We start from the raw sequence: 57,671 nt of genomic DNA on the forward strand, positions 1-57,671 counted from the left end.
AATCTACCTCCTTTGCTTTCTATATTTATATATTAGAATATCTTTCATAAATATAATAAAAAATCTTTATCTCTCTAATTTGAAAGATAAAGATTTCTATAGTTTTCTTTTTACATGATACTATTTAATATAGAACAACAATTCATTATAATCTATTCCATATTCATCAAAAATAATTCTTAATGTTTGAAGTTTAGATTCTGTACTTAAATTTTTCTCTATATAAACATTAGTTGCTATTTTATATGGATTCCTAAAGCCTTTAGAACTATTTGAAAATCTTTTATTTAAGTATTCTTGGCTAAAATCTTTTTTTGTTAATCTTATAAATGGCATAGGATTTATTTCATATAATATTGAACAGATATTTTCATATAGTTCAGTCCAACTTTTAACTTTTATATTTTCATCTCTAAATATAAATTTATCTATTTTAGTATTTGTAAAGTCATCTTCATCTTCTAAACTAAAAATACTATTATTACCATCTTGGAAGCTATAGTTACTTACAGGATATTGCCATATTTTAGAGGCTATTTTAAATAATTTATTAGCTCTAATATTTATTGTTTCTTCGTTCCATTCATTTATTTCTGTTAAATACTTATTTAATTTTAATCTGCTATCTTTAAATCCCTTTTCCATGTCTCTTTTTTCAAGGAAAGGTTTATTACCTAAATTAGAGTTATAACCTGTTAAAGTTAGATTTCCTATTGTTCCTATATATTTAGAATGTATATCAATGTAATTTTCTCCTAATGAATTTTTCCATGAAGGGCTTAATGATTGAGGCATAATGTGCTCAATGCTTAATTTTTTATCATTAATTAGATTTTCTATATCTACTTTTTCATTGTTATCATAGTTTTCTAACTGTTCTAGTAAATAAACTTTATTTTTACTTTTCCAGCTATAAACATCACATTCTATGAAATTCAATTTAAATTCTTCTTCATTAGGGAATCTTTGAGATGCTTTTTTATTAGTTAATATGTATTTAAATATCTCTAAATAATTCTCTTTATAGTTTGTAACTCTTTTTATCTCTTTACTTAAATTCATAAAGACTTTATTTAAGGCATTTGTAGGAGCTTTACATATTATCCTTCTAAAAATATAAGACTCTATTGTATTTAGAATTTCAATTAACTCTGACTTATTTATTTCATTATTATTGTAGTCATCAAGGACTTCTAATAAAAATGGATAAGATACTGTAACTTCTAATTTATTTATATTTTTGATTACTATATTAGCCTCTTTTATATCTGTGTTGCTTGTTATAAGTGATTTGTAATATGCTGAAAACTTTAACATATCTTTTAAACAAGCTTCTATATCAGTTTTACTTTCTTCAATATATCTTTTAAAACTAACATATATCTTATTAATATTAGGAATTTTATTTTCCTTCATAGTTAAATAATCTCTTATAAACTGTGTTACAGCATAATTAGTGTTCTTTTCAACCTTATTCCAATAATTATTGTATAGTTCTTCCTGCTTCTTAGATGGTTGATTCATTAAAATAAAATTCCTTACTTTATCTGCATCTGTTAAATCTAAACCAGTTGAATTAAGACTTTCAAATATAAGTTGAGGATCATCTTCCCCATTTTTTAATTCAATTTCTACTATTATTAATCTTTCTATAGCTGAATAAAGTTCATCAATAGTAATTTCTCCATCAATTATTCTTTCATAAAAATATTGATAATTTAAAGTTATATTTGATTCTTCTATTAGCTCTTCCTTATTAAATAGTTTTTCAAAGGCATTTCTATCTTCCTTAATTGGCTTTAGCTTAATTTTCAATTTCTCATCACAATATTGATTTATTAAATACTGATTTAATATTTTTTCTTTAATTATAGTATTTGAACTTAATCTTCCACTATCTAATAAATTGTAAATTGCAAGTAATAATAATGATATTGTAGTAGTTCTTTGCTGCCCATCAATTATTAAGTATTCTCTATTTCTAGCATCATCATTATATATTGAAACTATAGTACCAAAAAAATGTGTCTTATATTTATTTCTAATCATACTAACTAAATCATCATAAAGTTGCTTACATTGTTCCTTTTTCCAATCATAATTTCTTTGATAAACTGGTATAACAAAATTAGTATCAGATGATTCTAAAAATCTTATTAAATATTTTTCATTAGCTTTCATTTTCTATTCCCCTTTACATACTTATTAATAGGTAGTTATTTACATTTCTCACTACCTATTAATGTCTTAAACAATTTTCATAACTATATTAGATATTAAAACCTCTTTTCACTCTAACTTTCATAATTTTATTATAACATAGTACTATTTAATATAATAATAAATCTCTACCTATATTATTCCAAGTAATAAAATACCTAATGTTGCTCCAAACAATAAAGCTTTAAATGAACTTTTTTTGTCATTAATAATTCTTTTTGCTTTATATCTTTTTTCATCAAAGGTATGTTTATTCCTTCCACTAATTACCTTTCTTTCAACATAACTATAAATATAATCATTTTTAGACATATTACTCCCCCTAACATAAATCTATTAATATTATATATTATACCAAATTTTACAATATTCTATATATGGTGTGTGATTTTGTTACAGTATAATTTGTAAAATTATCATAAAATGGGTAATGTGACAAAATCTATATTATAGGAGGATTATAATAACAAAACAAACAATTAGAATGAAGGCTTATGTTGATACAAAATATTGTGTTGCTTGTGGAATCTTTCAAAAAACTTGCCCCTTTGGAGCTATTGCTGTGTATAAGGAATTTATGCAGAGGTTACCTTAGATAAGTGGTAGGTTGCTCTAAATGTGCTAAGGCATGCCCTGCATCTGTAATCGAAATTAAAGAGGGGGTAGTTCAATAATTAATAAAAATAAGAAGAAAAAGAACTGGTATGATTATCTTTGGGTTGGAACTATACTTTATTTCATGTTAGGATTATTTAATATTTTATTTGCTTGGCATTTTAATGATTTAACTAATGTTAGCCCTTGGATTGCTCAATTTGCCTTTGTTTTTTACAGTATGATGTTAACATCTACTCTACTAGGTTTTATTACTATGTTCTTCTATAAACCTAAATCTTGGTGTGTATATTGCCCTATGGGAACTATGACTCAAGGGATATGTGTTAAAAAATAAGATTAAATAGAAAAGGCCAAGATATAAACTTGACCTAAAATTATTGTATATTTATTTTAAATTGTGTTATAATATTAGTAAGGAAAAGGTCAAGTGTTACATTTGACCTATGGCTTATGATATGTTTAAAGAAAAAGTAGCTTTACTTTGCGAGTGTGGGCTACTTTTTTCTTTTTGTATCTTTATCTTCAGTTACAGTTAATTCAGCTGTAACACCATCTATACTCTTATCAACTTTCGTTGAGAATTTCTTTCCAAATACAATCGAAACTATAGCAACTATAGTTACACTGATTATAAGCAAAGCCTGTATAAACTCTGACATAGATATCACCTTCTTCCTGTCTATAAATTGCCATAAGCAATCAGTAACACTCGACCTAAGAAAGAAGGATAACTTACCATAAGTTTCCTTACTTTACTATTATACCATATTATTATTCTATATTTCCTTTATAAAGATATTTTTCTGTAATATTAATTTTAAAGTTCTTTTCATGCATCTTTATTATTTTTTCTTCTGCCTTTAATAATACGTTTAACTAAAAAAGATAAGTCCTAATTTTTATAATGTTTATATCATCTTTTCTTATAAAAAACACTTTGTTCTAATTTTTTAATCTTTTTTATTTGTTAATTAATAATTAATATGATATATAAGCTAAACCCTATATTATTTAACTTAGCAAACAGAAGAATATTTTCATAAATTTTAGTTTTTTAATAATCAATCAATACATTTTATGGAAATTTATTCGTTTTCATATTGATTATAAAAACATTATATGCTATTATAATATTATGATAATTATTTAACAAAGCTACTTATATAGGGGAGGTTTTATTTATGAAAGGTTTTGCAATGTTGGAAATTGGTAAAGTTGGTTGGATTGAAAAAGAGGCACCTAAATGTGGCCCATTAGATGCTATATGTAAACCATTAGCTATTTCTCCATGTACTTCTGATGTACATACTGTTTGGGCTGGTGCTATAGGTGATAGACATAATATGATCTTAGGACATGAAGCTGTAGCCGAAGTTGTTGAAGTTGGTTCTTTAGTTAAAGATTTTAAGGTCGGCGATAGAGTTATCGTTCCTGCTATCACTCCTGATTGGGGATCTCTTGAAGCGCAAGGTGGCTATTCTATGCATTCTGGCGGTATGTTAGCTGGTTGGAAGTTCTCTAATTTTAAAGATGGTGTTTTCGGTGAATTTTTTCATGTTAATGAAGCAGATGCTAATCTTGCTCTTCTTCCAGATGGCGTTGATTTAGCTTCAGCAACAATGCTTTGCGATATGGTTCCTACAGGATTCCATGGAGTAGAATTGGCAGATGTACAATTTGGTGATACTGTTGCTGTTATCGGTATAGGACCAGTCGGCCTTATGTCTGTGGCTGGATCTGCTTTACGTGGAGCTTCACATATATATGCTGTTGGTTCAAGACCAAATTGTATTCAAATAGCAAAAGAATACGGAGCTACTGATATTATCAATTATCGTGAAGGTGATATTGTTGAACAAATCATGGAAAAAACAAATGGTAAAGGTCTTGATAGAATTATAATTGCTGGTGGTGATGTTCATACTATAAATCAAGCAATTCATATGTTAAAACCAGGTGGTAGAATTGGTAATGTTAATTACTTAGGCGAAGGAGATTATGTTGATATTCCAAGAGTTGAATGGGGATGTGGAATGTCTCACAAAACAATTGCAGGAGGATTAATGCCAGGCGGCAGACTTAGAATGGAAAAACTAGCTTCCCTTCTTGAAACTAAGAAACTTGATACAAGTAAATTAATTACACATACATTTAACAGTTTCGATAAAGTTGAAGAAGCACTATTTTTAATGAAGGATAAACCAAAAGATTTAATCAAACCTGTAGTAATTCTTTAATTTAAAATCCTTTATATATAAAGTGCGCATACAAAACTCTCTTTATTATCGAGTAGGAGGAAAATAATTGTTTTATTTTCCGTCCTCTCACACCACCGTGCATACCGGTCTGGTACACGGCATGAATTTTCATATATTGATACGTTAGGCTTTTCAAGCTTAAGTCGTTAAAGAATTGATTTGTAAGTGTAGTGTTTAATATAGGACTATTAGCAGTTCGCCAGTATCCTTTACGGGTATTGGCGAATTTTATTGCTTTATAATGATTTAATCCTAGTTTCTTAAGATTTCTATATCTTGTTTTGACACTCTTCCATTGTTTCCATATACACATTCTTAACCTATGTTTTATCCATTTGTCTAATTGTATAGTTATTCTTTTGCACTTTGCTATTCCATAATAATTAATCCATCCTATATTTGCTTGGTTAAGTTTAATTATTCTTTGTTCCAAAGTCATCGGTTTAGACCTGGATAATATATCTCTTAATTTATCTTTGTGTTTCTTTAATGATTGTTTTGATATGCCTGAGTATGCTTTCCCAAACATAAGGCCTAATGTAAAACCTAGGAATTTTCTTTTCCAAGGCCTTTCTACTGCACTTTTGCTAATATTTACTTTAAGATTTAATTTATCTTCAAGTTCCACTCTATTTTTAGCACTAGAGCCTAAATATTTAGTTTTCTGCAATCTTTGATTATTCTGCGAAACTTTCAAATTTCAAAACCTCCTTAAAGTTCAGTCCTTCATCCGTTATCGCGATTAGCTGAGTTAATATGACATCTGCTGACTTCTGATAGTTCATCTATATATCACTATATAGGTTATTGCTTTAGAAATTCATCTTTTATTAGCAATGTATCTATCAGACCTCCCCAGGTAAGAGCAACAACCTTCATCTCATATATCTGCTACATATACTCCTAAGGTTTCGGGTAGTGTTGGACTTTGTTTTGTTATGCAAACTCGTCCGACCTTAGTAAGCCTTTTATGTAGTTCGTGTTCCTCAGACCGAGACTTTGCCTTCGACTTCCTTCAGATTCCACCTCACGATGGACACCCTTGTCATTGACTAGTGGTTCCCACTGCCAAGCCCACAACGGACTTTCACCGTCAAGTTGTTGCCCATGTTGGGCACACATAAATAAGGTGACTCCTATGAATATAGGAATCACCTTTTAAATTAGTTTGCTTTTTCTTTATAGAATCTCCATTATTTCAGCCTTTGATTTAGCATTTAATATTTTTTCTCTAAACTCTTCGTGCATTAATTTTCTTGATAAGTTAGCTAATGCTCTTAAGTGTAAATCATTTTGCTCATCATTAACAGCAATCATAAATATCATTTTTATAGCTTGTCCATCTATTGATCCATAATCTATTCCTTTTCTAGCTATACCAATAGCTATCCTTGGTTCTTTCACAGCCTTTGATTTTGCATGTGGTATTGCTATTTCAAACCCAATTCCAGTATTACTTAATTCCTCTCTTTTTAAAATATCTTTTTTAAACTTATTTTTATTAGTAACTACTTTATCATCAACTAACAAATTAATCATTTCATCTAAAACTGAGTTTTTATCTCTAGAATCAAGTTCTAATTTTATTGTACTTTCTTTAATTAAATCTTTTAATTCCATGTTTATCTCCTTTTATGTTATTTATTAAGCTATTTTTTTATTTGAATTTGTTTTATATAATCCATATAAAACAGCTCCAACTAATGATCCAACTAATATACATCCTACCCAAACAAATGGTTTTTCAACAATTGGAAGTATTAAGAATCCTCCATGAGGAGCTGGTACTTGAACTTTCATTAAATAAGTTAATATTGCTGATATAGATGATCCAATCATTAGTATAGGAATTACTCTTATAGGATCTTTTGCTGCAAAAGGTATTGCTCCTTCTGTTATATGTGTACATCCTAATATATAATTAACTAATCCTGCTGCTCTATCTTCTTCATTAAATTCTTTTCTAAATATAGTAGTTGCTAAGGCAATTGCTAAAGGAGGTGTTATACATGCTGCAGAAACTCCAGCCATAAAATAGTAATTTCCTTGTGATAAAAGCATTGTTCCTGTAACATATGCTGCTTTATTAACTGGGCCTCCAAAATCAAATGCGGACATACATCCTATTACTAATCCTAAAAGTATTGGATTTGCTGATTCTAATGATTCAAGCCAACTCATTATAGAACTATTTATATATGCTACTGGATCTCCAAGTAATGTCATTAAAATACCTGTTACAAGTATACCAAGTATCGGTAATAGAAATATCGATTTCAATCCTTCAAATTGTTTTGGAAGACCTGATAGTAACTTAATTAATCCTAACATTAAATATCCTGCAAAGAACCCTGCTATTATTCCACCTATAAACCCTGCTCCTGTTGCATCAGCTATTAATCCACCAACAAAACCTGCAACCATTCCTGATCTACCTGAAATTGATGAAGCAATATACGCAGTAAAAACTGGTACTATCATTGAAAATGATTTTGATCCTATTCCATTAAGCATAGCTGCAATTTTATTATATTGATCTGATGTAGGATCTGCAGAATATATTCCCCATAAAAATGATACTGCTATTAATACACCACCTGCAACTACAAACGGTAACATATGAGAAACACCATTCATTAAATGTTTATATATGCTTCTTCCAAAAGATTCTTTTCCTACGACTTCATTTTTTATATTCACTCTTTCATTAGTATTTTCTCTTTTAGTAATTATTGATTTTTTTATTGGAGCTTTTCCATCTAATATTGCTTGAATAAGTTCCTTTGGTTTACGTATACCATCTTGTACAGAAGTCTCTATAATTACTTTTCCTATAAACCTATCTGCCCTAGCATCTTTATCTGACGCTATTATAACTCCATCCGCTTCTTTTATATCATCTTCTGTTAATTCATTTTCTACCCCAATAGCACCATTAGTTTCGACTTTAATTTCTACTCCCATTTCATTAGCTGCTTTTTTTAATGCTTCCTCTGCCATGAATGTATGAGCAATACCTGTTGGGCAACCTGTAACAGCGATAATCTTTTTCATTTAAATTACCTCCCTAACTTCTAATTTTTTTATATAATTATTAACTTCACTTAAAGTTCCAATTCCTCTTGATTCAGCTACATTTCCACCTGTTGCTGATGATTTTTTCAGAGCATAACTAATATCATTTCCTTTTAACCATTCACTTAAAAATGCTGATAAGGCAGAGTCTCCTGCACAAGCAGAACTCACAAGACTAATATCAGGAGCATTGCAATAATATATCTTATCTCCATTATAAAAATACATTCCTTTTTCACCTAAAGTTAAAAGAATATTTTGTGCTCCTTCTTCTTTTAAGTATTTTAATATATATACAACATCTTTTTCATTATTTATACTTAATCCAAAAATTTCTTTAACTTCTTCATCATTTGGTTTAATTAACAAAGGTTTATATTTTAATAAATCTTTTAATTTTCTAGAACTTATATCTAAAATTATATCTATATTTCTTTTATTGCATATTTCTAATATTTCATCATAATAATGTTCATCTATACTTTTAGGCAAACTTCCACTTATAATTAAATAGCTACAATCCTCAGATTTTTTAATATAATTCAATAAATTTTCTTGTGTTTCCCGTGGAACAAAAGGCCCCTTATTAACATATTTAAACTCTTTTTTATCTTCGGTATCTATAAAAACATTTATTCTAGTCGCTTCATCAATCTCAAAAGCCTTAACCTCTATATCTTTTTTTTGAAGCTCATCTACAATATATTTACCAGTAAATCCTCCAAAAAAACCTAGAACCTTACTTTCAATTCCATAATGATTTAGTACAATAGATACATTTACTCCTTTTCCATTAGGAGAGTATTCTATATTAGTAGTTCTATTTACTTTAAATGGTTCATAAGTTTCTGCTGTATAATTCATATCAATTGCTGGATTTGTTGTTAATGTATATATCATTTATCTCTCCCCCTTTTTATTAAGCTTTATCCTTACTTCCACAAACCATTATTTTGTGTGCAACTACTTTCTTCATAGCTTCTTTTCCTGGTGTCATATATTTTCTTGGATCATTAGCACTAGGATTTTCTATAAAGTATTTCTTTACTGCATCTGAAAATGGTATCTTTAAATCAGTCGCTACATTTACTTTACATATTCCAAGAGATATTGCTTTTTTAACTAATTCATCTGGTACATCTGATGCTCCATGTAATACTAATGGTACATCTACTACATCTCTTATTTCCTTTAATCTATCTAAATCTAATTTTGCTTCTCCATGATATAATCCATGTGCTGTTCCAATTGCTACTGCTAATGAATCTATTCCTGTTCTTTCTACATATTCCTTTGCTTGCTTTGGATTAGTATACTTACTATCTTTTTCATCTACTACTAAGTCATCTTCTTGTCCACCTAATCTACCAAGTTCAGCTTCTACTGTTGCATCATATTTATGTGCATATTCAACTACCTTCTTAACTGTTTCTATATTTTCTTCAAAAGGTGCATGAGATGCATCTATCATTGTTGATTTAAATCCTAAATCAACGAAGTGTTTTATTTCATCTATTACCTCAAAATGATCTAAGTGTATTGCAATTGGAATGTTATATTTTTCAGCTGCTGCTTCTGCCATTGCTACTATAAATTCTCCTCCTGCATATTCAATAGTTGATGGAGTTCCTGCAAGTATTACTGGTGATTTTAGTTCTGCTGCTGTTTCTACAACTACCTCTAATGTTTCTAAGTTATGAATGTTAAAGGCTGGTACTGCATATCCCTCTCTTTGAGCTTTTTTTAGCATTTCTCTTGTTGATAATATTTTCATAATATCCCTCCCAATCTCTTAATATAATTAAATTTTATCATCATTCAAAAGAAAATGTTTTCAGATATATTTATATCTTTTCTAATATTTATATTACATTTTAGCTATTTTACTTACTTTCAAATAAAAATATATTCTGAAAATCAAATTTGATCGATTTTCAGAATATATTTTCATATTATTAAATAATCTATTATTGCTCTCGATATAATATATAATGGTAATCTTGATGTTACTTCAAACTCTTTAATGGATGTCCTAGACTGCTTGTATCCAACAATAATCACATCTGAGTATTCTTCTAAAATACTTTTTCTTACACAACAACATGTAACTACCTTTGCCCCAGAATTTTTAGCACTTTTAACAGATTCTAATATTTCTTTTGTTTCAGCTCTTAAAGAAAAAGCAATAACTAAATCTTCTTTTTCTATAGTTTTACATATTTTCATCATTATATTAGGATCTACAATTAAAAATGTATTGTATCCTAAAAGCTGAAGTTTTAAATTAAACTCTTCTGCTACTAATTCTGTAAGCCCTCTAGCTAATATATAAATACGCTTAGATTTTTTAATAATTTTAACTATATTTAAAACATTTTCTACGGATATATTTTCAATAGTTTTTGTTACTTCTATTAAAGATTTTCCCAATATTTCATTAACCTTTTTTGAATCATAATTATGTTCTTCTTTAGAGGAAACTTTGTACCTTAACTCTGAAAAACCATCAAGTCCACATTTTTTTATTGTTCTCGATACAGTTGCAGGAGAGGTAAATGATTCTTCTGCTACATCTACTATAGACATTCTGGATAATTTATCTTCATTATTATTAATATAATTCACTACAGATTTTTCTGCAGGTGTCAACTTTTCAATAATATTATTATTAACTTCTATTATCATTTTATCACCTTCATTATAAATATAATTATAATTAGCCACATTACTATATCAAAAATATTCCTCATATTTTTTCGCTATAGTTTTCTTGAATTTTTATTATAAATCATGTAATTATTATATCATATTTCCAAATATACCACTTAAAAACACACAAAAAAGGATGTAGTATATTTGTTTTACACAAATTTTCCTACATCCTTGTTTAATTTATTATTGTAATTTGTTAATAAATATAATTCTATTTATTTTTATTAACTAGCTTTTTTATTCTACCTGTTTTCATTAAGAATATGCCTAATCCTACTATTACTATTGATCCTAATAATAGTAATAAAGAATTTCTTCCACCAGTATTAGGTAAAAAATTATTATCTGTAGTACTGGAATTATCATTATTAGTACTTGAATTATTATCATTAATTGCAGACTTTTTAACTAACTTATCTATCTTTTCTATAAGATCTTCTAAAGCATTATCTACCTCAGATTGAGTTGCATATTGATTATCTAATATGACTTTTGTATTATCTAATGATTTTTTAAATTCTTTAAAACTTTCCTCTGTATAATCTTTTTCAGCATAGTCTTTTACCTCATCATATTTAGATTGTAATAAGGATTTATCAACTCCTTCTTTTATTGGTTTCTTAACTAACTTATCTACCTTTTCTATAAGGTATTCTAAAGCATTATCTACTTCAGATTGAGTTGCATATTGGTTATCTAATATGACTTTTGTATTATTTAATGCTTCTTTAAATTCTTTAAAACTTTCCTCTGTATAATCTTTTTCAGCATAATCTTTTACCTCATCATATCTAGATTGCAATAAATCCTTATTTACTTTTGGTAAATCACTTGTTCCTAACATATTTATTTTAAAATAAGTATGATATTCAAAATTATAAGCACTATACATTGGTACAAAATTTAAATTGTTAGATTCAATTGAAACTATATTGTTTTCATCAATATTAGTTACCTTAATTAACGATTCTAAATTTGGATCTAATGTCAATTCTAAAAAGTTTTTATCTGAACTTTTAGCTACCATCACTAATGGGCCATACATAACAGATGCAACTGTTTTACCATCTAACTTATCATGTGTTTTATCTAAATGAATAGAATATGGCATATTAACTTCAACTGTATCTCCATCTTTCCAAACTCTATCTATAGAAACATATGAACTTGCATCGGCACCATTGATTACTTCTTCTCCATTTACTTTTACAGTAAATCCATTAGTTGCCCAATATGGTACGCGTAATTTCAATTCAAATTCCCCATTACCATTAATAGTCATCTTAGAAGTATCTGATGGAAATTCATTCTCTTGATTAATAATTACACCTTTTTCTTTCCAATCTAAAGTAGTTGGCATGTATAAATTTACATATAATGTATTATTATCTTCTGATGTATAATATGAAGCCTCCTGATACTTAACATGGTTTTCCATTCCTGTACCATGGCAACATGTAAAACTATCATAATCGTCTCCATAACCTTTTTTAGCGCCAGGTCCTATTGGTAACATATAAGTAGTTCCATTATGCATATATTCATAGGTTTCTTGATTTTGAGATGCTATTATTTGATTTATTAATGTTCTTTCATAGTAATCCATATACTTAGCATCATCGGGATTATATACATATAAATCCTTTGTTAGTTTTAACATGTTATAAGCAGCACAAGTTTCACAATTTTTATCGCTATCGATATTATTTGCTAACATATATGGCTCCTTGAACATTTCGCCTCTACCAACTCCCCCAATAGAGTACGCATATCTATCTATAACCATATTCCAAAAATTCTCTGCTACATTATAGTAATATATATCACCAGTTGCTTCATACTCTTTAATAGCTCCAACAATTTGTGGGATATGTTGATTAGCATGACGTCCACTTATATCATCAACATTCACACTTAAATTATCAAAAAACTTCTTATTATCAAACATTTTTGCAGCCTCTAAATATTTATCATCACCTGTTATTTGATATAATGTTGCTAATGATTCGTTCATTCCGCCATATTCGCCAGCAATATACATACTCCACATTTTTTCACGCTGCTCTTGTGTACATGCACTTAACCTATCATATATCCAACTACCTAAATATTTTGCAGTTTCTAAGGCTTCTTCATTTCCACCATAAGTATAACAGTCTAAATATCCCGCCATCAATTTATGCAAAGTATAGTATGGTGCCCATATTGTGGCATATGGTGTATATTCCTCTAACAATGCAAATTGATCTGGTGAATATGCACTTATGAATCCATATCCCCATTCATTTGGATCAGTACTCCAACTACTTTGTGCTGTGCCTTTAGTTTGAAAATCTGCTGCATTTCCTTGAGATAGTAGTTGAAGCTTCCTCATTTCAGATATCATATAATCCATTTTATCTTTTAACTCTTCATCACCAGTAGAAGCATATGCAAGTGCTAATGCTGACATATAATGTCCAGTTGAATGCCCTCTTAAAAGTCCTGTCGGCTCATCCCATCCACCAAGTGGTTTCACTCCCTTAGTATCTTGACCAAATGTCTTTCTAAAATTATATAACATTCTATCTGAATCTAATAACTTTAAATATTCTATCGTCCTTTCCATATTCTGAGTTAATATATTATCCCCATCTAAGGAAATATTGCTTAAATCAAAATTTAAAGAAATTGCCTCTGGCGCATTCTTAGAGTCCTCAACAACTGTAATTATAGCTTTAGAAATAGCATCACTATCTATTACAGTTCCTTCTATCTCAAAAGTTCCAATGGTATTATACAACTCTTTTTCAATATAACTTGGCCATCTTACTTCCAAACTATCCATTTCTCCATTGTTATAAGTAACATTCACTTTTGAAGGTAATGTTGGGGATTGTCCCTTTGTAGTAGTTACTTCAACTATATCTACATCTACTATTGCAGGTAAATAATATTGTGGTAAAATTGTAATCTTAAAGTCTCTACTAGAAGTACTTTCACCCGCTGTTGCAGTAGCTGTTAATCTAACTTCTACTTCTTCATTCCCCATCTCAGGTCTTTTTATAGTTCCATCATTTTTTAAATATTTTTCATCTGAGGATATCCAACTAATTTGTGAACCCCATTCCCCATTTGTAGGAAGATTAAGATTTTCTGTAATTGAATCAACCTTACCTAAGTTTATTTTATCTAAGTCATGTTTAACAATTTCCTCATTACTTGGAAGTGCTATTACAGTTAAATAAAAATCCTTTGATTTAACGACATCATTATATGATGCTGTTGCTGTTAGCTTAACAACTACATCACCAATTTCTGAACTTGGACGCTTTACCTCTCCATTAGAGGTTATAACATACTCATTATCTGAATTCCATGTGAAAGTAGCACCTGATGAGCCTTTATTGGGCAAGGAAATATTTTCTTTAACAGCAGAAACATCACCTAAATCAATTGAATTTAAATCACCAATGACTCGTTCTTCATCACTAACATTAAATAATGATGCTACCTCTTCACTGCTCATTGAATAATTATATATACGAAAATCTGCGACCTGCATCTTTGTTGGTGAATCAGCAAATTGTCCTTTACCAATATAATTTTGAGTAGTGTTTCCTAAATCTGATAAACTTGTATTTGAATTTTCTCTTCTTCCAATTAGCTTACCATCCTCATATAAAGATAATTCTCCTGATTCTCCATCAAAGGTTACTGTTGTTAGTATCCATTTATTTAATTCTAAAGGTACTCCTTTTTGTACAGTTTGTTCTTTGCTCCATCCCCCATTTGTTATAGCCGTTGCGTAGCCAGTAGCTCCTTCATTATATCCATCTGTCAATAAATACATATAGGATGATGTATCATTTCCCAAATCCCATATTCGTTGGTATCCAGAATTAGTCTCCATATTAACCCAACAGCTGATTGTAACACTATTAATAACCTCATTATTCTCTAATAAGGTATTTCCTGATGGCAACTCTAAATATCCTCCATCTGCTCCGCCTGGTAAAGATAATGCTTTCTTTTTTTCACCATAAATTTCTACATCTACAATTTCACTTCCGCCATTCTGATAGTTTCTTATTACGCCAGCCTTACCATTTCCAGTTTTATCTGGAATAATTGTACTACTAACATCTTTAAAATCATAGTGAATTATCATTTTATCATCTGTATTTTCCTTAGTTTTAGCTATAGTTGATACAGTTGGAAATATCATTGAAGTTGCCATTGTTAATGCTAAGCAAATTGAGAAAAATTTTTTTTGATTTCTCATTATTAAGTCTCCCCTTTCTTAATTAGCTTATATATTTTTATTAATTTGTGAGTAAAATTTCTTACAATATTAAATTTAAATTTCATCTAGCTTTTCTAAAATTACTATTGTAAAGTAAGATATAAATCTTTAATTCTCCCCCCTATTTTTAAATCTAAATCTTACTTTTAATAAAAAAGATACATTTAATACTAATTAATTACAAAATTTTAACTCTACTTTTCTAAAAATTTTCCCACATTTAAAATATATCTATTATAAAATAGTATTTATGATATTTTTAAATAACTTATAGCTTTCAAAATATCAATAGTATAAATTTACGATTAGTACCTATTTCACAGTTTATTAAATCGTTTACTTTTAATTTAATATTTATAAATTATCTTTACTCCTATGAAATCATTATACAATTTCATATTAACACTTTTAAATTTTATTGTATTTATAATAAAAGAAACTATGTTTTAATTTTCTGTACAATCAAAATTATAAAAATATATATGTGGACCTAACTTGTAATAATAACTTTTTTTAATTTTCGCATTAAAGAAACCAGCACTTAAATTGCTGGTTTTACTATTAAAGTATAAACGCTAAATTATCTTAGCTTACTTTTCATTTTATTATTCTATGTTTCCTTTATAAAGATGCTTCTCTTGAATATTAATTTTAAAGTTCTTTTCATGCATCTTTATTATTTTTTCTTCTTTTTCATTAACTAAGGAAAATACATCACCTGTTTCTCCTGCTCTTCCAACTCTTCCTGCTCTATGTAAATAGTCATTAGGATCTTCAGGTATATCTAAGTTAACCACATGAGTTACCCCTTTTATATCTAATCCTCTAGCTGCTACATCAGACGCAATTAATATTTGAATATTACCTTTTCTAAAGTCTTCTAAAGCTTTTTTTCTATCTTCCATTTTATTATTACCACCAATAGCTGCTACTTTTATCTTATTTGCTGTAAGATTTTCAACTGTTGTATTTGTAGTATAAACATCATTATTAAATACTAAAATTTTTTCTGCCTTTGTTGCATGTATAAGCTTTCTTAAGGTTTCAATTTTCTTTCTACTATCAGTTTTTATATAATTATGATTTATGTTTTCATTAACCTTATTATTTTTAACTGATATAATATTTACATTTTCAGTTAAGCTCTTAGCAATATCTAAAGTCTTGCCAGTTAAAGTAGCAGAAAACATCATAACTTGAGTTTGTTTTTGAGTAGCTTTTATTATGTCCTTTACAACTGGAAGATTATTTTTATCTAAAAGCTTATCTACTTCATCAATTATAATAGTTTTTATAGTATGGGCTGATACTTTCTTTTTACGTATTAATTCTAATATCCTCCCAGCAGAACCAACTATAATATGAGGTTTTGATTTTAAGCTATCTATTTGTCTTTTAATATTTGCACTACCTATTAAAGATGTAGATGTAATATCTAAAGTAGATACTTTTTTTAATTCATTAATTGTATTATTTATTTGTATAGCTAACTCATGAGTTGGAGCTAATATTATGCATTGCATTTCTTTTTTAGTTGTATCAATTTTTTCTATTGTAGGTAAAAGGTAAGCTAAAGTTTTACCAGTCCCTGTTTCAGATTGTCCAATTAAATTTTTTCCAGTAAGAGCTACAGGAATAATTTCTTTCTGTATTTCAGTAGGTTCCTGTATCCCCATAGTGTCTAATCCACTAATAATTTTTTCATTTATTTTAAGATCTTCAAATTTCATTCGTATATTACCTCTTTCATTAAACTAGTGATTATTAAACTTTAACAGTAGTATTAAAATTTGTCAAAATATATTGTATTCAATATATAAGAAGAAAATGTTACAAAAGTAACAATCTCAGAAATTAATATTAATAAAAGGAGGTTTATTCTACTTACGTAAAATAAACCTCCTTTTGCCCACAGCCATGCCACTGCTATTCGTGATCTTATTACATTATCTTATTTTGCAGCTTTAACTTTCCCTACTGTATTCTGCTTTACTAAGCCTAAATTATGTCTTTCTCTTATTGTATTTTCCACTTCAAGGGCTATATCTTTATTTTCTTTTAAATAAATCTTTGAATTTTCACGTCCTTGTCCTAATCTTATATCATTATAGGAAAACCATGAACCACTTTTATCTATTATCCCTTCATTTACTGCCATATCTAATAAGTTACCTTCCTTTGATATCCCTTCATTATACATAATATCAAATTCTACTTGCTTAAATGGTGGCGCCACTTTATTCTTTGTTACTTTTATTCTTGCTCTATTTCCTAATATATTTTCTCCAACTTTTATAGTATCAATTTTTCTTATATCTAACCTTACTGATGAATAAAATTTAAGTGCTCTTCCACCTGTTGTAGTTTCTGGACTACCAAACATAACCCCTATTTTTTCTCTTAATTGATTTATAAAAATTACAACGCATTTAGATTTATTGATGGATCCAGTAAGCTTTCTTAAGGCTTGAGACATTAATCTTGCTTGCAAGCCTATATGAGAATCTCCCATTCCTCCCTCTATTTCAGCCCTTGGAACTAAGGCTGCCACAGAATCAACAACAAGAACATCTATAGCATTTGATCTTACAAGTGCTTCTGTTATTTCTAATGCTTGCTCACCAGTATCTGGTTGGCTCACTATTAAATTATCAATATCAACGCCTAAATTCTTTGCATAAGATGGATCTAAAGCATGTTCTGCATCAATGAAAGCTGCTTCTCCTCCCATTTTTTGAGCCTCTGCAATTATATGCAATGCAATTGTAGTTTTTCCTGAAGATTCAGGCCCATATATTTCTATTATTCTTCCTCTTGGAACTCCACCAATTCCTAAAGCTATATCTAATGATAAACATCCTGTTGATATTGCTTCAATATCCATTATGGAATTTTCATCAAGCTTCATAATAGAACCTTTGCCAAATTGTTTTTCTATTTGCTTCATAACTGATTCTATTGCTATAAGTTTTTCTTTATTAATATCCAAATATTATCCCCTCAAATCTCTATATATTTACATAGCCACTTACTTTTTTTTCTATTTCATCTCTAGTTGTATCCAATAAAAATGCTAGTTCAGAAAAAAGTGTATTTTGAACTCCTAATAGCATTTTTTTATCTTTCTCATGGAATTTTTTCCCATTATTTTCTAAAGAATTTTTTTCTTTCATTAATGTATTTACTATTTTAGCAATTTCTGTACGGTTTCCTTGTTTTATAACTTCATTATATTTTTCAGACCTATCCTTATCTATATTTATCCATTCTGCTCCATCATCCTTAAAAGATTCTAATATTATTCCAGCCTCTTCTTTAGTTAAAAGTTCTAAAATAGATACCTTATCATTATCTACTGGAATACTTATACTTAATTTATTATCCTCCATAGGATGCAATATATAATAACTTTTTGTAACATAAGAAATTGTTTTTTCACATATATCATCAATTTTGCAAACTCCATGAGCTGAATAAAGAACTAAATCACCCTTCTTAAACATTTTATTTACCTCCTCGATTTTAAACTTTAATAATCTATAAATATTTTTATTATATACACCATCAGAAAACGTTTACCTATGCATATTTAAAAATACATATTTTTTTAAATAAAAATAATTTTATTTCTACATAATATTCTGACATAAAAAAAATTAAGGGATGTAAGCAATTCTTTTAATTTAAGTATTGCTTACCCCTCATCCTCTAATATTAAATATAATAAAATTATATATTAAATCTTTTCTTCTATTATAGCATACCCAATCACAAGAAAACAAATCATTAATTACTAAATTAAAATATTTTCCTATTTTAATTTTTCTTTCCTTTAAGTAATCTATAATATTTAGGTAATTCATTGCTATTACATTTCTCACAGTTTTTTGCATAACAATAAGCTTTTGCTTTTCCTAATTTCACATGCATATTATTCCATATATCTTTAACATCTTCTTTTAATAAATTCCCAAAAAATTCTGGAACAAAATCACAAGGCATAAAATTTCCTTCATTATCTATATATGAATGTTGTATTCCTGCTCCACACCCAAATTGATCTTTAGATTCTATATATGGAAATACTGATGTTTTAGGATATTCCTTATTATTATTTAATTCTATATGAAGATTAATTAACTCCTTCTTTTCATTTTCTGTAAATATTTCATTTGTATTTACTAATAACGAACCACAAGGTATTGGCTCTAAAATTCTAAGTTCATCGACTCCAATTTCCTTTAAGTATTTAGCAAGATTATATATCTCCTTTGTCTTTAACATTTCCTTTGTACATACAGTTTGAGCCATTGTATAAATTCCAACTTCCTTACAATTTTTTATTGCATTTATTGAATTATCGTAGGCTCCTATATATCCTCTTTTTTTATCATGATTTTCTTTATATAAACTATCTATACTTATTCCCACGCCAAAAAGTCCAGCTTTTTTTAGAGATTTAGCTTTTTCTAAACTTAAAGAATAACCATTAGAAAATAAAAATGAAATACTTCTATTATCTATATTAGCTATTATTTCTTCTAAGTCTTTTCTCAGAAGTGGCTCTCCCCCTGTGAATCCTATTATCCCAACACCTAAATCCTGAAGAGATTTTACTATTTTTTTTAATTCATCACTTGTCATTTCTTTTGATTTATCATTTTTAGCTTTTATAAACCTTTTTGCACTGCAATGCCAACAATTATACATACATCTATCTGTTACAGCAATATAGGTTGAAATTGGAGCTAATCTTTTTCCTATAGTGTGATTGTAAAAAAATTCTCCTTTTTCTCCTGGAACTGCATCTACAATACTTTTATAAGCATTACTATTTAATGGAGGAAGAAATGAATTAACAATAAAGTCCCCATTATGAATTATAAGCCTATCATTTTTTATTACATTCATACCACATTTTATAACATTTATAGGCTTGTAATCTTTACTTTCTTTGAATCTGTTATGAATATAAAATACATTTTTTCTTACATCTTTATTTAATATTGCTTTCATAATAGGAATTGTATTACTTATCATTTTTAAAAACCCCCCAAACATATTTATGAGTAATTGTTTTTATACCATTACTATTAAATAAATCTATCATATTATCTTTTACCTTATTAACTTCCATATTTACCATAGAATCAAATCCTGCTAAAGCTCCAGTAGATGTTACAAAGGTTGTTAATTCTTCTGAAGTATTAAACTCAAATATATGCTCTCCTGATTTTACCTTTTGCTTATAAAATTCATTTTTGACAAACCACTTTATAAAACTATTTTCACTTATAGGATTTGGTAATTCCTTCATTATCTTATCTACATTTCTATAACTTTTTAATACTAAACTAGGATAGATTTTTCTTACTTCTGGTAATGTACTTTTTAAATTTACTATTACAGCAAAATATCCATTTTTCTTTAATACTCTTGATACTTCTTTAATAATCTTCTTAGGATTCTGATATTTTATGGCCCAAGCACAAACTACTATATCAAAACTATTTTCACTACTAGATTTCAAAAATGAAAGCATATCTTTTTCAATGAAGTTAGCATTAAAATTACAGTTGACTTTTGCCTCATTTAGCATCCCCTTAGATATATCTACTAATGTAAATTTAACTTTTGAAAAATTATTATTTAAAAATCTACTATTAAAGCCTGTCCCACAAGCTAAATCAAGTATATTTATATCCTCATCTAAATTTCCAGTAGCATATTTTAAAGTAAGTTCCCTTAACATTTCTTCATTGTATTTATGCATTTCTTTTAAAAACACTTTATCATAGTTCTTACTTACTCTAGTATAAGATTTAGCTATATCACTTAAATCAGTAAATTTATTAGTTAAAAATAGCTTACATATCTTTGCTATACCATTTATATTTTCCATAGTAACCTCTCTATCTCTATTTATTCCCTAAATATATGTATTCGTAGTTAGATATCTTGCTTATTTCTCCATTTTTAAAATACCTATAAATTAATTCTTGCATTTCATCTATAGAAAGCATCTTTATTCTCTCAAAACAAAGAGTCTCAAAAATAAATATTAATTTGCCTATAAAACTCTTTTTATCAAACTCATAAATTAGAATTTTTCCATCTTTCTTTAATACTCTTTTACATTCTTTTAGTGTTTCTTCTTTTTTCATTATATGATGAAAAGAATCTCGCATTACAATTATATCTATAGAAGAATCTCTTAATTTAATATTATTAGAATATCCATTAATTATTTTTATTTCATTAGATTTTTCTTTTGCTATCTTAGTCATGTTTATTTCAGGATCTAGAATAGTTACTTTAGCTCCCAAAGATATAAGTTCTCTTGCTAATGTCCCTGTTCCTCCACCAATATCTAGAATTTCTAATCCAGAGATATTTTTTAAAATCCTTATTATTATTTCACTTTTGTCTAATCTAAACTTTTTCATAAATTTATCATATTGCTTACTATAATATTTAAATAAATAACTCATATATTCTCCTAAAACCCTTGTATCTTATATAATTATTTTATCAAAGATTTTTTACAAATTTTAAATATATTTCTTAATTTTTTCTAAAATTTATCAATCTTTAAAATAAAAGGACATCCTCTTTTTAATAAATTTAGAGGTTGTCCTTTGCTGCTATTAATTTTCTTTACCCATTGATATATACTTATTTATAGTACTTGTTATTTTTCTATTATGTATTCTATTTATAACATCCATATTCATATTTTCAGATGCATTTTTAAAACATGGTATATGTTCTATATCAGATTGAAATATCAGTTTAAATATAAACATATGTATTTCCTTTATCTCCTCAGTATTTAACCCCTTACACTCTTGAATAATTGATATCACTATTTCTTGAATATACTTTGATATTTTCCTATCATTTTCTAAAATTTCTTCTTCTGTATATTTAGTTTTTCTATCTTCCCTAAACTTTTCACATTTTAACATTTTTTCATGGAAATGAAAATTTTCCATAAACTTATATTTAACTTCTTCTAAGACCTTCTCCTCTCCCTTTTCTACTATTCTCTCTTGTAGAACATGGATATTATGAATATAAGGATAGAATACATCTTTTACATGATTTTCATGTAATCTTACTATATCCTCATTACTTAAGTTTTCTGTATATTTATGTGCTTCATCAAAAAGCTTTTTTATTTTATCTTCAATACTTTTCTTTACCTCATCAATACACTTTTCTCTTTTGATATCACTCATAAAAAATCCCCCATTTTTTAATATTACATTTACAATAATATACCATTAGTGAAAATTCTTCAAATTTTATTCATTAATAGGAGTAATGAATTCTTAACTTATTTTAGTTTTATAAATACTTAAATTTAAAAGTAATAATACCCTCTTTAACTTAAAAAGTGGTGAAATATTAAATTTCACCACTTTCTATTTATATAAATTATCTTCTATTATTTTATTTGCAAGGATACCTATATTTACTTCTCTAGTATCCATATAAACATCTATAATTCTATCTACAAGGGTAACTTCAACGTATTCTACTTGTTTTCCATCTTCATCTTTATAGGTTATTATATCATAAGTTATAATCTCATCTTTAAGTGCCTTCTTAGAAATCATATAAATCCTCCATAAGTTTAATTATTTATATTTTATCAAATACTATTAATTATGTCTATTTAATAGAAAAAACTCTAAACTCAAAATCAAATAGGCATAATAAAACCAGTTATAAAAAGATTACCCTGTAAATAACTTTCATAATTCCGAATAAAATGAGGAATTACTACATTCAGTTTAGAGGGAGATAAATATTATATGACGGTGACTTGGAGCGAAGGGACGGAACAAGGAATATAATATTTATCTCCTTTTTTATTCTTTTACATAATCTCTTAATCTAAAGCTTCCAGCTGTAAAGAAAACTGCTGACATTAAAACTATTACTATAATTGGTACTAAAATTTGTCCTTCATTAACTATCTTTCCTATCCATGAGAAAGGTGATATTATACTTAAATAGACTATAACCTGTGGTACATTTGTAAATTCATTTAGAACATTTCCAAGTATTCCAAGTCCAAATGATAATAACCCAAAGATAACTACTGCTAAACTAGCTATGGTTTGATTCTTTAACCATCTTGTAGCTACTATTATTATAGATGTAGTTATTAAACTACATAAGGTTATTGAAAGAATTCCTTGTCCTAAATTATAATTTTCTATATTAAATATTTTAATTGCTAAAAATAAAGTTATTACACTCATTATGCTTTGTATAATATAACTAGATAAATATAAAGATCCTAAAATAGTTTTATCAGAGTTTCCAGTTGCTATTGTTCTTTTTAAAACCTTTTGAGATTTAAGCCGAATTATATCATCTGTCAATATAGATCCACCTATCATCATAAAGTAGCATATCATAAGAACTGTCATATAAAAATCTGCATTATTATTTTCATACTTATCAACAATTACTGCTTCAACTGAATTTGTACTAAGACCTGTATTTATATTTTCTTCAAGTGATTTATTTATATTATCAGTAATTATATTTTCGGCTATAATTGATCCCATTCCTGATTCTACGCTATAACTCATTACTTTAGGTACATTACCACTATCTATAATAGTATCAAAATTTTCATCAAAAACATAGATAACAGCTATTTTCTTATCTCTTAAATTATCATAACTATCTTCTATATTTCCTTCTAAATTTTCTATTTCATATTGTTCAGATAAAGAATCTATTATTTCTTTTGAATATTTACTTGATGATTTATCTAATATTCCTATTTTTCCTAGAGAACTTCCACTGGAACTTGGTCCTACTACTCCAAATAAAACAATAATAGGAAGAAGTAATGTCATTAAAAAGACTGATGGATTTTTTAATGTTCTTCTTAAATTTATAATGGTTAATCTTATTAAGCGCATTTCCTTCCCTCCTTTGATAATGCTACCTTTATATTTGCAATTGCAAATAGTGCTAATGAAAGAAGTACTATAAATATTAAGTCTCTAATATTGCTGTTAAAATTTCCATTTAGGTTATATACATTGAATAGCTTTGTAATATAGTGAGTTGGAGCTAAAATCTTTAGGGCATTACCTTCTCCAGTAAAAGCCTCCATTCCTATTATAGGAAGTGTAAAAATTAATCCGCCAACAACCTTACCGTAAACCGGTCCAAATAGTTCATATACAAATTTACTCATAGAAACTATTAGCATAGCTGAAAGTAAAATCAATATAATTAGCGGAAATATACTTCCTGTAAAACTTATTCCTGAAAGTCTAAAGAAAAATACATATCCAGAAACTATAATTGCTGAATATATTAACATTGCAAAGGTATCATAGTAAAAATATTGAATTTTACTTATTGGTGTAGATGAAACCCTTCTATCAATATTTCTACTAACTTCAGCATAATTTGATTGAATAAGTGAAAATATTAGCATACTAATAACAAAGGCAATCATTGATGATGATAACACTTCATAACTATTAGAAGTTTTACTGACATTTATATTTACATTTTCAATTATAGATTTTCCAGTAATATTATTTAAAGCCTCTGTAGAACCGCCTGATAAACTTATATAAAGGCCTTGATGATACTTATCTAAAATAGTTTTTAGAGTGTTTGTTGAATTACTAAATCCATCTTCTAATTTATTTATACTAATTTCGTTCTTTTTTAAAGATACAACACTTTCTTCATATCCCTTTGGAATAACTATTTCTATATTTGCTTTCTCAGGATTTACTTCAATTAACTCTTTCATATCACTACTATTTAAAAAGGCAATCAGATTTTTAGACATATTACTATTATCATTATCAATTATTGATATTTTTAAAGTATTTAATTTTAGAGGATTTTCATGAAGTGAATTTTGGAAGAATCCCATAAAACCTGCAAGTAAAACAGGAAATAATATAAAATATATAACTGTAATAGCTGCATTTGATACCATACTTTTTAAAATAGTTTTTGTATAATAAAGTAATTTCATATAAGCCACCTCCTAATCTCTTAAAGTTTTTCCGGTTAAGGCTAGGAATACATCTTCTAATTTTGCTTCGTCATAGCTTATCTTTTTAATATTAATACCATATTGCTCAATTATAGTTAGCACATTATTAAGTTTAAAGTTTGAATCTATTGTTAAAATAATAGTTTCATTTTTTTCCTTAACATTTAGAATACCATTTACTTTTTCTATATTTAAGATTAATTCAGCACTTATATCTTTTGCCTCTATAGTAACTTTATTATTTGGGAAAACTGAAGTCTTAATTTCATCTTTAGTACCATATGCAATTTCTTTTCCTAAATCGATTATAAAAACTCTCTTACAAAGCTCTTCAACCTCTTCCATGTAGTGTGAGGTATAAATTACTGTGCTTCCCCACTCTTTGCAAATATTCTTAGTAAAATTAAATATATGGTTTCTAGATTGAGGGTCTACCCCAACTGTTGGCTCATCCATTATCAATACTTTAGGATGATGCATAATAGCTGCTGCTATATTTAATCTTCTTTTCATTCCACCAGAGAACTTTTTAACCTTTTCCTTTTTCTTTTCTACAAGTCCAGTAACTTCAAGGGCTTCATTTATTCTTTCTTTTAATTCTTTTCCCTTTAACCCATACAAAGCTCCAAAGAATTCAAGATTATCATAAGCTGTTAATTCTTCTATTAATGAAATATCTTGAGGTACATATCCTATACATTCTTTTGCCTTTATTGGCTCTTTTAAAATATCATATCCACAAATTTTAATAGTCCCGCTATCTGGAGTTAAGAGGCTTGTCATTATATTAATCAAAGTTGATTTTCCTGCTCCATTTGGACCTATAAACCCAAAAATCTCTCCTTGATTAACATCATAACTTACATTGTCTAATACTAACTTATCATTAAACCTTTTTGTAATATTTTTAACTTCAATAATACTCATAAAAATACCTCCTAATATATCTTAATTCCATAATAAGATAATAATAGGAGGCTTGCTATTACTATAAGTCACTACACAAATGACTTAAGTCACTATTCCATTTTTAAAAGCAAAAATTGCAATTTGTGTTCTATCCCTAAGACTTAACTTTGATAGTATATTAGTAATATTGTTTTTTATTGTTCCTTCGGATAGATATATTTTTTCTGAAATTTCTTTATTACTTAATCCTTCTGCTATGTATTTTATTATTTTTAGTTCCTTATCTGAAAAATTGTATTTTTCTAATTCACCATGTTTTAAACCTTCACTACTTTTAGTTAGAATTTTACTTGCAACTTCAGGATGAACAACCATGTTACCCATATATGCGGCCTTTATTCCTTCGTAAATAACTTGATGAGAACTATCTTTTAACATATATCCAAAAGCTCCATAACTTAATGCATCTTGAATATATTCCTTATCATTAAATGTAGTCAATATAATAACCTTAATTTTAGTAAATTGTTCTTTAATAAGCCTTGTCCCCATAACACCGTCACACTCCTTCATTCTTATATCCATAAGAACTACATCTATATCCTTAGTTTTACATATTTCTAAAGCCTTATACCCATTTTCAGCTGTATCTACTACTTCAATATCATCAAAAGTAGATAGCATAAGCTTTAGACCTTCTCTAATTAAATTTTCATCATCTACAATTAATATTTTTATCTTCCCCACTTAAATCTTCCTTTCTTTAGGAACTACTATCTTAACAAAAAAGCCATTTCCAAGTTCTGAACTAATGTCAACAGTTCCATTAATCTCATCTACTCTTTCCCTTATATTTCTAAGACCACACCCTTTTTCTTCAATTTTATCAGTTCCTCTACCATTATCCTTAAAGGAAATAACAAAATCATTCTCTGTAAAATTCATAATTACTTTAATTTTAGTGGCCTTTCCATGTCTTAGTGAATTAGATAAAACTTCTTGAGCTATTCTATATAAATGAGTGCTTTGCTTTGTTGATAAAATCCAGCTTCCTTTGGATAAGATAGTATCTACTTTTATACCGGACATTTTATCAAAGTTTTTACATAAGTCCTGTAATCTAATTATTCCTCTATAATTATCATAATCATCAGATTTAAGCTCTTTTACTGCTCTTTTAACATCTTGAAAACTCTCATTAATAAAACTTCTTAAATTGCTAATCATATCTTTTAAAGCACTTTCTTCCTTTGATGCTATTACTTCCATTGCAGATAATTGAATCATTGCTGTAGATAAAGCATGTCCAACACTATCATGGATTTCTCTTGAAATCCTATTTCTTTCCTTTACTATAGTTAATTCCTCTATAGACGATAAATACTCCTCAAGTTTGTTATTGGCTTCAATTAAATTTTCTTCAGAAATCCTAAGTTTATCATATAATCTTTGAGCTTCCTTTTTTGTATTATAAAGCCTTGATATATAGTTTAATAACATAGAAAAAATAATTATAATTCCTAAATTTAAAAAACCTTCTTCTATACTTCCATTAAACTTTGTATATATAGATGCTAAATATATTATTGGTAAAAATACATACCTTATATTTTTTCTGTTAAGTGAAATAACATCTATAGTCAACCCTACTAGATAAAATAGTATATTTCCTCCAAAATTTAGACATGCTAAAGAGGATATTATTATTTCTAGAGTTATAGAAATTAAATTTGCCCTATAACTTTTAAAGAAAAAAATTCTAAGATTATTGTTTATTATAAACAACAAAATAAATATTAAACTACTAATTCCACTATTCTTTCCCTTAGCAAAAATCTCAAACATTAAGATACTAAATGATAAGTATCTTATTAATAATAGTTCCTTACTTTTTCTCATAGTTATCTCCAATTTCTTATTATAAAATAATAATACAATAAATTTTATCTTTGTTGAATAGTTATCTTTTATTTTAAAAAAGCACTTCATATTGAAGTGCTTTTTTATAATTATCTATTAATATAAAAAATAAAATACTAATTTGTCTCTTCTTTTCTTCTATAAACTAAATAAATTCCTGCACATACTAATAATAAAGCTATCAGAATTTTTATATTGAAAATATTTTCCTTAAGTATTATGGCTGATAATACTGTACCAAAAACAGGAATCAAGAAGTTAAAAACAGATATAATTCCTACTTTATTATATTTTAAAAGTTGTGACCATAATGCAAAGGCTACTGCTGATAATAATGCCATATATATTAATAATGAAGTTGACTTAAAAGTAAAGTTTGTAAGACTTCCTCCTAAAATATATCCTATTATTGTTAAGATTAATCCTCCTATGGCTAATTGATATCCAGTTACAGTATATGCATCTTTATTTTGACTTATTTTCTTACTATATAATGATGAAACAGAAAGCATAAAAGCTGCAATCATTATAAATCCTTCTCCTCTAAAAGAAAAGCTACCTTCTAAAACTGATGCTTCTCCTCCAAGGTTAACTATTATAACACCTAAAAAACCTACTATACAGCCTATAATCTTATTAAAGTATAGTTTATCATTCTTATATACAAAGTGAGCTAATATAATACTAAAGAATGTGCTTGTTCCATTCATAATAGATCCTCTTACACCTGTTGTATATGTCATACCTAAATAAAAGAATATATATTGAAGGGTAGTTTGTCCAACTCCTAATATTGTAATTTCCTTTATATCTTTACTAGTTAATTTAAATATATTTTGTTTCATTATTAATTGTAATATTAGAACGAAAATTCCTGCTAGGAAAAATCTGTATCCTGCAAAAATAAGTTTTCCACCTACATCGCTACTTGCAATATCAAATAGCTCATATCCTAATTTAACAGCTGGAAAAGCACTTCCCCATAAAAAGGTACATATTATTGCAATTATAATTATATTTATTCTATTAGTATATAGTTTCTTTTTATCCAAATGTAATCATTCCTTTTATAAAATTATTGTAATCCTGTTTTTTATGCACCTTCACTTAAAAACTTATATTGAGCCATATATAAATCATAGTAACTTCCTTTGTTTTTTAACAATTCATTATGATTTCCTACTTCTTCAATCTTACCATCATTTATAACCATAATCTTATCACAATCTCTTATTGTTGATAACCTATGTGCTACTACAAAGGACGTTCTTCCATGAAGTAATTTTTCTATACCATCTTGTACTAATTTTTCTGTTTCTGTATCTATATTAGATGTAGCCTCGTCTAATATTAATATTCTAGGATTTGCAAGTAATGCTCTGGCAAAGGATACTAATTGTCTTTGTCCTAAGGATAATCTTGTTCCTCTTTCATTTACTTCAGTGTTATATCCATCTTCTAATTTCATAATAAAATTATGGGCATTAACTGCCTTTGCAGCATTAATTACTTCTTCATCTGTTGCATCTAATCTTCCATATCTTATATTTTCCATTATAGTAGTAGAAAATAGAAATGTATCTTGAAGCATTATTCCCATTTGACTTCTTAGGGATTCTAATTCTACATATTTTATATCCTTACCATCTACTAACACTTCTCCTGATGTTGGATCATAAAATCTACTTAATAAAGATACTATAGTTGTTTTACCTGCCCCTGTTGCTCCAACTAAAGCTATTTTTTCTCCTTTATTAACTTTAAAACTTACATCTTTAAGAACCTTAGAATTTTCATCATAAGAAAAGTCTACATTTTTAAATTCTACAAAGCCTTTAATCTTACCTATTTTATTTGCATTCTCTGTATTTTTTATAATTGGCTTCATATCTAAAATATCAAATATTCTATCTGCTGCTGAAAAATTTGTTATTAAAGTGTTATAAAAACTTGAAAGATTCATAATAGGTCTCCAGAACATTCCTACATACATTGAAAAGGCTATTAATGTTCCTATTTTTATTTCATTATTTATAACTAATCTATATCCAACTGCAAATACTACTAAGGTACCAATTCCCCAAGATAATTCTACAAGAGGCCAAAAGAAATCATTTAACATAACAGCTTTTGTAAAAGAATCGCTTAATTCTTTTACCATTGATTTAAAATTCTTTTCAGTACCTTCTTCTTTAGCAAAACCTTGAACTATTTTTATACCTGAAAAATCTTCATGAGTAAAGCCATTTAAATTTGATCGTTTATTTCTATAAACTTCCCATTTTCTTCTTGAATATATTTCAATGCAAAACATAGCTATTCCTAATAAAGGTAATAAAGCTATACAAGCTAACGCTAGCTTAAAATTAAGAATAAACATAATAATAGCTACACATAAAAGATTTAATAATTGTGGTATAAGTGCTTGAATACTTTGAGAAAATAAATTTTTTAGTGCGTTAACATCAGAAACCACTCTTGAAAGTATTTTTCCAACTGGTCTACCATCAAAAAAGTCAAAAGATAAATATTGTATATGACTATATAATTCATGTCTTATATTTACTAAAATATTATTAGTTATAGATGTTATCATCGTCCATCTAATTTTAGATAGAACCCACGCAATTAAATTTAATACAATTAATGCTACTCCTATAAAAAATAATCCTTTTATATCTTTATTTACTACATAGTTATCTATTGCTACTTCTAAAAGTAGGGGATTAACTATTCCAGAAATCATAACAAATATCATTAATAAAATAACTATAAAAGATTTTAATTTATATGGTCTAAGATACTCTAATAGTTTTAATGTTATTTCACTTTTACTTCTTCTCATTACTTCTTCATCTTTTTTTATTGAATTATTCTCCAAATTAAACTACCTCCTCTTCCAATTCGTTAAAATCTTTAAATTGATTACAGTAAATATCAAAATACTTACCTTTAAGCTTTAATAACTCTTCATGAGTTCCTTTTTCTTTTATTTCTCCATTTTCTAAATAAACTATTATGTCAGCATTTTTTACTGCAGAAATTCTATGAGCAATAATAAAGGTTGTACTGTTTTCTTCTCTTTTTGATAGATTTTTTAACAATCTATGTTCTGTCTCCATATCTAAAGCAGATGTAGCATCGTCTAATATTAATATTTTTGATTTTCTTACTAAAGCTCTAGTAATTGATATTCTTTGTTTTTGTCCTCCAGATAAACCTATACCTCTTTCCCCTATTTCTGTATATAATCCTTCATCTAGTTCCTCTATAAAATCTAAAGCACATGCTAGTGAAGCTGCTTCTTTAACTTCTTCATAATCTGCATTTTCATTACTAAATTTTATATTATTTATTATTGAATCTGAAAACAGAAATGTATCTTGAGGAACAATAGACATATTTTTTCTTAAAAAGTCTAAGTCATAATCCTTGATATCAACATTATCTATTTTTATACTTCCATTAGTTAAATCGTAATATCTTCCTATTAAATTAATTAATGTTGATTTACCTGAACCTGTAGTTCCCATCAATGCAACTGTGCTTCCTTCTTTAATATCTAAATTAATATTCTTTAAAACATATTCATCTTTATATTTGAAACTAACATTATCAAATACTATATTACCTTTAATAGAATTGTTTTTATAACATTCTTTTTTACTTTTAATTTCAGGCTCTCTATCCATTATTTCAAATATTTTTTTAGCTGAAGCACTATTTCTTGAAAGTAAATCTATTAATTCACCTAAGGATCTCATTGGCCATATTAGGTTCCAGATATATCCACTAAAAGCTACTAAAACTCCAATCGTAATTTCATCATTCATAACAAGAAATCCACCTAAAACTATCATTATAACTAATGATACATTTGTTAGAAATTCTATTGGTGGAAAATAATCTCCTATTATTTTTGCTTGCTTCATATTTAAATCATAATAAGTTCTATTCATTTTTAGGAATTTATTTATTTCATATTTTTCTCTTGAAAATGCTTTTACTAATCTAACTCCTGCTATATTTTCTTGTGCAGTAGTATTAATCTGAGCTGTTTGGTCACTTATTTCTTCATATGATTTTCCAAATTTACTTTCTAACTTTATCGCTATAAATCCTATTGGAATCATTATAATAAAACAAGCCAAAGCTAATTCAAAATTTAATTTAAATAGAATAACTGTAGAAACTACAAAATATATTACATTTTCTATAAATAATCTAAGTCCAAAACCTATTGTTTGCCATATATTTTCTACATCTTCTCCTATTCTAGACATTAATTCTCCAGTATTCATATTATCAAAATATTTAAATTCTAGCTTCTGAATATGGTTAAAAAGATCATTTTTAATATCTTGGTGTACTTTTACACTTAAAATATCATAAAGAAACTCTTTTCCATATCCCAGGATAGATTTCGTTATTGTAATAATTAAAATACCTATTAAAACTTTAATTATTATGCTGTTGTTACCTGCTATGACCCCATCATCTATAAATATTTGTTGCAAGTAAGGCATAAATAAATCAACCCCAATTACTGCAAGCATAGATAATGTTCCAATTATTAGTAGTGCTTTGTATTTTGAAACATATTTAAGTATTCTAGTCATAATTTTTCCCCCTTAAGTTATAAATCTTTTTTGTTTACTTAGTTTTTACACATCCTTCTCTTCCTTTCTTAAAAATAAAAAAGGCCAAAGTTATCCTTAGCCTTTTATCCTTAATTTAAATAAAATAAAAAGCCAAGGTAAATAACCCTTGGCCCTAATTATCTATTCAAAGTTATATTCCTACAAATTTAAAGAATATATACTTTTATAAAGCAATTTTGTATAAATTATTTAACACTAAAATTTACACAATGAGATAGGATTACTAATATTTTTAATTTCGTATTCACTTTTATTATTTTTTATTAATAGATTCAAATTCAATATAATATTTAACATTTTCCTACCTCCTTTTCACTTCAATCTTTTACCAGTATATTCCTAAAACCAAATCTTGTCAACATCTTTTTTTGTTAAATTAATACTTTTTTTCTTTAATAAGATTTTTCATATTAAATTTATTATAAGTGAGTATCCAAGTTTTAATTTGACAAAACGAACTTACTCATTCGAAGCTACTATTATTCAGCACTTTTTATAGCTTGGTCTGCGCTCCAAAATATCATATTATTTCCTAGCTTTTCTTCAAAATCAGCTTTATCAAGAATATCTTTTACTTGCTGTTGTAATCCACATAGCATGATTTCACAATTTCTACTTCTAACTTCTTCAATTACTTCTGATAATGCCTGTAGTGCTGAAGTGTCAATTAAAGGAACTCCCCTCATTGATAGTATTATTACCTTAGCATCTTTTATAGATAACACTTCATTTTTAAATTTCTCTGCTGTAGCGAAAAATAATGGTCCTGTAAAATAAACAACTTTTATATAACTTAAATTTTTCCCTTTAAATATATTTTTATCTAGTTTATTTTCATCTATTTCACTTATTGAAATATCCATATTAGAAATCTTAACTATAAATAATAGACTTGAAAAAATTACTCCTATTAATATAGCCTGTGTTAAATCTAATGCAACAGTTGCAAACATTGTTATTAAAAACTTAGAAATAGATCCTTTGAATTTTTTTGAAAATATGTATTTTATATTTTCCCATTCGTTCATTCTCCAAGCAGTCACTATTAAAACTCCTGCTAATGATGAAAGGGGAACATTAGACATTATTGGAGCTAATAAAAACATAGACAACATTAAAAATATTGCATGTAAAATACTTACCAATCTAGTTCTTGCTCCAGATTTTATTGCTACGCTTGTCCTAGCAATAGCTGCAGTTGCAGGAACTCCTCCAAAGAATGGAATAATAAAGTTACCTACTCCTTGTGCTATTAATTCTCTATTAGCATCAAATGAATCCCCTTTCATTTTCTTTCCAACTTCACCACATAGTAAACTTTCTATCATAGCTAGTGCGGCTATGCTAATAGCTGGAACTAAAACACTTTTTATTATATCTATATTTATAGCGCTTATACTAAGTCTATTATCTAGAATTAACTTTTGTGGTATATCACCAATTACATCTATAGGTAATTTAAAAATCACATTTATAGTAAGAGCAACTATTAATCCTATAAGTGAAGCAGGAACTATGTTATTAAGTTTTTTAGGCCATATAATCATTATAAAAACTACTAATAACCCTATTCCCAATGCATACCAATTTACATTTAATGGTGTACTGATAAAATTTATTACTTTTATTGCTGCTGACTCTGCTGATTTTGTTGATACTCCAAAAAAATTATCTAGCTGACCTACAGCTATTATTAAAGCTATTCCCGACGTGAAACCAGTAATTACTGGAGTTGGTATATAAGAAACAACTTTACCTAATTTTAAAATACCTGCTATTATAAGAATTACACCAGCTAAAGATCCTGCTATCCATACTCCTTCTAATCCATACTTTTGAAATAGTGCAACTAAAATTGCACTCATAGCTCCCGTTGGTCCTGAAATTTGAAAAGATCCCCCAGATAATGCCCCTATAACTATACCTGATATTATAGCTGTAATTAATCCAGCCGCTGCAGTAGCTCCAGAACTTACACCAAAAGCTAATGCTAAAGGTAATGCTACTGCAGTAACTGTTATTCCAGCCATTAAGTCTTGTTTAAAATTTAATAAATTATAGCCCTTAAATTCATTTTTAATGTCATTAATATAACTTTTAATCACTATATTTCTCCCCTCTTTATTTTTTATAATATCTCCAAAGGTAATTTTAACTCTAGTTAGAAAATAATACAAGTTATGTTAAATTATAATTGCATTAAAAGTATAAAATAATAAAAAAACAGTAAAAATAATTTTTACTGTTTTTCATACTATAAATGAAGTTTTATCTATCCACTTATAATTTTGATTAATATTTTTTATATCATCAGCTAACTTAAACAAGGCGACATCTTTCTCTTTACATTCTAGCATTATATCTATATCTCTATTAAACTCCTTTAAAACTTCAATAAAGCTTATAAAATCTACTGGATTTATAAAATAAGCATGCTTTTTATCCACTTTATTAATTAAACTCGTATCTTTTGGAGAAGAAAAATGCATTTTAGGTGGCAATTTTTCATTATCCCAAGTATTTAATATCTCTCCTAAAATATCGGTTATTTTATCTCCAGTATTATTACAATTATGATGATGTATATCTAAAACCATTGGAATATTTAATGTATTGCATAGCATTAAGGTTTCTCTAGCTGTATATGTTTTATCGTCATTTTCTATAATAATCCTATCTTTAATATTATGAGGAAACTTATTAAAATTTTCAATAAACCTTTCTAGTGCAATTTCTTTACCTCCTGTTGCACCACCTACATGAATTACCATTTTTCCATCTTTATAATTCATATCTTCAAACCATTCCACTTGTCTACTTAAATTAATAATAGTATTTTCTACAACCTTTGGATTACTACTATTTATAACATTAAACTCATCTGGATGAGTGTCTACTCTCATGTTTGATTCCTTAATGAGCTTTCCTAAATACTCAAAATCCTTTTTTAGAAATTCTCTATGTCCCCAATATCCAACTTCCGGATGAGTCACTAATGGGATTAATGCAGATGTTATTCTATAAAAATGTATATCATTTTCAATGTTATACTTTATTATATCTTGAAGAGCAACTAAATTAGATAGAGCAACACTCCTTAATTTTTCTAATTTCTTCTCTTCGGATAAAATCTTTTTGTAATTTGCAAAGGTAACTGTACTAGAGCTTGTTACCTTTTTTCCTAAAACATTTGAAATAGCAACATATCCAAGCCTTATCTTCATATGAATTCTCCTAACAAAGAATTATTTAATTTTGTAAATTCCATACTCTCCTGTATTAGCATCTCTAAAGTATTCATTTCTAGGTGGATTAAAAGTAAATACTGTAAATATTATAATATGAAGTACTATTCCAACCAAAGCTATATATACTAACTTTTTATTTTCCTTACTTTTACATGCTATAAGATAAGAAGCTATTTGAGCTGCTATTACTCCTATAAAGTATCCTCCAATATCTACTATTAAATTAGCAGTAGAGCTTGCATCTTTGAAAATACTCTGCCATAAGCCAGTTAAGGAAAAGCAAACAATTTCAAAAACTATAATAGCAATAAACTTACTAAATAAAAAATTATTCGCCTCTTTCTTTACAAAATTATACTCTATAGCTGAATATAGTAAAATCGGATATAAGCCAAGCTTCCAATGCTCCCACATACTTTCATTTACAGGAGCTATTAGTCCTAAAATCATATGTTCTCCTAGAGATTCATAAAGAAGATGCCATAGACATCCTAAAATAAAAATTGCAAAAATACCTATTATCTCGTACTTAAACAACTTTTTACATTGCATATTTTTCCCTCCTACATAAAATATGATATAAAATATTTTATGTAGGAGAAAAAAATAAATACATTTATTTATAGTTATTTTTCAATATCCTTAAGTAATTTTTCTTTTATTTCTTCAGTGCAAAAAGCTGCTTGTACACTATTTATGTAAATTTCTTTATATTCTTCTAAAGTAATATCAAAGGTATTTACAACATTATTAGTTTCTTCATTTAAAGATATATTAGAAACTGTTCTATTATCTGTACTAATAGTAACTTTTATATCATCTTTATAATAATTATATATAGGGTGATCATTGTATTTATTTACTGCCTTAGTATCAATATTACTCTTTGGACACATTTCTAATGTGATTTTATTTTCCTTTACCAATTTATAGGCATCTTTATCATTATAAATAAATACTCCATGTCCAATTCTTTCAGCACCTAATAAGTTTATAGCATCCCTTACATTCTTTCCAAATCCCGTTTCACCAGCATGAATTGTAATTCTAAAGCCTTTTTTCTTTGCTAATTTCATAGCATCAATATAGTCATAAGCAAAATCTTCTTTTTCTGCAGCTGCTAAATCTATTGCTACAACACCTTTTTCAATAAATTTTGATCCAGCTTCTATAGAATCATATACATGCTCTAATCCTAATCCTCTTATACAAGAAACTATTATATTTCCATTAATGTCATAGTCCTTTTCCGCATCTTTAATTCCTTCTATAACACTTTCAATTACTTCTTCCAAAGATAATCCATTCTTCAAGTGGAAAATTGGAGCAAATCTAACTTCTATATACTTAATGTTTTCTTTTGATGCATCTTCTAATAATTCATAAGCTGCTCTTCTTAAATTCTCTTTACTTTGCAATACCATGTTTGGCAAATCAAATTTCTCTAGATATTCATCTAAAGAACTACAATTTTCTTCAACTGATAATAATTTTTTAACATGATCATACTCATAGCTTTCTAAATTTATATTTTCTTTCTTAGCAAGTTCTATAACTGTTTCAACCCTTAAACTGCCATCTAAATGACAGTGTAACTCTATTTTAGGTAAATTTTTAATATCCATTTTTACCACTCCTTATCTGTAAAATATTATATTAATAAGATCCATTGATTTAAAAAAAAGTATAAAAAAAATTCCTAACCACGAAGAAATCACAATAAATGATTTCCTCGTAATCAAGAATTATAGGTTCTTGGTAGAGACCCCTAAACCATATTATTAGGGTTATACGAAGCATTTGCATCCACATATTTAAATTATAATTATTTTAGCATAATTATTTAATAAGTCAATAGAATTTTAAATAATTATAATAATAAAATTCATTGATATTATTTTTTATTTCTAGATATTTTTAAATTATACTATTTCTTATTATTTAGCATCCAATAGACACTATTCCATTTCAATTCATTTAAAAAATCTCTTATATTAGTGTTTTTTCCTATAACAACTGCTTCTAATCCGTACATATCTGCAAGATCACATAATTGCTCTGCATCAACTACGTATGAAAATGAAGTATGATGCGCTCCTCCAGCTAATATCCAAGCTTGTGCCCCAACTTTTAATGATGGTTCTGGAGTCCATAATACTCTTGCGACAGGAAGGTTTGGTAAATCTTTTTCTACTTCTTTAGCGTTAACTTCATTTATTATTAATCTCATTCTTCCACCTAAATCTACTAAAGATGCACAAACAGCACTTCCTACTTGCCCGTTGAATATTAATCTAGCTGGATCATTTTTATCTCCCATTGATAAAGCTTGTACATCTATTCTTGGTCTATCAACAGCAACTGTTGGACAAACTTCTAGCATATGTGATCCTAGTATTAATTCATTTTCTGGGTCAAAGTTATAAGTGTAGTCTTCCATAAATGAAGTTCCAGCATTATTTGACATTATCTTCATAAGTCTTACAAGTCCTGCTGTTTTCCAATCTCCTTCTCCACCAAATCCATATCCATCTTCCATAAGTCTTTGTACTGCAAGGCCTGGTAATTGTTCCATTCCATGTAGCACTTGGAAGTTAGTTGTAAAAGCTGTATAATCTCCTTTTTCTAAGAATCTTCTTAAAGCAATCTCTACCTTAGCTTGATATTTTATAGAATCTCTAACACTTCCTTCAACTTGTCCTTCTTCACAGATTTCATATTTTTCTTGATAAACATTCATTAAAGCTTCTACTTCTTCACTAGTAACTTTTTCGATTTCTTCAACTAAGTCACCAATACCAAAAGCATCACAAGTCCATCCAAGCTTTATAGCAACTTCAACTTTATCACCTTCTGTAACTGCAACATCTCTCATATTATCATCAAATCTAGCAATTTTAATATTAAAGCCTTCAACATATCCTGCTGCAACACTCATCCATTTATTAATCTTTCCATGAACTTCTGTATCTTCCCAATGTCCAACAACAACTTTTCTCTTATTTTCCATTCTTGCATTTATAAATCCAAATTCTCTATCTCCATGAGCAGATTGATTTAAATTCATAAAGTCCATGTCCATAGTTTCCCACGGGATATCTCTATTAAACTGAGTATGGAAGTGTAATTGAGGCTTATTTAATATGGATAAACCTCTAATCCACATTTTAGCTGGTGAAAATGTATGCATCCATGTAATTATACCTGCACAATTTTCATCATTATTTGCAGCATTACAAACATCAAATATTTCCTTTGAGTTTCTAACTGTTGCCTTATTGATAATAGTATATTTTATTGCTTCTTTACTATTTAATCCTTCTACTATTTTTTGTGAATCTATTGCAACTTGCTTTAATGTTTCTTCTCCATATAAATCTTGACTTCCTGTTACAAACCAGAAGTTGTATTCTTTAACTTTTAACATATTTTATTCCTCCTCATAATTCTCTTTTCCACAATATATTTATATCATTTTTAATCTATCAATAAACATTTCCTTTTTTACCTATTGCAAAATAATAGTTATAATAACTCTTTTTATTAAAATCTCTTTAGTAAATCCAAAGTGTTTTATACCTTCATTACCATTACCCGAAGCACCCAATGTATCTATACATAATATATCATCTACATATTTATGCCATTAAAATATTGTATTTATATTTTATATATGTCATTAATAGTATCATTTCAATAATTAACTTTGTCCATAGTAAGCATTTTTACCATGCTTTCTAAAATAATGCTTATCTTGGAGTTCTTTTTCAATAGGCGTTATATAATGATTTAAATTTTCTGTTATCAGGGCGATCTTAGATACTTCCTCTAATACTACAGCATTAGAAACTGCCTTACTTGGAGTCTCTCCCCAAGAAAAAGGACCATGACTTCCAACTATTATTCCTGGAACACTTAAAATTTCTATATTTCTACTTTCTAAAGTTTCTATTATTACAAAACCTGTATTTTTTTCGTAATCACTCTTTATTTCATCGTTAGTTAGTTTTCTAGTACATGGTACTGAACCATAAAATGTATCTGCATGAGTTGTTCCATATGAAGGTATATCTCTTTTGGCTTGTGCCCATGAAGTTGCATATGTTGAATGTGTATGAACTATACCTCCTAAGTTAGGATACTTTTTATAAAGTTCTATATGAGTAGCTGTGTCTGATGAAGGTCTTAAAATTCCTTCAACCACATTTCCCTCTAAGTCTACAACTACCATATCATCTACTTTCATATTGTCATAACTTACACCACTTGGTTTTATTACAATTAATCCTTTTTCTGTATCAATTCCACTGACGTTTCCCCAAGTTAATACAACTAAGTTGTTTTTAACTAAAGCCAAGTTAGCTTCAAAAACTTCTTTTTTTAATTTTTCTAACATATTTACCTCCTAAAGCTTTCTCATTTTCTTTAGATCTTTCATTACGTTATTTTCGCCTCTTCCAAAGTAATCGTGTAATCTATCATAATGAGCATAAATTTTAGAGTAAATTTCTACATTTCCTGGTATTGGATTTATTACTTCATCTAATAATTTAGGAATTACTCTTGCAGCCTCATGTATTGACTCAAAACCTCCATTTTCTTTTCCCGCTACAACTGCTCCAAACATTGCTGATCCTAAGGCTGGTGTTTGAGTTGATTTAGAAATTCTAATTGGTAGATTTGTTACATCAGCATAAATTTGAATTAACATTCTATTTTTTTGTGGTAACCCTCCACAAGTATATAATTCATTTATTTCAACACCATTTTGCTTAAATGTATCTACTATTTTCTTATGACCATACGCTGTAGATTCAATTAAAGCTCTATATATTTCTTCTGGTTTCGTATTTAAATTTAATCCTAGTATAACTCCTGTTAAATCAGTATCTACTAAAACAGTTCTATTACCATTTAACCAGTCTAAAGCTAAAAGTCCTGAATCTCCTGGATTTAATTTTTCCGCTTTTATTGTTAAATATTGATGTATATTTAATCCTAGCTTGTCTGTTTCCTCTATATAAGTTTGAGGTACGCAATTTTTAACAAACCATGCAAATATATCTCCAACAGCAGATTGTCCAGCTTCATAACCATAAAGTCCTGGTATAATACCATCTTCTACATACCCACATATACCTGGTACAACTACTTCTTTATCAGATAAAACCATACTACATGTTGAAGTTCCCATTATCATAACCATTTTTCCGGGTTCAGTAACTCCCATTGCAGGTACTGCTACGTGAGCATCAACATTGGCTACTGCTATTGGCATTCCTTCTTTTAAACCTAATTTCTTTGCCATTTCAGCAGTTAATTCTCCTGCTTTATCTCCGATACTTGATACTTCACAATCGAATTTTTCTTCATAGAGATTTTCTAATTTTTCATCTAAAGCTCTTAAAAAATTTTTTCTAGGGAAGCCTTCTTTTTTATGCCAGATTGCTTTATATCCCGCTGTACAACTATTTCTAGTTTCCCTTCCAGTCAATTGCATAATAACCCAGTCAGTTGCTTCTATAAATTTATCTGTTGCTTCATATACTTCTGGAGCCTCATCTAAAACTTGCCATACTTTTGGTAAGTACCATTCTGATGATATTTTTCCACCATATCTAGCTATAAATTTTTCTCCCATTTTATTAGCAATTTCATTTAATTTATTAGCTTCATCTTGGGCTGCATGATGCTTCCAAAGCTTAACATATGCATGTGGATTACTTTTATACTCATCTAAATAACAAAGAGGAGTTCCATCCTTCTTCATTGGTAGTATTGTGCATGCTGTAAAATCAATTCCAAGTCCTACAATATCCTCTGGACTTACTTCTGTTTTTTCAACAACTTTTTTTACTACATATTCTAAAGTATCTATATAATCTTTAGGATGTTGTAATGCCCAAAAAGGTTCTAATTTCTTACCACAGGGTAATTGTTCTGACATAACTAAATGTGGATATTCCATCATTTCAGATGCAACCTCTTCACCTGTTTTAATATTAAGTAATAATGCTCTAGCAGACTCACTACCATAGTCAACTCCAATAGAATATTTACTCATAAAATCTCCTCCCAATTTAAATACAAATCAACCTCTATAGTACGTACAATCAAATAACATTTTATTGATATTACGTACAATTTCATAATAGCAGATTAGATTTCCTTTGTAAACATTTTATATAATATTTTTGATAAATATTTCCAGCAAAAAAAAAAAGAAAAAGAACATCAGTGAATTTTAAAAACTGATGTTCTTTCTATTACTATATTGTAGTTTCTTTTATAATAATTTCTGGATCATATATATATTGTACTAAATCTTTTTCTTTATTAATTAAGGAAAGTAATATTTCGCCAGCTTTCCTCCCCATTTCTTCCTTCGGATGGTTAATTGTTGTAATTCCACAATCAAGTACTTCAGAAATTATTTCATCATTATCATACCCTACTATAGATAGGTCTTTTGGAATATCTAAATTAAGTTCTTTAGCAACCTTAATTACTTTAACAGCTATTTTATCATTATAGCAAACAATAGCTGTCGGCCTATCCTCTCTTGTTAATAAACTTCTTGTGAAGGCGTAAATATAAAAATCTTCTTCATAGGTTTTAAAATCTCCAATTATTGTACTATCAATCTCTATGTTGTTTTCTTTTAATGATTTTATATAACCTTTTTTTCTTTCAATACCTTGTATATCATCTTCTTTAAATATTCCTGCTATTTTCTTATGACCTAACTTAATTAAATAATTAGAAAGCATATATGTTCCCTCTTCATCATTCATTATTACATAAGACTGTTCCTCTTTATCATAAGTAGCATTTATCATTAAATATGGTATATTACTTTTTTTAATTTTATTATAATAATCTAAATTTTCATTTCCTAAAGCACTTGCAGTGGGCTCAATTATAGCTCCTACTACATCATACTCTAATATTTTTTTTAATTGTTCTCTTTCCTTTTCCTTTTCATTATTTGTACTTAATAATAGAATATCATACCCATTACTATTCAGTATATCTTCTATCCCTTTAATTAAATGAGGGAAAATATATTCTGTTATATAAGTGATTATTACAATTACTACTTTATTTTTACTTTTCTGTGATTTATCAATTCTCTTTGCATAAGCTCCCTTACTTTTTTCTCTATATATGTATCCTTGTTTTTCAAGCTCTATTATAGATTGCCTAACTGTATGTCTGCTTACAGAAAAAATATTTCCTATTTCTTGTTCTGTGGGAAGTTTTTCATCTTCTTTAATTTCTCCATTTATAATTTTCCCTTTATAAAACTCAAATATCTCTATATATTTAACTATCTTTTCCATATAATTTTTCCTCTCCTAATATTGTACTTACAATTATATAATATATCTTATTATGTTTTCAATACATTATTTTACTCTTAAGTTAATTCTATATAATTTTTATCATAGTCTCTATACCTTTATAATAATTAAAAGCCTATAAACCAATAAGGTCTATAGGCTTTTATTGTAATTGTTATTTATTATCTAACAAAGCTCCATTAGAGTCTATAACTTTTTTATACCAATAAAAACTATCTTTCTTTATTCTTTTTAAGTCTAATATATCATCATCTGTCCTATTAGTATATATTAAGCCATAACGCTTTCTAAATCCTTGTGCCGAACTTAAAAGATCCATAAATGACCATGGACAATATCCTATCATTTCTACACCATCCTCTATAGCTAAAGCACATGCATTAATATGACTCTTTAAATAATCTATACGATAATCATCATGTATCCTTCCATTTTCTAAAACATCATGAGCTCCAAGCCCATTTTCTGTGATTATTAGTGGCAGATGATATCTTTGATAATATTCATTTAATGCTACACGAAGTCCAGATGGATCAATTGCAGCACCATATTCACTTGCTTTTAGATTAGGATTCATAGACATCTTAAATAATCCATACATACTAAAGTCTACAGTACCTTCTCTACTTCCAAAAGGATGTTCATCATCAGCTTCAAGAGCTTCTGCACAATTTGTTCTATAGTAGTTAACTGCAATAAAGTCCATTTTTGCTGATTTTAAAATTTCTTTATCACTTTCTTCCATATGTGGCATTATTCCTCTTTTATTAAGATAATTCATATAATATCCAGGATACTCTCCATAGTGATGCATATCAAGCATATAATAAACTTTAAAGTTATCATTCATTCTAGCTGCATAAACATCCTCTGGTTTACTTGTTAACGGATAAGTTACTGATGATGAAACCGCCGGTCCTATTTTACCATTTTCAACCATTTCATGACAAGCATTAACTGCAAGTGCATGTGCAAGACACATATTATAATCCATTTGTGCACGCATCTTATCAATTTTTAATTGATCTTTTTCTTCATAAATATTGATTCTCTCTTCTACTCTTACAATTAAATTTTGCTCGTTGTGAGGCTGCCAAAGTTTTACTCTGTCTCCAAACTCTTTAAAACATATTTTTGCATATCTTTCAAAAGCAAATACTGTTTCTCTCGATTCCCATCCATTATACTTTTTGACTAATGCAAATGGTAAATCAAAGTGATATAAAGTAACAAATGGTTCTATATTATTTTCAATTAACTTATTAATAACTTTATTATAAAAATCTATACCCTTTTGATTAATTTCTCCATCACCATCTGGAATAATTCTTGTCCATGCTATTGAAAAACGATATGTCTTCATACCTAATTCTTTCATTAAGTTAATATCTTCATCAAAATTATGATAAAAGTCAGCTGCAATTTTTGTATCTGCTTGAATGTGAGATTTTTTAAATGAATTAAAATCTGCTACACTTAACCCTTTACCATCCTCATTATATGCTCCTTCGATTTGAAATGCTGAAGATGAAGCCCCCCATAAAAAATTATCTGGAAATATACTTTTCATAATACTCCTCCTTAGTTAGTTAAACTTTCTTTTTCCTCTTTAATATCTTCAAAGCCAATTAAATATGTAAGTATTGCTGAACCAAAGAATGCAATTAAGCATCCTATAAGATAGCTTGTAAAGCCTAAAAAACCCGCTTCAGCATAAACTGGTATTGTTAATATACCTTGATTTGCAAAAGCATTACCATAGGCACCTCCAAGTCCCATAACTCCTCCGCCAATTGCTCCACATATTACAGCACATATCATTGGGCGTTTTAATCTTAAGTTAACACCATATATAGCTGGCTCTGTAATACCAAATAATGCTGTAACTGATGCAGACATAGCTATTGTTTTAAGATTCTTATTTTTTGTTTTAAAAAATACACCTAAAGCAGATCCCGCTTGAGAAAAGTTAGCTGCTCCTGCAAATGCAAGTATATTTTGTCTTCCTGTATTAGCAACATCATTAATTCCAATAGGCACTAATGCTCTATGAGCTCCAAATATAACTAATACACACCATAGCCCACCAATAAATGCTCCACATAGTGTAGGACTAAATTCATAAATAAATCTGTATGCATAACTTATTCCATTTCCAATGTAAATTCCAACTGGTCCAAATATAATCAATACTGCTGGCAACATAATAAGTAATGAAAGAGTTGGAACAACTATTATTTTAATTACTTCTGGAATATATTTATTAAGAAATCTTTCAACATAAGAAAGAACATATATAGCAATTATAATTGGAATTACAGAAGATGTATAGCTTGCCTTTGTAATTGAAATTCCTAAGAATCTAACTACATCTTCTCCTGCCATTAATAAAATAAATGTAGGATAACAAAGGGTTGCCCCTATAATCATTGAAATAATTTCATTTACTTTAAAAATCTTAGCACATGTATAGCCTAGTATTATAGGTAAGAAATAAAATACTGCATCAGCTAAAGCATTTAAAATAATATATGTTTGTGTTTCCTTAATATCTATACCATGTTTATTTAAATAATACATAGCAACTACTGATAATATTCCCTTTATCATTCCAGACCCTGCTATAGCTGGAATAATTGGAGTGAATATACCGGCAATATTTGTTAATATCTTATTCCAAATATTATCTTTTTCATTTATTTCTTCAACTTTACTTTCTTTATTAATATTACTATAGATTTGTTCAGGAACGAGCTTTATAATCTCATCATACACTTTAGTTACCTTATTCCCTATAACTACCTGAATCTGACCCATACTTTCAACAACTGTAATAACGCTTTCACATTTAGTTAAATTGTCTTTATTTATTTGTGATTTATCCCTAACTCTAACTCTTAATCTTGTCATACAATGAGTTAGTTCTAAAATATTATTTTCTCCTCCTAAGTTTTGCAAAATTTCTTTTGCAATATGTGCATAGTCCATTCTAATCTCTCCTCCTTTACAAAATATAATAATAAAATATATTTTGATTGTATTCTTATAATACCAGTATTTACTCTAAATTTCAATAATAATTATTATTAATAAATATGTATTATCATATAATTTTATATTATATTCTTTCTTTAGTTCCCCTATTAATATACATATTTTTAAGATAAACAAAGAAGCGATTTATACTAAACCGCTTCTTTAAAATTAATTATTTAAAATTAATTATTTAAATATATTTATAAATAATGTTATAACTCCTGAATTTATAAAATCAATAAACAATCCTCCTACTATAGGAACTACAATATATGGTGTTTTAATAAATCCATATTTTTTTGTAAGTGCATCCATATTAGCAATTGAATTTGCCGTTGACCCCATTCCAAATCCGCATATTGCTGATGAAAAAACAGCTGCCTCGTAATTTTTACCCATTATTTTAAATACAATAAAATATGCAAATATAGCCATTAAAATTGTTTGAGCTATTAACATAATAAGCATAGGAAGAGCTAAATCAAATAATTCCCATAACTTTAATCCCATTAATGCTAAAGAAAGATAGAAGGTAAGACTTATGTTTCCTAATACTTCAATACTTTCATCTTCTATTTTGTAATTTTTAAAATCCATAATATTTTTAATTATTGCTGCAGTAATCATTGATCCTATGTAAGATGGAAATGTTAAACCTAGATATTGTATGTACTTTGTTACTATTGATCCAATTCCCATTGTAATGAAAATTAATGAAGTAGCTTTCATAAGAGAATTATAATTTACTTTTGAATTTTCTTCAGTTTCTATAATTTCATCTGATTTATCATTTTCACTTAAGCTTCTAGAAGTCATCATATTATTTTTTTCTATTAATACTTCTGCAAGAAATCCTCCTAGCACACTTCCCATTATTAATCCAAAAGTTGCTGATGCAACTGAAACTGTTGTAGCTGCATTTACTCCAACCTCTTCTAATAAAGGTCCAAATGAGCCCGCTGTTCCATGTCCACCTACCAATGGTATTGAACCTGTTGCAAGTCCTAAAAGTGGATGAATATTAAAAACGCTAGCCAACAATACCCCTATTAAATCCTGAAAAACAACTAATGCTATAGATAGAATTAAGAAAATTAAAACTTTTCTTCCACCACTTTTCAAAACCTTTAGACTCGCTGTATATCCTATACTAGTAAAAAATACAGTCATAAGAATAGATTGTAATGTTGTATCTAAAGTTATAGTTAATATATTGGTTATATTTAAAATAAGTACTATAATCGAAAAAAACATTCCTCCTACAACAGCTGATGGTATACAATACCTATCTAATACCTTAATCTTTTTTCTTAAATAACCTCCTAAATAGAATACTAATGTTGCTAATGCCATTGTTTGAAATACGTCTAATTTTAATTCCATGTATTCACTTCCCTCAATCTTCTCTTATTTTCTAGTAAACTTTATGTAATATTATTTTATACATTCATTAAGCCATATAAAAACTTTCTCTTATAATCTAACATACTACAAAATTATGAAGGTTGTCAATATATTTCTTGCATTTATTTTTTCATTTCATCTATAATTTATGGATTTTTACACTAGTTTATGAATTTTAATATTTTAATAAAATCATTATTTTTTCTAAACAATGCTTCATATAATAAAAAACGTAGTAAATATCTAATTAAATCTTACTACGCATTAGTTAATTAATATTATTTAATTGTATACCCAATTATCAAAGTAATAACATATATTGAGTTAAACACTACAAAATTCTTTACTGATAATACAAATGTATCTTTCTTAGACTGCCATCTGAAGAATGCTTTAATATTATCATTTATAGGTTTAATTGCTATTAGTGAAAGTAATGATATTAATGGTAGTAATTTTAAAGCTATGCCTACAAATATTGAGATAAAGCCAATATAGTATGTAAATTTAAAAACTTGCAATGCTTTTTCCTTGCCTATATAAATAGGTAAGGTATATCTTTTATTTACTAAATCATCATCCATATCACAAATATTATTAGCCAGCATAATATTTGATATTCCTGTTACAACTGGCATACTAATTATGAAAACGGCTATAAAAAGTTTTATATTTACTGATAACTTAAATATCTCATCAGACATTCCAAAATTAACTATTCCTTTGTCATATACATGAATATAAACAACTAAAAACGTAAGTAAGAATCCTTGTGTCATTCCTGAAAAAATTTCTCCAAAGGGAGTTCTTGATATAGGGATAGGTCCGAATGAATATAAAATTCCAATTGAAAAACTTATAATACCTATTATAAATACTGTTATGTCAGTTTCTAAAAATAATGCTATACCTAAAGCTATTGCTATAAGTAACATTATTATAATGGTATATTTAACAGTGTTAATCTTTAATTTATCTCTTCCTATTGCATTGTGTTTTTCATATCCAAATCCCTCCTTTTTAATAGCCTTTGTGTAATCAATATAATTATTAACTGCTGTTGTTGTCATATCAAAAAACAACATACTTAAAAATAATAGTATCCCTTCTTTTGGATTAAAATTTTGATACTTATATAACGCAAAAATAGTACCTAACATATAAGGTAAAACGCTTGCTACTGTGGTTTGAATCTCCACTAATTTAAAAAAACTAGAAATAGTCACTTATCTTATCCCCCTTAACTTTTGTATATACTTGTACTATACCTTTAACATTTTATCATATTCATTCCATATATTCTTATATTTTCTTATTTTTTAATAGCATGGACGATGGTTCTTGCTCCATCATATTCATAACTACAAGTAACTAATGTTATAATTTTTTTACTAGGCTCAAATTCAATATCCTTTTTAAAATAGGATTTATTACTTAACTCATTAATATAGCTCAAATAATCTGTATCATTATTAAAATTCATATCAATACTTACTTCATTTTCATGAAGTACATAAACTGAAAAAACAGTATATTCATATGTTTTTCCATCCTTAACAATTTTAATATTGTTATTATTAAAAAACTCTTCTTTTTTAAAAAAATTTAAATTATTAAACATAGTATTATTTTTCATATGATGTCCATATATAACTATATTTTTATCACTATCTATATTGTTTTGGTAATCTATAAATAAAGTGCCTGATATACTTTTCTCTTTATCAAAGCTATGATTTAAATAAAAATCATTATCTATACCTTGAACCACAGGATAATCAATATTGCTATTACTAATATTTAACCAAAACTTATAATCATTATTAATATTTACAAGTACTTCCTCATTATTACTTGATTTCTCTTCATAATTATCCTCATTTTTCACTCCATTATTTGGTATATTCTCTATTATCATTGGATTATATATCTGAATTCTCGAGTACTCTTTTTTATCCATATAATACTGATACCCTTTATATGCTACTTTTCCAAAGGCCACAATAACTACTAATATTAAAATTGAGTTAATTATTTTTTTCATATATTCACCTCACTAGCTTATATAAAAATAAAAAATATTTAAAAAACAGCACTAGTATAAAAATATAGTGCTGTTTAATTTAATCTTATAGATTCTTGTCTTTTATTTTTTTCTTATTGTTTATGAATAATCCTCCAACTCCTAAAATTCCAATTATTAATGCTGTAGCTACACCTGTATCTCCTGTATTTGGAGTCTTTGTTTTAGATGGTATTACTTGTTTTCTTTTATTAGTCATTGTAGACTTAATAACTACTCCATCATCTTTAATTTCAAATGGATATTCTTTACTGTCTATAATATATCCTGTTGGTGCTACTGTTTCTTGGTAAGTATATTTTCCATATTTAAGTCCTTCAAATACAACTTTACCATTTTTATTAGTCTTTCCTGATGCTACAACTTTACCTTCAGAATCTTTTATAGTGAACTCAGCATTTGCAAGTGATTTGCTATCCTTACTATCCTTCTTTATAATTTCAAGGCTACCTTGAATAATTTTATTTTCAAAAACTACTTTATTTTCTGGATAAACTACTGTTGCTACTAAATTTCCTTTTCCATCATCAGTAACATTAACTGTTACATCAAATACTCTTTCATCATAAGTTATACCATCTAACTTCTCTTTTGGTTTTACTTCTTTTACTTTATATTTGTAAGTTTTTGCACTGTTTAAATCTTTAACTTCAAATTTTATTTTTCCTTCTGAATCATTTTTTACCGTTTGTACCACTTCATTATTTTCATCTAATAATTGGAATTCAAACATATTGGCAATTAAGTCTTTTCCTATTAATTTCTTTGTTGCTTCTATAACAGTGCTTGTTGTTCTAGTCTTATAGCTATTATTAAATACAGCTTCCTTATTTGGATATTTTACATCTGCCTCTAATTGTCCTTCTCCAATATTTGTAACTGTTATAACTATATCAACAACTTGAGAATCATAAGTTATTCCATCTACTTTTCCATTGACTTCTTCTATTTTATAAGTATAAGTACCTACTTTATCAAAGTTTATTGGACTAAACTTAATATTTCCATCTGCATCATTCTTTACTGTTTCTTTTATCTCATTATTTTCATTTAATAATTGGAATTCAAACATATCTTTTTCTAATGTCTTTCCTGTTAATGTCTTAGTCGCTTCCAGGTTTACGCTTATTCCTTTTCCTTCGTATTTATTTGTAAATTCTATTTTATTATTTGGATAATCTACTGTTGCTACTAAATTTCCATTTCCATCATCTGTTACATTTACTGTTACATCAAATCCTCTTTCATCATAAGTTATACCATCTAAGTTTCCTTTTAATTCTTGTACTGTATACTTATACTCTCCTACAGTATCATAAGGTATAGCTTCAAATTGAACTGTTCCATCTTTATCATTTTTTACTGTTTGTAATGTCTCACCATCTTTATCTAATAATTCAAAACTAAACATATCAGCTTCTAATGTCTTTCCTGTTAATGTCTTTGTCGCTTCTATAGCCGCGCTTGTTGATCCAGTTTTATAGCTATTATTAAACTCCGGTTGTTTATTTGGATATTTTACATCTGCATCTAATTGTCCTTCTCCATTATCTATAACTGTTATAACTATATCAACAACTTGAGAATCATAAGTTATTCCATCTACTTTTCCATTGACTTCTTCTATTTTATAAGTATAAGTACCTACTTTATCAAAGTTTATTGGACTAAACTTAATATTTCCATCTGCATCATTCTTTACTGTTTCTTTTATCTCATTATTTTCATCTAATAATTGGAATTCAAACATATCAGCTTCTAAATCTTTTCCTGTTAATGTCTTAGTTGCCTCTATAGTTACATAAACTTTTTTATTTTCAGATATATGTCCTGTAAAACTCCATTTATGAGATTCTTGCCCATTTTGTTGCGTTTTATTAGCAATAATACTACCATTTACTGCCCCATATCTAATATTTGCATTTGGTGCTAATATTGTTCCCATAAAATAATCACTAGTACCAACATTTGCATATTCTATCCCGCTAGTAAATAATTTATCTGTTGCTGAACTATCATAAAGATTCCATAATATATTATTATCATCTTCAACTACGCTTTCAGAGTTACTATAAGCATTAATTATTGTAACTAAATTTTGTAAATAATTAATATTTACACCTGCCATATCTACATTAATAATTAATGTCTTTCTTTCAGGAATTTTAATATTTAAAACGCGTTTATTAGATTCATTACTAATTTCACTTGCTTTAACATTTAAATAATAATTATTTGTATTTCCTATATTTCCATCTACATTAATAGTTTGATTTTCACCATTTGGTGTACTTAATGTTACACCTTCAGAAGTACTCTGTTCAGAAAATAAACTAGATATTATTTTTAAATTTTCAAATTCCTCATCTATATCAATATAACTAATTGATTCATTTGTTTCCTTATATACTCTTGATGATTTTGCTGGGTCAAGCCCACTTCCATTAACCCCTATATTTACCTTATTGTTATTATCTTCAAGGCTAGTAGGTACATTAGATCCTACAATTATATTTCCATCACTAGCTATATTATTAATCCCCTGTGCACTATTCATAAAATAATTTTCTTCATTTATTTCAAGTGCAGTAGACTGATTTGTTCCAAAACCTTGTCTATTAGTAATTAAATCTTTTGTTGCTATATTGCCGTTGGTATGAGCATTAAGATTTGCCTCTTTAGAAAAAATATGAAAGTCAAATGCAGCTGTAGTATAAAGAACTCCATCTTTAGCATATTGAAATCCATTTTTGTTCTTATATTGATTTGAAATTATTTTAGTATTATCTTTAACACCTATAGCTTTAAAACTTATTTGTGAAAATGTTGTACTACTCCCTAAAAAGTTAAAAACTAATAAAATTATTGAAGTTAATGCTATTCTTTTTTTAAAAATCACAATTTTCCCCCCTATCCATATTTATTTGAAATCTTACTTTTCATTTATTCCATTATTTTTACTATCGAACATTTATAAATATGACTAATATTTTTTATAAAAATAATATTTAAACTTATTTTCCTCTATATAAACCTAGCAAATTGCAAATAAAAAAGTACTTCTATATAATTTTGCTTATACCCCACTTTGCTCTAAGTCATCGCAAAATTAATAGAAGCACTTCAGAACTAAAGGAAGAAAATTATAAAAAGTTATTCACAGGGTAACATCTTTATAATTTCCTGAAGAGTAAAATAAAACCAATGGCTTCCCATTGGTTTTATAACTGTTTTTAAAATATTATTTAATATTTTAATATTTTATTTAATTTTATTGCTATAAATGAACTGATAAAACACTTCAACACATCTCCAACTATAAAAGGAAATACAGATAATGATAATGCTGATATAATAGTTATTTTTTGAACTATACTCATATATATGGTTCCAAAAATATATAGAACAATCATCCCAATAAATACTGTCACAAATAAATATCTTTTTAAATTATTATTCTTACCTTTCAAATAGCCTATTAGGGGTGCAACAACTAAAAATCCTAGTATAAATCCACCTGTTGCTCCAAATAATCTACCAAATCCACTTGTTCCAGCTGAAAACACAGGTAGTCCAAAAGCCCCTAAAAGTATATATAATAAAACAACTAAAAATGATTGCTTAGGAGTAAGTATTAATGCTACTAAATTAATTGCTATTGTCTGCGAAGTTATCATCACAGGAGTAAATGGTAGTGGAAAAGAAATATATGCTGAAACACAAATTATTGCTATACAAATTGACATTTTCGTTAATTCTTTTATTTTCAAATTAATCCCCCGTTTCTTTGCTCTATATAAAACTACATTTAAAACATAGTATCTCTTTAAAAGAATACTTTTTACCGTGAAAGTAGTCAACCTTTTTATATTTTAAGGTGACAATAATTATGGTATACTATATCAATAAAATAATAATGAAATAGGTGAAAACATGAGTGTAAAAGATAAAACTTTAAGTGTACTTGAAAATAACAAAGGTATTTATATATCTGGTGAAGATCTTGCTAAAGAACTATTTGTAAGTAGAAATGCTATTTGGAAGGCTATAAAATCATTAAAAAATGATGGATATAATATTTCTTCTGTCAATAATAGAGGATATTGCCTTTCTACTGATACAGATATATTATCTTCTCAAAGTATTTCAAAATATTTAAATAAAGATAATAATTATTTTAATATCAAGGTTTATAAAACAATTAATTCAACTAATAGTGCAATAAAAGAACTTGCAATTAATGGAGAAAAAGAAGGCACTGTTATTATTGCTGAAGAACAAACTGAGGGCCGTGGAAGATTTGGTAGAAAGTTTCACTCACCAAAAAAAGCAGGAATTTATATGAGTATTCTTCTTCGTCCACAAATGCATTCATCAAGAGCTTTTCTTATTACTACTGCTACTGCTGTTGCTGTCGCAGAAGCAATAGAAAATATTTCTAATAAAAAAATTAAAATTAAATGGGTTAATGACATCTACTGTGATAACAAAAAAGTTTGCGGAATATTAACAGAAGCATCTTTTGATTTTGAAAGTGGAATAATTGATCATGCCGTTTTAGGTATTGGTATTAATGTAAAACCTCCTGAAGGCGGTTTTACTGAAGAAATTAAAAATATTGCTACAAGTATTTTTGATGATAAAAACTCTGTTCAAGCTGATATTAGAAGTAGACTTATTGCTGAAGTTTTAACTCGATTTTGGAGTTATTATAAAAATATTGAAGATAGATCATTCTTAGAAGAATATAAATCAAGATCCTTATTAATAAATAAAGAAATAAATGTACTTTCTAAAAACTCTTCAGAAAAAGCTGTAGCTATTGAAATTGATGATGAGTGTAGACTTAAAGTAAAAATGGAAGATGGAAGTATTAGGCTTTTATCTTCTGGTGAAGTTAGCATAAGAATTTAATTTCTTAAACTATCTAGTATTCATATTATATATAAATACATTTTAGGATAAACTTATCGTAAAGTCTATCCTAAAAAATTTATTTATTTTTATGTTCCACAAAACGTTCTATATGGAATTTTTGATTGTTCAGGTAACTTAGCATACTCTTCTTGATCATCTGTATAAGCATATGGCCTTAAAATAACTTTCAAAAGCTTATCCATTACTCTATAATCTTGGTTCCTTACTGCTGCTTCTATGGCTTCCTCTACACGGTGATTACGTGGAATCACTGATGGATTTACACTTTTCATAAGTCTTATGATATCTTCTTTAGATTTTTCTTGTCTATTTAATCTTTCTTGCCAGCTATTAAACCAATTACTAAATTGAGTTGTTTCAAACATTACAATATCACCTTTTTTATCTAAAGTTAAATTTCTAAAGGTATTAGTATAATCCGCCCCATATTTATGCATTAAATTTAAAAGATCGTATATTAAATTTTCGTCTTCTTTTTCCTCATTAAATAAACCTAATTTTGATCTCATACCTGAAAGATACATTTCTTTATATATATCGTTAAATCTTGAAACTATATTCTGTGCCATATCCACTGCTTCATCTTGATTATCACTTAATAAAGGTACTAAGGTTTCTGCAAATCTAGCTAAGTTCCAAGCTATTATATATGGTTGATTTCCATAAGAATATCTTCCTTGATAATCTATAGAACTAAATACTGTTGCTGGATCATATGTATCCATAAATGCACACGGTCCATAATCTATAGTTTCTCCACTTATAGTTACATTATCTGTATTCATAACACCATGGATGAATCCAACTTGAAGCCATTTAGTTATTAATGCTCCTTGCCTTTTAGACACTTCCTCTAATAAAAATAGATATGGGTTTTCTTTATTCATAGCTTCCGGGTAATGTCTATTTATTGTATAATCTGCTAATTCTTTTAAATCTTCATAGCTTGCAAACCTTGCTGCATATTGAAAAGTTCCTACTCTAATATGACTTGAAGCAACACGAGTTAATATTGCTCCTGGTTCAACTTTTTCACGCGCTATTGATTCTCCAGTCGTTACTACAGCTAAACTACGTGTAGTTGGAATTCCTAATGCATTCATTGCTTCACTTATTATATATTCTCTAATCATAGGCCCGAGAGCTGCTTTTCCATCTCCACCTCTTGAATATGGAGTAATTCCAGACCCCTTAAGCTGAATATCTACCTTTTTTCCTTCTTTTGTTATATGTTCACCAAGTAATACTGCTCTTCCATCTCCCAACATAGTAAAATGTCCAAATTGATGTCCTGCATAAGCCTCAGCAATTGGTATTGATCCTTCTATAAGTTTATTTCCTGAAAAAATTTCAGCTCCTTCTTTTTCTAATGTATCTATATTTAAACCTAAATCTTTTATTAATGATTTGTTTAAAATTGCGATTTTAGGCTCTGAAACATAACTTGGAAATTGCTTAGTATATAATATATATGGTAAATTAGCATAAGTATTTTCTAAATTAAATCCAGTATTTTTCAATCTATATCGTTCTGCCATACTACAATCCTTTCTATTATAATTTCTAATATTAGTTTTTCTTATTGTTATATTATTATTCAAAATATATCTATTTATAAACTAAGGAGCTAAGATTATAATCTTAGCTCCTTAGTTTACATTTATTTAAGTACTAATTAATTTTAAATATATTTTTTATATTATTTTGCACGTACTTGGCTATCAAGATTTCCTCTATGTGATCCATCACAGTAAGGTTTATTTTTTGATAAACCGCATCTACATAAATGAAGTTCTGAAGTAGTTTCAATAACTTTTCCTTCTCCATCTAGTAATTCTAAGTCACCCTTTAAAATAAGTGGTGCATTATCTAATACTTGTACTATTGTCTTTGACATAATTCCACACTTCCTTTTCTATATTATAACTATATAAAATTTAATAGAATTAAATTCCATAAAAGTTATACGCTTTATGTCTATACTTATATTACCACTTTTGCACTTGTTGGTCAATATTAATAATATTTAATAATAATTATTTATAAATAAATATTATTGTTAAATAATTATTTAAATTGCATAATCTTTCCAAAGAATATATAATTATATATATAAATATAATAACAATTTTGGGAGGAATAGACTATGGATATTAATATTCAAAAGAAATATAAATTATTTATTAATGGTGAATGGAGAGAATCTTCGGACGGTTCAACAATAAAGACATATAATCCAGCAACTGGAGAATTATTATCAGAAATTGCTGATGCTTCTGAAAAAGATGTAGATGATGCTGTTAAGGCTGCAAAAAAAGCTTTTGAAACTTGGGGTAAGACAACTCCTGCTGAAAGAGCTTCATTATTAAATAATATTGCAGATATCATAGATGCAAATGCTGAATTTTTAGCAACTATTGAAACTATGGATAACGGAAAACCCATTAGAGAAACTACAGGAGCTGATATTCCTTTAGCAGCTGATCACTTTAGATATTTTGCTGGAGTTATTAGAGCTGATGAAGGAGTTGCAAGTAATATAGATGAAAATACATTAAATTTAATTTTAAGGGAGCCAATTGGGGTTGTTGGACAAATTGTTCCTTGGAATTTCCCATTCTTAATGGCTGCTTGGAAACTAGCTCCAGTACTTGCTGCTGGTGATACAACTGTATTTAAACCATCTAGTACAACATCACTAAGCGTATTAGAGTTTATGAAATTAATTCAAGATATAGTTCCAAAAGGTGTAATTAATATAATTACTGGTAAAGGTTCAAAGAGCGGTGAATATTTACAACATAATGAAGGAATAGACAAATTAGCATTTACTGGTTCTACAGAAGTTGGTAGAGAAATTGGACTAGCTGCTGCAAAACGTATCAT

General features: G+C 27.6%; 47 protein-coding genes and 1 riboswitch (1 of these 48 only partly in view). Of the genes, 4 read left to right on the forward strand and 43 right to left on the reverse strand.

Annotated elements, in window-relative coordinates:
* Nucleotides 1-120: 120 nt before the first annotated feature.
* Both ACQPUY_RS09535 and ACQPUY_RS09540 read right to left on the reverse strand, forming a co-directional pair.
* A complete protein-coding gene (locus ACQPUY_RS09535; protein WP_430840949.1) occupies nucleotides 121-2,181 on the reverse strand; it encodes a DUF262 domain-containing protein in 2,061 nt (686 codons plus the stop codon).
* Between the two features lie 171 nt (nucleotides 2,182-2,352).
* A complete protein-coding gene (locus ACQPUY_RS09540; RefSeq protein WP_430840951.1) occupies nucleotides 2,353-2,532 on the reverse strand; it encodes a hypothetical protein in 180 nt (59 codons plus the stop codon).
* Nucleotides 2,533-2,959: 427 nt separating this feature from the next.
* On the opposite strand from ACQPUY_RS09540, the gene ACQPUY_RS09545 reads away from it, so the two are divergent.
* Nucleotides 2,960-3,172 carry a hypothetical protein gene (locus ACQPUY_RS09545; protein ID WP_430840952.1) on the forward strand — a complete coding sequence of 71 codons (213 nt, stop codon included), beginning with the start codon at nucleotides 2,960-2,962 and terminating at the stop codon, nucleotides 3,170-3,172.
* A gap of 160 nt (nucleotides 3,173-3,332) precedes the next feature.
* Here ACQPUY_RS09545 and ACQPUY_RS09550 read toward each other — a convergent pair whose 3' ends face one another.
* Nucleotides 3,333-3,497: a hypothetical protein gene (locus tag ACQPUY_RS09550; RefSeq protein WP_430840954.1), complete on the reverse strand. Its 165-nt coding sequence runs from the start codon at nucleotides 3,495-3,497 to the stop codon at nucleotides 3,333-3,335.
* Nucleotides 3,498-4,019: 522 nt separating this feature from the next.
* On the opposite strand from ACQPUY_RS09550, the gene ACQPUY_RS09555 reads away from it, so the two are divergent.
* Nucleotides 4,020-5,075 (forward strand): NAD(P)-dependent alcohol dehydrogenase, encoded by a 1,056-nt coding sequence (locus ACQPUY_RS09555; protein WP_430840956.1) that lies wholly within the window; start codon nucleotides 4,020-4,022, stop codon nucleotides 5,073-5,075.
* Between the two features lies 1 nt (nucleotide 5,076).
* Here ACQPUY_RS09555 and ACQPUY_RS09560 read toward each other — a convergent pair whose 3' ends face one another.
* The 38 genes from ACQPUY_RS09560 to ACQPUY_RS09745 all read right to left on the reverse strand — a co-directional run bounded on the left by ACQPUY_RS09560 (nucleotide 5,077) and on the right by ACQPUY_RS09745 (nucleotide 53,617).
* Entirely contained in the window at nucleotides 5,077-5,793 is a 717-nt protein-coding gene (locus tag ACQPUY_RS09560; RefSeq protein WP_430840957.1) for a group II intron maturase-specific domain-containing protein, read from the reverse strand.
* A gap of 482 nt (nucleotides 5,794-6,275) precedes the next feature.
* Entirely contained in the window at nucleotides 6,276-6,716 is a 441-nt protein-coding gene (locus ACQPUY_RS09565; protein WP_430840959.1) for a PTS sugar transporter subunit IIA, read from the reverse strand.
* Nucleotides 6,717-6,740: 24 nt separating this feature from the next.
* Nucleotides 6,741-8,150: a PTS fructose transporter subunit IIC gene (locus ACQPUY_RS09570; protein WP_430840961.1), complete on the reverse strand. Its 1,410-nt coding sequence runs from the start codon at nucleotides 8,148-8,150 to the stop codon at nucleotides 6,741-6,743.
* Nucleotides 8,151-9,071: a 1-phosphofructokinase gene (gene pfkB / locus ACQPUY_RS09575; protein WP_430840962.1), complete on the reverse strand. Its 921-nt coding sequence runs from the start codon at nucleotides 9,069-9,071 to the stop codon at nucleotides 8,151-8,153. It lies immediately after the preceding gene.
* A gap of 19 nt (nucleotides 9,072-9,090) precedes the next feature.
* A complete protein-coding gene (locus ACQPUY_RS09580) occupies nucleotides 9,091-9,948 on the reverse strand; it encodes a tagatose bisphosphate family class II aldolase (protein ID WP_430841155.1) in 858 nt (285 codons plus the stop codon).
* A gap of 170 nt (nucleotides 9,949-10,118) precedes the next feature.
* Nucleotides 10,119-10,856: a MurR/RpiR family transcriptional regulator gene (locus ACQPUY_RS09585; protein WP_430841156.1), complete on the reverse strand. Its 738-nt coding sequence runs from the start codon at nucleotides 10,854-10,856 to the stop codon at nucleotides 10,119-10,121.
* Between the two features lie 238 nt (nucleotides 10,857-11,094).
* Nucleotides 11,095-15,147 (reverse strand): beta-L-arabinofuranosidase domain-containing protein, encoded by a 4,053-nt coding sequence (locus ACQPUY_RS09590; RefSeq protein WP_430840963.1) that lies wholly within the window; start codon nucleotides 15,145-15,147, stop codon nucleotides 11,095-11,097.
* A 626-nt stretch (nucleotides 15,148-15,773) separates the two neighbouring features.
* Nucleotides 15,774-16,898: a DEAD/DEAH box helicase gene (locus ACQPUY_RS09595; RefSeq protein WP_430840965.1), complete on the reverse strand. Its 1,125-nt coding sequence runs from the start codon at nucleotides 16,896-16,898 to the stop codon at nucleotides 15,774-15,776.
* Nucleotides 16,899-17,119: 221 nt separating this feature from the next.
* The gene (gene recA / locus ACQPUY_RS09600; RefSeq protein WP_430841157.1) at nucleotides 17,120-18,151 is read right to left on the reverse strand and encodes a recombinase RecA; all 1,032 of its coding nucleotides are present in this window, start codon (nucleotides 18,149-18,151) and stop codon (nucleotides 17,120-17,122) included.
* 25 nt (nucleotides 18,152-18,176) lie between these two features.
* Complete coding sequence (locus ACQPUY_RS09605) at nucleotides 18,177-18,671, reverse strand: CarD family transcriptional regulator (protein ID WP_430840967.1); 495 nt, start codon at nucleotides 18,669-18,671, stop codon at nucleotides 18,177-18,179.
* Between the two features lie 313 nt (nucleotides 18,672-18,984).
* A complete protein-coding gene (locus ACQPUY_RS09610; protein WP_430840969.1) occupies nucleotides 18,985-20,208 on the reverse strand; it encodes a radical SAM/SPASM domain-containing protein in 1,224 nt (407 codons plus the stop codon).
* Complete coding sequence (locus tag ACQPUY_RS09615) at nucleotides 20,198-21,070, reverse strand: class I SAM-dependent methyltransferase (RefSeq protein WP_430840971.1); 873 nt, start codon at nucleotides 21,068-21,070, stop codon at nucleotides 20,198-20,200. Before ACQPUY_RS09615 ends, ACQPUY_RS09610 begins: the two co-directional genes overlap by 11 nt.
* A 16-nt stretch (nucleotides 21,071-21,086) precedes the next feature.
* Nucleotides 21,087-21,659, reverse strand: coding sequence for a class I SAM-dependent methyltransferase (locus ACQPUY_RS09620; RefSeq protein WP_430840973.1), 573 nt, complete (start codon nucleotides 21,657-21,659; stop codon nucleotides 21,087-21,089).
* 156 nt (nucleotides 21,660-21,815) lie between these two features.
* Entirely contained in the window at nucleotides 21,816-22,409 is a 594-nt protein-coding gene (locus ACQPUY_RS09625) for a hypothetical protein (RefSeq protein ID WP_430840975.1), read from the reverse strand.
* 186 nt (nucleotides 22,410-22,595) lie between these two features.
* A complete protein-coding gene (locus ACQPUY_RS09630) occupies nucleotides 22,596-22,790 on the reverse strand; it encodes a hypothetical protein (protein ID WP_430840977.1) in 195 nt (64 codons plus the stop codon).
* 255 nt (nucleotides 22,791-23,045) lie between these two features.
* Nucleotides 23,046-24,116, reverse strand: coding sequence for an ABC transporter permease (locus ACQPUY_RS09635; protein WP_430840978.1), 1,071 nt, complete (start codon nucleotides 24,114-24,116; stop codon nucleotides 23,046-23,048).
* The gene (locus ACQPUY_RS09640) at nucleotides 24,107-25,201 is read right to left on the reverse strand and encodes an ABC transporter permease (RefSeq protein ID WP_430840979.1); all 1,095 of its coding nucleotides are present in this window, start codon (nucleotides 25,199-25,201) and stop codon (nucleotides 24,107-24,109) included. Before ACQPUY_RS09640 ends, ACQPUY_RS09635 begins: the two co-directional genes overlap by 10 nt.
* 12 nt (nucleotides 25,202-25,213) lie before the next feature.
* Nucleotides 25,214-26,149 carry an ATP-binding cassette domain-containing protein gene (locus ACQPUY_RS09645; protein WP_430840980.1) on the reverse strand — a complete coding sequence of 312 codons (936 nt, stop codon included), beginning with the start codon at nucleotides 26,147-26,149 and terminating at the stop codon, nucleotides 25,214-25,216.
* An 84-nt stretch (nucleotides 26,150-26,233) separates the two neighbouring features.
* Nucleotides 26,234-26,878 carry a response regulator transcription factor gene (locus tag ACQPUY_RS09650; protein WP_430840981.1) on the reverse strand — a complete coding sequence of 215 codons (645 nt, stop codon included), beginning with the start codon at nucleotides 26,876-26,878 and terminating at the stop codon, nucleotides 26,234-26,236.
* The gene (locus tag ACQPUY_RS09655) at nucleotides 26,879-28,030 is read right to left on the reverse strand and encodes a sensor histidine kinase (RefSeq protein WP_430840982.1); all 1,152 of its coding nucleotides are present in this window, start codon (nucleotides 28,028-28,030) and stop codon (nucleotides 26,879-26,881) included.
* Between the two features lie 137 nt (nucleotides 28,031-28,167).
* Nucleotides 28,168-29,103: a DMT family transporter gene (locus ACQPUY_RS09660; protein WP_430840983.1), complete on the reverse strand. Its 936-nt coding sequence runs from the start codon at nucleotides 29,101-29,103 to the stop codon at nucleotides 28,168-28,170.
* 41 nt (nucleotides 29,104-29,144) lie between these two features.
* Complete coding sequence (locus ACQPUY_RS09665) at nucleotides 29,145-30,896, reverse strand: ABC transporter ATP-binding protein (protein WP_430841158.1); 1,752 nt, start codon at nucleotides 30,894-30,896, stop codon at nucleotides 29,145-29,147.
* Nucleotides 30,897-30,933: 37 nt separating this feature from the next.
* Nucleotides 30,934-32,670, reverse strand: a complete 1,737-nt coding sequence (locus tag ACQPUY_RS09670) for an ABC transporter ATP-binding protein (RefSeq protein WP_430840984.1) — start codon at nucleotides 32,668-32,670, stop codon at nucleotides 30,934-30,936.
* 521 nt (nucleotides 32,671-33,191) lie between these two features.
* Nucleotides 33,192-34,817 carry a SulP family inorganic anion transporter gene (locus ACQPUY_RS09675; protein WP_430840985.1) on the reverse strand — a complete coding sequence of 542 codons (1,626 nt, stop codon included), beginning with the start codon at nucleotides 34,815-34,817 and terminating at the stop codon, nucleotides 33,192-33,194.
* Between the two features lie 144 nt (nucleotides 34,818-34,961).
* Nucleotides 34,962-35,936, reverse strand: a complete 975-nt coding sequence (gene uvsE, locus ACQPUY_RS09680) for a UV DNA damage repair endonuclease UvsE (protein ID WP_430840986.1) — start codon at nucleotides 35,934-35,936, stop codon at nucleotides 34,962-34,964.
* A gap of 21 nt (nucleotides 35,937-35,957) precedes the next feature.
* Nucleotides 35,958-36,512, reverse strand: coding sequence for a DUF6512 family protein (locus tag ACQPUY_RS09685; protein ID WP_430840987.1), 555 nt, complete (start codon nucleotides 36,510-36,512; stop codon nucleotides 35,958-35,960).
* 74 nt (nucleotides 36,513-36,586) lie between these two features.
* The gene (gene add, locus ACQPUY_RS09690) at nucleotides 36,587-37,585 is read right to left on the reverse strand and encodes an adenosine deaminase (protein ID WP_430840988.1); all 999 of its coding nucleotides are present in this window, start codon (nucleotides 37,583-37,585) and stop codon (nucleotides 36,587-36,589) included.
* A gap of 90 nt (nucleotides 37,586-37,675) precedes the next feature.
* Nucleotides 37,676-37,775, reverse strand: a riboswitch (purine riboswitch).
* Between the two features lie 112 nt (nucleotides 37,776-37,887).
* The gene (gene araA, locus ACQPUY_RS09695; RefSeq protein ID WP_430840989.1) at nucleotides 37,888-39,387 is read right to left on the reverse strand and encodes an L-arabinose isomerase; all 1,500 of its coding nucleotides are present in this window, start codon (nucleotides 39,385-39,387) and stop codon (nucleotides 37,888-37,890) included.
* 273 nt (nucleotides 39,388-39,660) lie between these two features.
* Entirely contained in the window at nucleotides 39,661-40,356 is a 696-nt protein-coding gene (locus ACQPUY_RS09700) for an L-ribulose-5-phosphate 4-epimerase (protein ID WP_430840990.1), read from the reverse strand.
* A 9-nt stretch (nucleotides 40,357-40,365) separates the two neighbouring features.
* Nucleotides 40,366-42,024 (reverse strand): ribulokinase, encoded by a 1,659-nt coding sequence (locus ACQPUY_RS09705; RefSeq protein ID WP_430840992.1) that lies wholly within the window; start codon nucleotides 42,022-42,024, stop codon nucleotides 40,366-40,368.
* A gap of 205 nt (nucleotides 42,025-42,229) precedes the next feature.
* Nucleotides 42,230-43,303 (reverse strand): GntR family transcriptional regulator, encoded by a 1,074-nt coding sequence (locus ACQPUY_RS09710; protein ID WP_430840993.1) that lies wholly within the window; start codon nucleotides 43,301-43,303, stop codon nucleotides 42,230-42,232.
* A 175-nt stretch (nucleotides 43,304-43,478) separates the two neighbouring features.
* On the reverse strand, nucleotides 43,479-44,894 hold the full coding sequence (locus tag ACQPUY_RS09715; protein ID WP_430840994.1) for a glycoside hydrolase family 1 protein: 1,416 nt from the start codon (nucleotides 44,892-44,894) through the stop codon (nucleotides 43,479-43,481).
* An 11-nt stretch (nucleotides 44,895-44,905) separates the two neighbouring features.
* Complete coding sequence (locus ACQPUY_RS09720) at nucleotides 44,906-46,312, reverse strand: PTS transporter subunit EIIC (protein ID WP_430840995.1); 1,407 nt, start codon at nucleotides 46,310-46,312, stop codon at nucleotides 44,906-44,908.
* Between the two features lie 234 nt (nucleotides 46,313-46,546).
* The gene (gene gltS, locus ACQPUY_RS09725) at nucleotides 46,547-47,743 is read right to left on the reverse strand and encodes a sodium/glutamate symporter (RefSeq protein WP_430840996.1); all 1,197 of its coding nucleotides are present in this window, start codon (nucleotides 47,741-47,743) and stop codon (nucleotides 46,547-46,549) included.
* Between the two features lie 299 nt (nucleotides 47,744-48,042).
* Nucleotides 48,043-48,990, reverse strand: coding sequence for a 1,4-dihydroxy-2-naphthoate polyprenyltransferase (gene menA / locus ACQPUY_RS09730; RefSeq protein ID WP_430840997.1), 948 nt, complete (start codon nucleotides 48,988-48,990; stop codon nucleotides 48,043-48,045).
* Between the two features lie 86 nt (nucleotides 48,991-49,076).
* Nucleotides 49,077-49,808 carry a class B sortase gene (gene srtB / locus ACQPUY_RS09735; RefSeq protein WP_430840998.1) on the reverse strand — a complete coding sequence of 244 codons (732 nt, stop codon included), beginning with the start codon at nucleotides 49,806-49,808 and terminating at the stop codon, nucleotides 49,077-49,079.
* Between the two features lie 85 nt (nucleotides 49,809-49,893).
* The gene (locus tag ACQPUY_RS09740) at nucleotides 49,894-52,746 is read right to left on the reverse strand and encodes a Spy0128 family protein (RefSeq protein ID WP_430840999.1); all 2,853 of its coding nucleotides are present in this window, start codon (nucleotides 52,744-52,746) and stop codon (nucleotides 49,894-49,896) included.
* A gap of 346 nt (nucleotides 52,747-53,092) precedes the next feature.
* Nucleotides 53,093-53,617 carry a biotin transporter BioY gene (locus ACQPUY_RS09745; RefSeq protein ID WP_430841000.1) on the reverse strand — a complete coding sequence of 175 codons (525 nt, stop codon included), beginning with the start codon at nucleotides 53,615-53,617 and terminating at the stop codon, nucleotides 53,093-53,095.
* 163 nt (nucleotides 53,618-53,780) lie between these two features.
* Between ACQPUY_RS09745 and ACQPUY_RS09750 the strand changes: the two genes are divergently transcribed.
* A complete protein-coding gene (locus ACQPUY_RS09750; protein WP_430841001.1) occupies nucleotides 53,781-54,761 on the forward strand; it encodes a biotin--[acetyl-CoA-carboxylase] ligase in 981 nt (326 codons plus the stop codon).
* 89 nt (nucleotides 54,762-54,850) lie between these two features.
* On the opposite strand, the gene ACQPUY_RS09755 is transcribed toward ACQPUY_RS09750, so the two are convergent.
* Nucleotides 54,851-56,323: a protein adenylyltransferase SelO gene (locus ACQPUY_RS09755; protein WP_430841002.1), complete on the reverse strand. Its 1,473-nt coding sequence runs from the start codon at nucleotides 56,321-56,323 to the stop codon at nucleotides 54,851-54,853.
* A 161-nt stretch (nucleotides 56,324-56,484) separates the two neighbouring features.
* Nucleotides 56,485-56,682 carry a CDGSH iron-sulfur domain-containing protein gene (locus ACQPUY_RS09760; protein ID WP_430841003.1) on the reverse strand — a complete coding sequence of 66 codons (198 nt, stop codon included), beginning with the start codon at nucleotides 56,680-56,682 and terminating at the stop codon, nucleotides 56,485-56,487.
* A gap of 249 nt (nucleotides 56,683-56,931) precedes the next feature.
* Between ACQPUY_RS09760 and ACQPUY_RS09765 the strand changes: the two genes are divergently transcribed.
* On the forward strand, nucleotides 56,932-57,671 hold the start of the coding sequence (locus ACQPUY_RS09765) for an aldehyde dehydrogenase family protein (RefSeq protein ID WP_430841005.1). It continues 742 nt past the right edge of the window; 740 of the gene's 1,482 nt are visible here — the first part of the coding sequence; its start codon is at nucleotides 56,932-56,934; its stop codon lies beyond the right edge, outside the window.

Source organism: Clostridium nigeriense, assembly GCF_050585245.1.
GTDB classification, from domain to species: Bacteria; Bacillota; Clostridia; order Clostridiales; family Clostridiaceae; genus Clostridium; species Clostridium nigeriense_A.

Bases quoted from the DNA above. Each gene is read 5' to 3' on its own strand.
- ACQPUY_RS09535 (WP_430840949.1), bottom strand. From the start codon at position 2,181: ATGAAAGCTAATGAAAAATATTTAATAAGATTTTTAGAATCATCTGAT.
- ACQPUY_RS09540 (WP_430840951.1), bottom strand. From the start codon at position 2,532: ATGTCTAAAAATGATTATATTTATAGTTATGTTGAAAGAAAGGTAATT.
- ACQPUY_RS09545 (WP_430840952.1), top strand. From the start codon at position 2,960: ATGTTAGGATTATTTAATATTTTATTTGCTTGGCATTTTAATGATTTA.
- ACQPUY_RS09550 (WP_430840954.1), bottom strand. From the start codon at position 3,497: ATGTCAGAGTTTATACAGGCTTTGCTTATAATCAGTGTAACTATAGTT.
- ACQPUY_RS09555 (WP_430840956.1), top strand. From the start codon at position 4,020: ATGAAAGGTTTTGCAATGTTGGAAATTGGTAAAGTTGGTTGGATTGAA.
- ACQPUY_RS09565 (WP_430840959.1), bottom strand. From the start codon at position 6,716: ATGGAATTAAAAGATTTAATTAAAGAAAGTACAATAAAATTAGAACTT.
- ACQPUY_RS09570 (WP_430840961.1), bottom strand. From the start codon at position 8,150: ATGAAAAAGATTATCGCTGTTACAGGTTGCCCAACAGGTATTGCTCAT.
- pfkB (WP_430840962.1), bottom strand. From the start codon at position 9,071: ATGATATATACATTAACAACAAATCCAGCAATTGATATGAATTATACA.
- ACQPUY_RS09585 (WP_430841156.1), bottom strand. From the start codon at position 10,856: ATGATAATAGAAGTTAATAATAATATTATTGAAAAGTTGACACCTGCA.
- ACQPUY_RS09590 (WP_430840963.1), bottom strand. From the start codon at position 15,147: ATGAGAAATCAAAAAAAATTTTTCTCAATTTGCTTAGCATTAACAATG.
- ACQPUY_RS09595 (WP_430840965.1), bottom strand. From the start codon at position 16,898: ATGAAATTTGAAGATCTTAAAATAAATGAAAAAATTATTAGTGGATTA.
- ACQPUY_RS09605 (WP_430840967.1), bottom strand. From the start codon at position 18,671: ATGTTTAAGAAGGGTGATTTAGTTCTTTATTCAGCTCATGGAGTTTGC.
- ACQPUY_RS09610 (WP_430840969.1), bottom strand. From the start codon at position 20,208: ATGATAAGTAATACAATTCCTATTATGAAAGCAATATTAAATAAAGAT.
- ACQPUY_RS09615 (WP_430840971.1), bottom strand. From the start codon at position 21,070: ATGGAAAATATAAATGGTATAGCAAAGATATGTAAGCTATTTTTAACT.
- ACQPUY_RS09620 (WP_430840973.1), bottom strand. From the start codon at position 21,659: ATGAGTTATTTATTTAAATATTATAGTAAGCAATATGATAAATTTATG.
- ACQPUY_RS09625 (WP_430840975.1), bottom strand. From the start codon at position 22,409: ATGAGTGATATCAAAAGAGAAAAGTGTATTGATGAGGTAAAGAAAAGT.
- ACQPUY_RS09630 (WP_430840977.1), bottom strand. From the start codon at position 22,790: ATGATTTCTAAGAAGGCACTTAAAGATGAGATTATAACTTATGATATA.
- ACQPUY_RS09635 (WP_430840978.1), bottom strand. From the start codon at position 24,116: ATGCGCTTAATAAGATTAACCATTATAAATTTAAGAAGAACATTAAAA.
- ACQPUY_RS09640 (WP_430840979.1), bottom strand. From the start codon at position 25,201: ATGAAATTACTTTATTATACAAAAACTATTTTAAAAAGTATGGTATCA.
- ACQPUY_RS09645 (WP_430840980.1), bottom strand. From the start codon at position 26,149: ATGAGTATTATTGAAGTTAAAAATATTACAAAAAGGTTTAATGATAAG.
- ACQPUY_RS09655 (WP_430840982.1), bottom strand. From the start codon at position 28,030: ATGAGAAAAAGTAAGGAACTATTATTAATAAGATACTTATCATTTAGT.
- ACQPUY_RS09665 (WP_430841158.1), bottom strand. From the start codon at position 30,896: ATGAGAAGAAGTAAAAGTGAAATAACATTAAAACTATTAGAGTATCTT.
- ACQPUY_RS09670 (WP_430840984.1), bottom strand. From the start codon at position 32,670: ATGACTAGAATACTTAAATATGTTTCAAAATACAAAGCACTACTAATA.
- uvsE (WP_430840986.1), bottom strand. From the start codon at position 35,936: ATGAAGATAAGGCTTGGATATGTTGCTATTTCAAATGTTTTAGGAAAA.
- ACQPUY_RS09685 (WP_430840987.1), bottom strand. From the start codon at position 36,512: ATGCAATGTAAAAAGTTGTTTAAGTACGAGATAATAGGTATTTTTGCA.
- add (WP_430840988.1), bottom strand. From the start codon at position 37,585: ATGGATATTAAAAATTTACCTAAAATAGAGTTACACTGTCATTTAGAT.
- araA (WP_430840989.1), bottom strand. From the start codon at position 39,387: ATGTTAAAAGTTAAAGAATACAACTTCTGGTTTGTAACAGGAAGTCAA.
- ACQPUY_RS09700 (WP_430840990.1), bottom strand. From the start codon at position 40,356: ATGTTAGAAAAATTAAAAAAAGAAGTTTTTGAAGCTAACTTGGCTTTA.
- ACQPUY_RS09705 (WP_430840992.1), bottom strand. From the start codon at position 42,024: ATGAGTAAATATTCTATTGGAGTTGACTATGGTAGTGAGTCTGCTAGA.
- ACQPUY_RS09710 (WP_430840993.1), bottom strand. From the start codon at position 43,303: ATGGAAAAGATAGTTAAATATATAGAGATATTTGAGTTTTATAAAGGG.
- ACQPUY_RS09715 (WP_430840994.1), bottom strand. From the start codon at position 44,894: ATGAAAAGTATATTTCCAGATAATTTTTTATGGGGGGCTTCATCTTCA.
- ACQPUY_RS09720 (WP_430840995.1), bottom strand. From the start codon at position 46,312: ATGGACTATGCACATATTGCAAAAGAAATTTTGCAAAACTTAGGAGGA.
- gltS (WP_430840996.1), bottom strand. From the start codon at position 47,743: ATGGAATTAAAATTAGACGTATTTCAAACAATGGCATTAGCAACATTA.
- srtB (WP_430840998.1), bottom strand. From the start codon at position 49,808: ATGAAAAAAATAATTAACTCAATTTTAATATTAGTAGTTATTGTGGCC.
- ACQPUY_RS09750 (WP_430841001.1), top strand. From the start codon at position 53,781: ATGAGTGTAAAAGATAAAACTTTAAGTGTACTTGAAAATAACAAAGGT.
- ACQPUY_RS09755 (WP_430841002.1), bottom strand. From the start codon at position 56,323: ATGGCAGAACGATATAGATTGAAAAATACTGGATTTAATTTAGAAAAT.
- ACQPUY_RS09760 (WP_430841003.1), bottom strand. From the start codon at position 56,682: ATGTCAAAGACAATAGTACAAGTATTAGATAATGCACCACTTATTTTA.